The 56111-nt window shown below is 63.7% G+C and carries 54 protein-coding genes (1 of these 54 running past the window's edge); 35 read left to right on the plus strand and 19 right to left on the minus strand.

Annotated elements, in window-relative coordinates:
- Nucleotides 1-135: 135 nt before the first annotated feature.
- The 3 genes from GKC30_RS08490 to GKC30_RS08500 all read right to left on the minus strand — a co-directional run bounded on the left by GKC30_RS08490 (nucleotide 136) and on the right by GKC30_RS08500 (nucleotide 1881).
- Complete coding sequence (locus GKC30_RS08490; protein WP_155934068.1) at nucleotides 136-789, minus strand: hypothetical protein; 654 nt, start codon at nucleotides 787-789, stop codon at nucleotides 136-138.
- Nucleotides 790-844: 55 nt separating this feature from the next.
- The gene (locus GKC30_RS08495; RefSeq protein ID WP_155934070.1) at nucleotides 845-1459 is read right to left on the minus strand and encodes a RhiA family protein; all 615 of its coding nucleotides are present in this window, start codon (nucleotides 1457-1459) and stop codon (nucleotides 845-847) included.
- A gap of 74 nt (nucleotides 1460-1533) precedes the next feature.
- On the minus strand, nucleotides 1534-1881 hold the full coding sequence (locus GKC30_RS08500) for a helix-turn-helix domain-containing protein (RefSeq protein ID WP_155934072.1): 348 nt from the start codon (nucleotides 1879-1881) through the stop codon (nucleotides 1534-1536).
- Nucleotides 1882-2069: 188 nt separating this feature from the next.
- Between GKC30_RS08500 and GKC30_RS08505 the strand changes: the two genes are divergently transcribed.
- Nucleotides 2070-3035 (plus strand): chymotrypsin family serine protease, encoded by a 966-nt coding sequence (locus GKC30_RS08505; protein WP_155934074.1) that lies wholly within the window; start codon nucleotides 2070-2072, stop codon nucleotides 3033-3035.
- Between the two features lie 125 nt (nucleotides 3036-3160).
- Complete coding sequence (locus GKC30_RS08510; RefSeq protein ID WP_155934076.1) at nucleotides 3161-3919, plus strand: dimethylarginine dimethylaminohydrolase family protein; 759 nt, start codon at nucleotides 3161-3163, stop codon at nucleotides 3917-3919.
- A gap of 83 nt (nucleotides 3920-4002) precedes the next feature.
- Here GKC30_RS08510 and GKC30_RS08515 read toward each other — a convergent pair whose 3' ends face one another.
- The gene (locus GKC30_RS08515) at nucleotides 4003-6066 is read right to left on the minus strand and encodes an AsmA family protein (RefSeq protein ID WP_155934078.1); all 2064 of its coding nucleotides are present in this window, start codon (nucleotides 6064-6066) and stop codon (nucleotides 4003-4005) included.
- Between the two features lie 123 nt (nucleotides 6067-6189).
- Nucleotides 6190-7236, minus strand: coding sequence for a DUF1786 domain-containing protein (locus tag GKC30_RS08520; RefSeq protein WP_367614048.1), 1047 nt, complete (start codon nucleotides 7234-7236; stop codon nucleotides 6190-6192).
- Between the two features lie 106 nt (nucleotides 7237-7342).
- Between GKC30_RS08520 and GKC30_RS08525 the strand changes: the two genes are divergently transcribed.
- The gene (locus GKC30_RS08525) at nucleotides 7343-8224 is read left to right on the plus strand and encodes an esterase/lipase family protein (RefSeq protein ID WP_155934080.1); all 882 of its coding nucleotides are present in this window, start codon (nucleotides 7343-7345) and stop codon (nucleotides 8222-8224) included.
- A 72-nt stretch (nucleotides 8225-8296) separates the two neighbouring features.
- Here GKC30_RS08525 and GKC30_RS08530 read toward each other — a convergent pair whose 3' ends face one another.
- Nucleotides 8297-9883: a HEAT repeat domain-containing protein gene (locus GKC30_RS08530; protein WP_155934082.1), complete on the minus strand. Its 1587-nt coding sequence runs from the start codon at nucleotides 9881-9883 to the stop codon at nucleotides 8297-8299.
- A 32-nt stretch (nucleotides 9884-9915) separates the two neighbouring features.
- Nucleotides 9916-10374, minus strand: a complete 459-nt coding sequence (locus GKC30_RS08535) for a chemotaxis protein CheX (protein WP_155934084.1) — start codon at nucleotides 10372-10374, stop codon at nucleotides 9916-9918.
- A gap of 213 nt (nucleotides 10375-10587) precedes the next feature.
- On the opposite strand from GKC30_RS08535, the gene GKC30_RS08540 reads away from it, so the two are divergent.
- Entirely contained in the window at nucleotides 10588-11784 is a 1197-nt protein-coding gene (locus GKC30_RS08540) for an MFS transporter (RefSeq protein ID WP_155934086.1), read from the plus strand.
- Between the two features lie 448 nt (nucleotides 11785-12232).
- Here the strand turns inward: GKC30_RS08540 and rimO are convergent, their stop codons facing one another.
- On the minus strand, nucleotides 12233-13579 hold the full coding sequence (rimO, locus tag GKC30_RS08545) for a 30S ribosomal protein S12 methylthiotransferase RimO (RefSeq protein ID WP_155934088.1): 1347 nt from the start codon (nucleotides 13577-13579) through the stop codon (nucleotides 12233-12235).
- Nucleotides 13580-13672: 93 nt separating this feature from the next.
- Here rimO and GKC30_RS08550 point away from each other — a divergent pair, with 93 nt between their 5' ends.
- On the plus strand, nucleotides 13673-15151 hold the full coding sequence (locus tag GKC30_RS08550) for a two-component system sensor histidine kinase NtrB (RefSeq protein WP_367614049.1): 1479 nt from the start codon (nucleotides 13673-13675) through the stop codon (nucleotides 15149-15151).
- 42 nt (nucleotides 15152-15193) lie between these two features.
- On the plus strand, nucleotides 15194-15808 hold the full coding sequence (gene rdgB / locus GKC30_RS08555; RefSeq protein WP_155934090.1) for an RdgB/HAM1 family non-canonical purine NTP pyrophosphatase: 615 nt from the start codon (nucleotides 15194-15196) through the stop codon (nucleotides 15806-15808).
- 282 nt (nucleotides 15809-16090) lie between these two features.
- Here the strand turns inward: rdgB and GKC30_RS08560 are convergent, their stop codons facing one another.
- Nucleotides 16091-16498 (minus strand): hypothetical protein, encoded by a 408-nt coding sequence (locus GKC30_RS08560; protein ID WP_155934092.1) that lies wholly within the window; start codon nucleotides 16496-16498, stop codon nucleotides 16091-16093.
- Between the two features lie 97 nt (nucleotides 16499-16595).
- Complete coding sequence (locus GKC30_RS08565; RefSeq protein ID WP_155934094.1) at nucleotides 16596-17081, minus strand: CinA family protein; 486 nt, start codon at nucleotides 17079-17081, stop codon at nucleotides 16596-16598.
- Nucleotides 17082-17191: 110 nt separating this feature from the next.
- Here GKC30_RS08565 and GKC30_RS08570 point away from each other — a divergent pair, with 110 nt between their 5' ends.
- The 18 genes from GKC30_RS08570 to GKC30_RS08655 all read left to right on the plus strand — a co-directional run bounded on the left by GKC30_RS08570 (nucleotide 17192) and on the right by GKC30_RS08655 (nucleotide 35020).
- A complete protein-coding gene (locus GKC30_RS08570; protein WP_155934096.1) occupies nucleotides 17192-17614 on the plus strand; it encodes a hypothetical protein in 423 nt (140 codons plus the stop codon).
- 429 nt (nucleotides 17615-18043) lie between these two features.
- Nucleotides 18044-18397: a DVU0772 family protein gene (locus tag GKC30_RS08575; protein ID WP_155934098.1), complete on the plus strand. Its 354-nt coding sequence runs from the start codon at nucleotides 18044-18046 to the stop codon at nucleotides 18395-18397.
- Nucleotides 18398-18571: 174 nt separating this feature from the next.
- Nucleotides 18572-19753 (plus strand): bifunctional glutamate N-acetyltransferase/amino-acid acetyltransferase ArgJ, encoded by a 1182-nt coding sequence (gene argJ, locus GKC30_RS08580; RefSeq protein ID WP_155934100.1) that lies wholly within the window; start codon nucleotides 18572-18574, stop codon nucleotides 19751-19753.
- Between the two features lie 16 nt (nucleotides 19754-19769).
- Nucleotides 19770-20384: an HD domain-containing protein gene (locus GKC30_RS08585; RefSeq protein WP_155934102.1), complete on the plus strand. Its 615-nt coding sequence runs from the start codon at nucleotides 19770-19772 to the stop codon at nucleotides 20382-20384.
- A 205-nt stretch (nucleotides 20385-20589) separates the two neighbouring features.
- On the plus strand, nucleotides 20590-21396 hold the full coding sequence (locus tag GKC30_RS08590) for an MlaE family ABC transporter permease (protein WP_155934104.1): 807 nt from the start codon (nucleotides 20590-20592) through the stop codon (nucleotides 21394-21396).
- A gap of 7 nt (nucleotides 21397-21403) precedes the next feature.
- Nucleotides 21404-22264 (plus strand): ABC transporter ATP-binding protein, encoded by an 861-nt coding sequence (locus GKC30_RS08595; RefSeq protein WP_155934106.1) that lies wholly within the window; start codon nucleotides 21404-21406, stop codon nucleotides 22262-22264.
- A complete protein-coding gene (mlaD, locus tag GKC30_RS08600; protein ID WP_155934108.1) occupies nucleotides 22252-22698 on the plus strand; it encodes an outer membrane lipid asymmetry maintenance protein MlaD in 447 nt (148 codons plus the stop codon). Before GKC30_RS08595 ends, mlaD begins: the two co-directional genes overlap by 13 nt.
- Nucleotides 22699-22725: 27 nt before the next feature.
- On the plus strand, nucleotides 22726-23376 hold the full coding sequence (locus GKC30_RS08605; RefSeq protein ID WP_155934110.1) for a Tgt2/MlaC family protein: 651 nt from the start codon (nucleotides 22726-22728) through the stop codon (nucleotides 23374-23376).
- A gap of 8 nt (nucleotides 23377-23384) precedes the next feature.
- Entirely contained in the window at nucleotides 23385-24227 is an 843-nt protein-coding gene (locus GKC30_RS08610) for an MlaA family lipoprotein (protein WP_155934112.1), read from the plus strand.
- Nucleotides 24228-24237: 10 nt separating this feature from the next.
- Nucleotides 24238-24717, plus strand: a complete 480-nt coding sequence (locus GKC30_RS08615) for a metallophosphoesterase family protein (RefSeq protein ID WP_155934114.1) — start codon at nucleotides 24238-24240, stop codon at nucleotides 24715-24717.
- Nucleotides 24718-24889: 172 nt separating this feature from the next.
- On the plus strand, nucleotides 24890-26140 hold the full coding sequence (locus GKC30_RS08620; protein ID WP_367614052.1) for an ABC transporter substrate-binding protein: 1251 nt from the start codon (nucleotides 24890-24892) through the stop codon (nucleotides 26138-26140).
- Nucleotides 26137-28710, plus strand: a complete 2574-nt coding sequence (locus tag GKC30_RS08625; protein WP_155934116.1) for an EAL domain-containing protein — start codon at nucleotides 26137-26139, stop codon at nucleotides 28708-28710. The genes GKC30_RS08620 and GKC30_RS08625 overlap by 4 nt, the downstream gene beginning before the upstream one ends.
- 123 nt (nucleotides 28711-28833) lie before the next feature.
- A complete protein-coding gene (locus GKC30_RS08630; RefSeq protein ID WP_155934118.1) occupies nucleotides 28834-29574 on the plus strand; it encodes a tetratricopeptide repeat protein in 741 nt (246 codons plus the stop codon).
- A 147-nt stretch (nucleotides 29575-29721) separates the two neighbouring features.
- The gene (locus GKC30_RS08635; protein WP_367614053.1) at nucleotides 29722-31173 is read left to right on the plus strand and encodes a cobyrinic acid a,c-diamide synthase CobB; all 1452 of its coding nucleotides are present in this window, start codon (nucleotides 29722-29724) and stop codon (nucleotides 31171-31173) included.
- Between the two features lie 26 nt (nucleotides 31174-31199).
- Nucleotides 31200-32504 carry an MFS transporter gene (locus GKC30_RS08640; protein WP_155934120.1) on the plus strand — a complete coding sequence of 435 codons (1305 nt, stop codon included), beginning with the start codon at nucleotides 31200-31202 and terminating at the stop codon, nucleotides 32502-32504.
- The gene (amrA, locus tag GKC30_RS08645) at nucleotides 32504-33064 is read left to right on the plus strand and encodes an AmmeMemoRadiSam system protein A (protein ID WP_155934122.1); all 561 of its coding nucleotides are present in this window, start codon (nucleotides 32504-32506) and stop codon (nucleotides 33062-33064) included. The genes GKC30_RS08640 and amrA overlap by 1 nt, the downstream gene beginning before the upstream one ends.
- 218 nt (nucleotides 33065-33282) lie before the next feature.
- Nucleotides 33283-34500: an HD-GYP domain-containing protein gene (locus GKC30_RS08650; protein ID WP_155934124.1), complete on the plus strand. Its 1218-nt coding sequence runs from the start codon at nucleotides 33283-33285 to the stop codon at nucleotides 34498-34500.
- Between the two features lie 88 nt (nucleotides 34501-34588).
- Entirely contained in the window at nucleotides 34589-35020 is a 432-nt protein-coding gene (locus GKC30_RS08655) for a hypothetical protein (protein ID WP_231117102.1), read from the plus strand.
- Between the two features lie 9 nt (nucleotides 35021-35029).
- Here the strand turns inward: GKC30_RS08655 and GKC30_RS08660 are convergent, their stop codons facing one another.
- The 4 genes from GKC30_RS08660 to GKC30_RS08675 all read right to left on the minus strand — a co-directional run bounded on the left by GKC30_RS08660 (nucleotide 35030) and on the right by GKC30_RS08675 (nucleotide 39067).
- Nucleotides 35030-35338, minus strand: a complete 309-nt coding sequence (locus tag GKC30_RS08660) for a cysteine-rich small domain-containing protein (RefSeq protein WP_437179106.1) — start codon at nucleotides 35336-35338, stop codon at nucleotides 35030-35032.
- Nucleotides 35335-35652, minus strand: coding sequence for a DUF4389 domain-containing protein (locus GKC30_RS08665; protein WP_155934126.1), 318 nt, complete (start codon nucleotides 35650-35652; stop codon nucleotides 35335-35337). Before GKC30_RS08665 ends, GKC30_RS08660 begins: the two co-directional genes overlap by 4 nt.
- 74 nt (nucleotides 35653-35726) lie before the next feature.
- Nucleotides 35727-37613: a FapA family protein gene (locus GKC30_RS08670; protein ID WP_155934128.1), complete on the minus strand. Its 1887-nt coding sequence runs from the start codon at nucleotides 37611-37613 to the stop codon at nucleotides 35727-35729.
- Nucleotides 37614-37786: 173 nt separating this feature from the next.
- Nucleotides 37787-39067 (minus strand): BPL-N domain-containing protein, encoded by a 1281-nt coding sequence (locus tag GKC30_RS08675; RefSeq protein ID WP_155934130.1) that lies wholly within the window; start codon nucleotides 39065-39067, stop codon nucleotides 37787-37789.
- 302 nt (nucleotides 39068-39369) lie between these two features.
- Between GKC30_RS08675 and GKC30_RS08680 the strand changes: the two genes are divergently transcribed.
- From GKC30_RS08680 to purN, 5 genes are all read left to right on the plus strand, one after another.
- Nucleotides 39370-42036, plus strand: coding sequence for a valine--tRNA ligase (locus tag GKC30_RS08680; protein WP_155934132.1), 2667 nt, complete (start codon nucleotides 39370-39372; stop codon nucleotides 42034-42036).
- Between the two features lie 76 nt (nucleotides 42037-42112).
- Nucleotides 42113-43132, plus strand: a complete 1020-nt coding sequence (locus GKC30_RS08685) for an AAA family ATPase (protein ID WP_155934134.1) — start codon at nucleotides 42113-42115, stop codon at nucleotides 43130-43132.
- On the plus strand, nucleotides 43122-43778 hold the full coding sequence (locus tag GKC30_RS08690) for a hypothetical protein (protein WP_155934136.1): 657 nt from the start codon (nucleotides 43122-43124) through the stop codon (nucleotides 43776-43778). Before GKC30_RS08685 ends, GKC30_RS08690 begins: the two co-directional genes overlap by 11 nt.
- Complete coding sequence (cobA, locus tag GKC30_RS08695) at nucleotides 43771-45291, plus strand: uroporphyrinogen-III C-methyltransferase (RefSeq protein WP_367614054.1); 1521 nt, start codon at nucleotides 43771-43773, stop codon at nucleotides 45289-45291. Before GKC30_RS08690 ends, cobA begins: the two co-directional genes overlap by 8 nt.
- Before the next feature lie 203 nt (nucleotides 45292-45494).
- Nucleotides 45495-46199, plus strand: a complete 705-nt coding sequence (gene purN / locus GKC30_RS08700; protein WP_155934138.1) for a phosphoribosylglycinamide formyltransferase — start codon at nucleotides 45495-45497, stop codon at nucleotides 46197-46199.
- Nucleotides 46200-46256: 57 nt separating this feature from the next.
- Here purN and cbiD read toward each other — a convergent pair whose 3' ends face one another.
- From cbiD to GKC30_RS08720, 4 genes are read right to left on the minus strand one after another with little or no spacing between them, the layout of a single operon-like run.
- Nucleotides 46257-47348 (minus strand): cobalt-precorrin-5B (C(1))-methyltransferase CbiD, encoded by a 1092-nt coding sequence (cbiD, locus tag GKC30_RS08705; RefSeq protein ID WP_155934140.1) that lies wholly within the window; start codon nucleotides 47346-47348, stop codon nucleotides 46257-46259.
- The gene (locus GKC30_RS08710; RefSeq protein WP_155934142.1) at nucleotides 47345-48856 is read right to left on the minus strand and encodes an SDR family oxidoreductase; all 1512 of its coding nucleotides are present in this window, start codon (nucleotides 48854-48856) and stop codon (nucleotides 47345-47347) included. The genes cbiD and GKC30_RS08710 overlap by 4 nt, the downstream gene beginning before the upstream one ends.
- A gap of 22 nt (nucleotides 48857-48878) precedes the next feature.
- Nucleotides 48879-49172, minus strand: coding sequence for a hypothetical protein (locus tag GKC30_RS08715; protein ID WP_155934144.1), 294 nt, complete (start codon nucleotides 49170-49172; stop codon nucleotides 48879-48881).
- A gap of 28 nt (nucleotides 49173-49200) precedes the next feature.
- Nucleotides 49201-50193, minus strand: coding sequence for an NAD(P)H-dependent glycerol-3-phosphate dehydrogenase (locus GKC30_RS08720; protein WP_155934145.1), 993 nt, complete (start codon nucleotides 50191-50193; stop codon nucleotides 49201-49203).
- 127 nt (nucleotides 50194-50320) lie between these two features.
- Here GKC30_RS08720 and ahbB point away from each other — a divergent pair, with 127 nt between their 5' ends.
- From ahbB to GKC30_RS08750, 6 genes are all read left to right on the plus strand, one after another.
- Nucleotides 50321-50797 (plus strand): siroheme decarboxylase subunit beta, encoded by a 477-nt coding sequence (gene ahbB, locus GKC30_RS08725; RefSeq protein ID WP_155934147.1) that lies wholly within the window; start codon nucleotides 50321-50323, stop codon nucleotides 50795-50797.
- A 9-nt stretch (nucleotides 50798-50806) separates the two neighbouring features.
- On the plus strand, nucleotides 50807-52066 hold the full coding sequence (hemL, locus tag GKC30_RS08730) for a glutamate-1-semialdehyde 2,1-aminomutase (RefSeq protein WP_155934149.1): 1260 nt from the start codon (nucleotides 50807-50809) through the stop codon (nucleotides 52064-52066).
- A 53-nt stretch (nucleotides 52067-52119) separates the two neighbouring features.
- Nucleotides 52120-53154: a cobalt-precorrin 5A hydrolase gene (locus GKC30_RS08735; protein WP_155934151.1), complete on the plus strand. Its 1035-nt coding sequence runs from the start codon at nucleotides 52120-52122 to the stop codon at nucleotides 53152-53154.
- Nucleotides 53148-53915 carry a precorrin-3B C(17)-methyltransferase gene (gene cobJ / locus GKC30_RS08740; RefSeq protein WP_155934153.1) on the plus strand — a complete coding sequence of 256 codons (768 nt, stop codon included), beginning with the start codon at nucleotides 53148-53150 and terminating at the stop codon, nucleotides 53913-53915. The genes GKC30_RS08735 and cobJ overlap by 7 nt, the downstream gene beginning before the upstream one ends.
- A 227-nt stretch (nucleotides 53916-54142) precedes the next feature.
- Nucleotides 54143-54550, plus strand: a complete 408-nt coding sequence (locus tag GKC30_RS08745; protein ID WP_155934155.1) for a cytochrome c3 family protein — start codon at nucleotides 54143-54145, stop codon at nucleotides 54548-54550.
- Between the two features lie 74 nt (nucleotides 54551-54624).
- Nucleotides 54625-55980 (plus strand): midas domain-containing protein, encoded by a 1356-nt coding sequence (locus GKC30_RS08750; RefSeq protein WP_155934157.1) that lies wholly within the window; start codon nucleotides 54625-54627, stop codon nucleotides 55978-55980.
- Between the two features lie 102 nt (nucleotides 55981-56082).
- Here the strand turns inward: GKC30_RS08750 and GKC30_RS08755 are convergent, their stop codons facing one another.
- Nucleotides 56083-56111: the 3' end of a phosphotransferase enzyme family protein gene (locus GKC30_RS08755; protein ID WP_155934159.1), read on the minus strand. It continues 958 nt past the right edge of the window; the window shows 29 of its 987 coding nt (coding positions 959-987); its start codon lies beyond the right edge, outside the window; its stop codon occupies nucleotides 56083-56085.

Raw genomic sequence — 56111 nt, forward strand, 5'->3', positions numbered from 1 at the left:
TAGTTAAGCCCTCCATCGCCGATGATACTGCATGGTAGCGTGTGGGAAAGTAGGTCGTTGCCAAGAAATGTTTCCAAAGCCCCGATTCGAAAGAATCGGGGCTTTTGCTGTTTTGCGCCGGGGGGGGATTTGGCGTTATCCGACATAGGAGACTGACAGAGACGGACTGCCTGCTTCATCGACGACGATTTTGACAAGGGCCAGCGGTCTCGTCCCGGACAGCTCAATTGTACATTGGGCCAGCATCGCCTCCACGGGCAAGCCTCCGGTGCCCGCTTCGTCGCCATTGTCCACCACCTGTCCTACCCGCGCGGGAGTGCCGGGGGCCAACAGCCCGAGATGGTAGACAGGCGCCATCTTGAAGATGACGTTCTCGTTGCTCAGAATGTTTTCCATGTACAGCGCCCCGACCATGTTCACGCCCATGCCAACATTAACCTCAATGCCGGACCTGTTTTCTACGATCACATCGTCCTTGATGACCGTGCCCACGTCAGGGACGGGAACCAGCCTGAAAGGATCCGGGTCTGTTTCGGAGCTGTATTCCAGCCGCCACCGGGTGTGCAGGGCCACAGGCCATGTCTTGTCCTGAATGAGGGCGTCATCCTCTCGGGACCCAAGGACCACTGCAGGAGCATCGGACCATGTGAGGGGCAGGCTTGCCTTGGGCGGCGCCTCGCCTGTCATCCAGACCACGCTGGCGCAATGCCTGGCTTGTGGCAGTCGCAGGAACAAGACATAGTTGAAGGGAATTTCCGCGGGGTTGATGATGGTCAGTCCCAATTGCATCGTTTATCTCCGTGAGTTGGGCGGCGGCCACCTGGTGGCCGCCGCCGGTTAAGTGTTAGCGCCGCGAGTAGGCGGTGGAGCACTCGATGGCGTCACCCTGGCGGATGGCGGTGATGGTGGCCACGTTGGAGCCCTCGGCAAAGCCGAGCTTGAAGGGCCCGACTTCGACGTTGCTGCTGATGACCTCGCCGATGACCACGTCGCGGAACAGGCCCACCCAGTAGATGGGAGTCACCTTGAACTGGGCCGAGGCGTTGCTCAGGACATTGCGCTTGAAGACCGAACCCATGCCGGACATGCCGATGCCGGGATTGGCCTCCAGGCCGGACTTGTTGTTGATGACGATGTGGTCCGCCTGGGTCGAATCCAGGGCATCGACCAATTCCAGCTGCTGAACGCCGTCCTTGTAGACGATGTCCCACTCGAAGCCCAGGTGTGCATCAAGGGTCTGGGAGGCGTAGTAGACGCCCAGCGGGGTGTCCTGCCTGTAGGCGGCGAGGGACACATTGTAGTTCACCTCCCAGAAGACACCGCTGGAACCGGACTTGGGCACGGTGGTCAGCTTCCATGCCACGCTGTCGAGGCCGATGGAATTGGGCAGGGTCTGGTACACGGCCATGCTCCAGGTGCGATCCGTGGCGTTGTCGAAATTGACGTAATACTTGTCCATGAGACTCTCCTTTGCTGGTTGATGTTTCCGTCCGTGGCGCCTGAACGGTGTATGGAAAGACGCGATCCGCCGCGTCATTTCGCCTTGCCTGCGATTCTGATGAACCGGCCCGGCGTGGTGTGGAAGATTTGCCGGAACTTGATGCGAAACTGTTGCGGCTTGGCAATGCCCAGCCGCTGGGCGATCTCCTCCACGGTGGTCCGCTCCGTGGCGGCCATGATAATCCGCGACCGCACCGCCTTTTCCTGATCAATGTAGCTTGACAGAGAGAGGTTCAGATCCTCCTTGAACCGCTTGGAAAGGTAACTCTTGTTGACCTGAAAGGTCTCCGCGATGGAGTAGCGCGTGAGTTGAGTCAGCTCCTCGTTGGTACACGTCATGATGTACAGGGCGATTGTTTCGGAAAGATTGAAGTGTTTCATGGGCCGCACCCTTTAATATCCTGTTTCAGATGTTTTTCGCATAGCCTGTATTTTAATAACGTAAACAGTCCCAAATCGTCGCCTCACACCAGACTGTGTGGGACTTTCCGGTGGGTACGAGCCGCGCCTATCTTGGCCTTGCGCCGCTGTCGTCAGCATGGCTCCGGGCATCAAAGGAGGATTTGGACATGAGGAAATTGCGGATAAGAGAAGTGGATTTCGAAGCGGTCAGGCTGTCCAGGCAGGGACTGGACCGGGTGGACGCGGTCCTTGGCGAGGCGGTTGCCAGCCTGTTGGGCGGCCGGATAAGGAATGTGGTCGGCGTGGGCCGGGGGCACAAGTGGGTGGGCGGCCTAGCCAGGGCCGAAGCCTGCATCCAGGTGCAGGTGGCGGAAAAGGTGGATGCCGACCGTCTGGACGAAAGGGACCGCATCCCGGAGAGCATCGGCGATGTCAGGACCGATGTGGTGGAGGTTGGTCACGTTGTCTTCAGCGAGCTGAAGAACAAGGTGCGGCCCCTGGAGTCGGGATACAGCGTGGGGGCGATCCACAAGGGGGCCAAGTCCACCGGCACGCTGGGCGCTTTTGCCACCTGCTTGGTGGGGTCGCAGAAGCACTTCTTTATCCTCAGCTGCAACCATGTGCTGGCGAATAACAACGTCTTCCCGGCTGGCACCGAAGTCATTCAGCCCGGCCCCAATGACGGCGGCACGATCCTGGAAGCCGTGGGGCAGCTCTGGGCCTTCGTTCCCCTGTCGACAACCCAGGACAACCTGGTGGACACGGCCTTGGCCACGGTGGAGGAGGATCTGATCATCCCGATCCGGCCGTATGTGGCCCAGTGCGTTCCGGCTGCCGAAATCACCATCGGCATGGCAGTAATGAAAAATGGCAAAACCACAGAACTGACCGCCGGGGTGGTCACAGCGGACAAGGTGACCATCATGGTCGCAGATGCAGCCGGCAACCACTACACGATGACTGATCAATTGACGGCCAGTTACCGCAGCGAGGGGGGTGACTCCGGTGCGCTGGTGGTATCGCGGCAGAGCAACAAGGCAGTGGGGCTGCACTTTGCCGGAACGCCGGGAGTGGCGGCCTACATGAATGTCATGGAGAACGTGCTTGGGGCTCTTAAGGTCTCCCTGTACTAACCGATAGAACCGGAGCGTGAGGCTGCGCGGCGTGGGAAAGGGGGGCGTCCCCCTTTCCTGTTTTTGTCGGTCCTGGCCGGGTAAAAAGAGTTTTCAGTCGAAAAAAAATGAAGTATCAAGCGGCGATGTTTACACACGCCATAACCCGCCGCCCGTCCGAAGAGATGGTTGAGGGTATCACCTCCGCCAACCTTGGAACCCCTGACCCGCATCTTGCTCTGGCCCAGCACAAGGCATACTGCATGACCCTGGCAACCCTGGGTCTGGAGCTGACCGTGCTCGACGCCGAGCCGGGATACCCGGACTGCTGCTTTGTGGAGGACACGGCCGTGGTTTGCGAGCATGTGGCCGTGCTGGCCCCTCTGGGCGCACCCTCGCGCCAGGGCGAGGAGGCGAGCGTCGAGCCGGTGCTGCTGCGCCACAGGCCCGTGGTGCGCGTCAGCCCGCCCGCCCTGTTTGAGGGCGGCGACGTGCTCCAGGTGCAAGACACCTTTTTTATCGGCCTGTCGGAGCGGACCAACATGGCCGGGGCCACGGCCCTGGGCGAGGCGCTGGCCCGCCACGGCTACGCCTGGCATGCTCTGGAGATGGGCGATGCCCTGCATTTCAAAACCGATGTCAGCTTTGTTGGCGACAACACCCTGCTGGTGTCTCCCTTTTTCGACAAGGCCCCGGAGCTGGCGCGGTTCCGGCGCATTGTGGTGGACAACGACGAGGCATACGCCCGCAACTGCCTCTTCATCAACGGCACGGTCATCGTGCCTGCGGGTTTTCCGCGCACCCTCGCAGCGATCAAGGCGCTGGGGCGGCCCACGGTGGAGCTGGACATGTCCGAGTTCCGCAAGCTTGACGGCGGGCTGACCTGCCTGTCGCTACGCTTCTAGCGCCGCTTCCCTCCTTGTCTCAAGGACGCAAGAAGGCCGGGCACGTTCGCGTGCCCGGCCCTTTGCATGGTCGCGGTTGGTTTTTAGAAGAGCTTCTTGAGCAGATCCGCCGGGGACTTCCTTTCGGGCTCCTTGGTTGCTTCGTCAGAGGTTCTGCCGCGGCCGAGGATGGTCTGGCGCAGGGTCTCCTCGATTCCCTTGGCGCCTTCCTTGAAGCTGCCCTTGAGCAGCGCCTCGGCCAGGGCCTTCATATCCAGACTGATGGATGGGTCGGCCAGGGAGCCGCGTGCCCGGATGGGCAGGGGCAGGCCGGTCAGCTCCTCGACGGATGCGCCGTCCTGACCCTTGAGGGTGCCCACCACCGTGACCGTTGCCAGATAGTCCACGCTGTCCTTGGGCAGGTCGGCCCAGCCCTTGCCGGTGAGGCGCAGGAGCGGCGATTTCATGAGCAGGTCGTCGTTGACGATGTGGCCGTTTGTGATGCGGGCGCTGCCGAGCAGCTCCGCGAAGTCGGTGCGCATGGGTTCATCGCCGGAAGCGGGTCTGCCCCTGAGGGTGTTGAAGGCGTCGCGCAGCATCTTGGCCACGTTGATGCCGTTGATGGCGCCGTCGGTGAAGGCGAAGGAGGCCGTGCCCGAGAGGGAACGCTTGATTGCGTCCGGCGTCAGGCCGGTGCCGGAGAGATCGTATTTGACCACGGCCGTGCCGAGCACCTGTTCCTTGCCGGTCATGTCCTTGAGCAGCGGTCCGGCCTGGACGCCGGACACTGCGGCCTGGGCCTTCCATGCGGCGGCGGCCGGTCTGGCGTCGAGCACCGTGGTGGCGTCCAGGGTGCCGTCATAGAGTTTGGCCGTGAAGGGACTGACGGTCAGAACGCCCCCGCGGGCCACTATCTGGCAGAGAACATCGGCCACGCGCAGGTTCATGGCCTTTGCCTTGCCCACGGTGATGCGGCCGTTCAAGTCCAGTTCGCGCAGGGCCGTCAGGTCCGGCTCGCTGGCCGGGGAGGCGTCGGCCGGGCTGGCCTTGGCGGCGGTGTCAGCACTGGGCTCGGCTGCGCCGGCCGGTGGCATGTAGCGGTCCGCGTCGATGTCGTCCACGTTGATCGCGAACTCCATGGCGGGCTTGGCAAAGTTTTTGACCGAGCCTGTTCCGGTGATGGTGGTGTCGTCAAGGGTGACGCGCAGGGATTCGATGATGGCGGCGTTGTCTGTTCCGTTGAACTTGAGGGCTGCGGCCAGGGCCGAGAGGGCGGCCTTGTCGGCCGTGACCGGCGGCTCCACGCCCACCTGCTTCATGATTTCGCGAAGACTGGTGCGGGCGAGGTCCACCTCGCCGGAATAGGCCAGCCCGTCCTTGGCCTTGACATAGGCGAAGCCAGACAGGCGCATGCCCAAGGCATCAAGGGTCAGGTCGGTGACATCAAAGGCGGCGGCCTTGAGATCAATGACGGCCGTGCCCGCCAGTTTCGGCCGGGTAGTGATTTTGGGCTTGTCCGCGGCCTGATCAAGGGTCAGGTCAAAGGCCAGTTCAAAGGGGAAGGGGCGTTTGTCGCCGATTTCGCCCACCACGAGTCCGAGGTTGACCAGGGAGACGGCCGTGCCCGCGGCTGCGTCGGCATAGAACAGGCTGGCGTTGGTGATCTCCACGCCGAGGACGGAGATGTCCTTGATGGATTGTCCGGCGGCGGTGTCTGCGGTCTGGTCCTGCTGCGGGGTCGGAGCCGGGGCGGCCGTGTCGTCGGGCTTGGCCAGATCGTCCCAGTTGTTCACGCCCTGGGCGTTGACCGCCAGATTGGCCGTAAACCCGTCCAGGGCAATGACCCCGATGGACACCTCGCCCGAAAGGAGCGGCAGAAGACGGATGGACGCCTCGGCCCGACTGATGCGGATCATGGCCTCGGGAGAGAAGCCGGGCCGGTTGCCCAGGGCCACCGGGCCGACCTCAAGCCCCAGCCAGGGGAAAAAACTGAAACCGATGTCGCCTTCAAAGACGAGATCGCGTCCGGTCTGCTCCTTGACCAGTTGGGAGATTTCATCCTTGTATTTGTTGGGGTCCACGGTCAGCACCAGGACGACCGCCGCTGCCACGAACAGGGCGAGCAGCGAGCCGATGGCGATGAGTCCTATCTTGAGCGGTTTGGTCATGATGGCTCCTTGGCTGGAGGGTGTCGGCGCAGAGTCTTGTGCGACAGCCGCGCCGGTTATTCTTTCTCTACCACGTGGCTGCCAATGTGCCTAGCCCACGGTGGAAAAATCGGGTCTGTTCGTTTACCGGCCGCTTTTTGGGCCACGCAGGGCCAGGCCCTTGATCAGACCGAAGCATCCGGCGAGCATCATGTCGCCGCCGGGTGCCGGAAAGGTTACGTCGTATCCCGCCAGCAGGCTCCGGCGCGGGCCGAGAACGTAGGTGGGGCCGAAGCCGTCGGCCTCGGGGGGGAGGTCCAGGGTCAGGCAGCCGTGCCCGTTTTCCTCGAACACCTGGTCAAAGCTCAGGCTGCCGCGGCGGAAGCGGGCCAGATCGGCCCAGAGTTTGGGGCCGTCCACGCAGCCGGTGTGCTGCTCGTACACGCCGAGGATGCGGCCATCAAAAAGCAGAAAGGCGATGAGGTGGGAGTTGCCTATGTTGACCAGGGTGATGCCGGTTCTGCGTCCATGGGCCTCAATCTCGTCCACGTAGAGTGCGCCGAGTACGGCCGCGGCCCCGGTATCGGCCACAGGTCCGCCGCCGATGTCGCGACCCAGGTCGGCCAGCCGGGTGAGCATGGCGGGCGGACTGTCCCATATCAGGCTTTCGGGTCTGCCCGCCCCCTCGGTCAGCAACGTGCGCCAGAGGTTGAAACGGCCCATGCGGTTTGACTTGCCGGGATGAAAGCCGTGGTCCTGGGCGCAGGCGGCCACAGAGCCGGGCCAGTCCAGCTCGGCTGTTTCGAAGAAGCGGCGCCACCACGCTTCGTCAAAGTCCGTGAGATGCACGGGGGCAGATCCCTCGGGGCATTGCTCGGTCAACCGGATGCCGGACTCCTCCAGCCGGGAGAGATCGTCGGCCATGGTGTAGGCCGCGCCGGGGGTGGCGGCCACGGCCAGTCCGGCCTGCTGATGGGCGCGGACGGCCCGGCTCACCCCGCCGCCCATGTTGCTGCCGTGCAGCCAGATGTCCCGGCCTTTGCCGGTCAGTTGCCGGATGTGTTCCCCGATGCGCCGGGCCGGGGCCGGGAGCACGAATTTGGGGCAGTTCTCGACCTCCATGTCGGGCGAGTAGAGCAGCACGTCCTGGGTGCCGCTGCCGATGTCGATGCACAGGATGGTGTCGGCCACGGGGAATCTCCTTGGGTTTCAGGGGGACAAGAATACCTTGCCGCGTCTTTGCAGGCAAGGTCGGGTTGGCGTTGCAGTCAGGGGGCCGGGCCTGTACCATGCGAACATGTCAATTTTCGCCTGGACCCTGATCGTTGCCTGCGTCGTCCTGCTCGCGTTCTCCCTGTTCCGTTATGCGGGATTTCTGGCGTCCAATGTCCGGGCCGGTCTGCTGGGCGAGATCCGCGACCACCGGGGCGGACTGGTCCGACCTGTCCTGGCCGGGATGGCGACCTCCTTTGTGGCCGGGGTTGCGGCGCTCATGGCCTACCCCCTGGCCTGGCTGCCGCGCCGGGAGGCCGAGGCCGGGAACCTGCCCGTTGTCCTGGTGCACGGCCTGTATCACAACCGCTCGGCCTGGCCGCTCTTTGCCCGCCATCTGGCTCGGGCCGGGTTCACCGATCTGCATACCTATGAATACAACAGTTTCACCGGCCGCTTCGACGAGGCCGTTGACGGGCTGTGCCGGACCCTGGACCGGCTGCTGGGGCCAAGGCGCGGGGCGCGGGCCATCCTGGTGGGCCACAGCCTGGGCGGGCTGGTCTGCCGGGCCGCGGCCGTTGATCCGCGCTGCCGCGGCCGGGTGGCGGCCTTGGTGGCCCTTGGTTCTCCCCATGCGGGGTCCGAGTTGGCCCGAATGGGGCTTGGCGCCATGGCTCGCGGCCTGATTCCTGGCCGTGGCGCTGCCCAAGGCGGTATCCCGGCCATGGTCGGGGCGCTGCCCGAGCCGGACTGCCCCAGGCTCGCCCTGACCAGCCCTGTGGACGATTTTGTCTTTCCCCGCTCCTGCCTGCGTCCGGGCAGACCCGGCTGGATCGAGCATACGGTTCGGCCCATGGGCCACGTCTACATGCTCTATTCGCCCGAGGTGGCGGACGCGACGGCGGAGTTCCTGCGCGAGGCAACCTCTGCCGGGGCCGTGCGGGCGACGTTCGCTGAACCCATTTGATGGAAACAGGATCGGGCGCACAGAGATTCTCTGTGCGCCCGGCTTGGCAATCGGAAATATGGACGGCGGTTGTCAGCCGCCAGTGACTTCCAGTATCTTGGCCTTGAGGGTCTCGGGTTTGAACGGCTTGGTGATGAAGGCCGTGACCCCGGCCTTGCTGGCCAGGCTCTGTTGCGAGGCCTCGGATTCGGTGGTGACCATGATGATGGGCACGTCCTCAAAACCCGGGGTGTTGCGCACCTTGCCCACCAGCTCCATGCCGTCCATGACGGGCATGTTCATGTCGGTGATGATGACATCGAACCGACCGCCCTGCTCGATGTGGTCGTAAGCCTCTTCGCCGTTGGCGGCCATGAATGGCTCGAAGCCGAGGTCGGTGAGGATGGCCCGGTGCATGGCGCACATGGAACGCGAATCGTCTGCTGCCAGGGCCAGCCGCGTGGTGCTTTCGACCTGGGGCAGACGCAGTATGTCCTCCTCGGCCCGGCTGCCACCGATGTCTGCGAGCACGGCGCGGAAAGCGTCGATGATTTCCGGGTCCCTGGACTGGACCAGGGCGTCCATCAGGGCGTCCCCCGCCCCCGCATTCTCGTACAGGGCGTCAAAGAGGGTGGTGGCCCGGGTGGCGATGACGGCCTTGGCCAGCCTGTCGCTCTGGTCGTCGGCCTGGGCGACCATGGCGGTCATGGTCGAAACCATGCCGGGGTTGACGTGGCGCTCAAGCCCGCCCACCACGGCCATGAGGATGAGTTCGTCCGTCTCCCGGAGCCCGTCCACCAGACAGATGATGCCCTTCATGGTGCCGATGCGGCCCAATGCCTCGTACACGGCATAGCGGACATTGGCGTCGTCGGCCTGCCCCTTGTCAAAGGCTGCCACCAGTCCGTCGGCGCCCGATCGGTCGCGCACGAAGCCGAGTACGTTGGCCGCCAGGATGCGGGTGTCGGTATCGCCGGTTTCGAACGCGTTGAGCAGCATGGGTACGGTGGACTTGCCCATGGAGGTGAGGGCGTCGGTGATGATGCGGCGCACCGTGGGGTTTTTGTGATGGAGTTTTTCCACCAGAAAACCGATGGTGTCATCCCGCTCGAAGGAGGAGAGGGCCTCCACGGCCTTCCATGTGGTGATGTCGCAGATTTCGTACCGATCCGGGGCCTCGCTGTCGACGAGCATGGCCTTGAAGCTGTCGATGGAGTCCTCGTCCTTGAGCCTGCCCAGCGCCTCGATGCAGGTGGACTTGATGAACGGGTCTTCATGGTCCAGGTAGCTGCGGAAGATCGGGGTGGCCGAGGGGGCGGCGATGCGCGCCAGGGCATTGAGGATTTCCATGAGCTGGTCCGGGTCGGTTTCGGACGCGGCAATGTCGGCCAGGGGGCCGGCCGCGTTTCGGAAGCCATGCTCGCCCGCCACGCGGATGCACAGGGTCCGCAGACCCGGATGGGGGTCGGACAGGCCCTTGATGACCGTGGCCTCGTTGCTTGAAAGCACGGCGTTGAGGGCGTTGACCACCATGTAGTCGATGGAGGTATCTCCCACGGGGTTCTTGAGCAGGTCAATGAGCCCGGGCAGATCCCCGGCGTCCTTGTTGCCGGAAATCTCGTTGAGGATCATTATCTGATCCAGAAATTCCTTGTCTCTGAAAGCATCTAGCGTCGCCATGCGTCTCTCCGCCTGTTGAGGTGGCTGGCCGCCTACTCGAAACAGAATTCGATGGTGAAATGGCCGTCCGGGGTGGTGAAGGGGATGGCCATGATCGGAGTCTTGGCCATATGGGAGATGGTGTGGCCGTCGCCCAGGATCACCGTGGGCGTCGAGCCCTGGAAGACGTAGCCTTTCTCGGCCAGTCCGGCACGGGCCTGTCCCGAGATCATGTTGGTCAGTTCGCCTACCGCGTCCTTCACATCCTGCATGATGTCCTCAATCTCGTCGCCCAGCATGTTCTTGACGATGGCCACGGCGCATCCCTTGGAAAAGGAAAGGGAGACGCTGCCGTTGCGTTCGCCGGTAATGCCCACCAGCCCGGACACGTCGCCCGCTGCCACGGTGTTCTTTTTGACGTAGGGCTTGCCCACCTGCGGCTTGATGAAGGCCATGGTCGAGAGCACGTCGACCGCTGCTTTTATGAAGGGTTTCGCCAGTTCGACATCCATACCTGTCTCCTTGAACCTAAGCCTCCCGGACCGCCGCGCCGTGGGCCTGTGGTGTTTCGAAAAAAGTTCGGGGTCGCGCTTCCTTGCGCGACCATTGTATCGGAATAGGTATCGGCTTCGGCGAAACGGGTCAAGCCGCGTGTAGCGAAAATAAAGCCCTTGCACAAAAGGACTTGCGCCCGACGGGCAGAGGGCATAAAGCCAGAAACACCCATGCCCGCGCCCAGTTCCGACACAAGAGGGCCGTTTCGTGCGGCGCTTCCGGCGGTGCTTTTCGTTGCCGTCATCTTTTTTCTCAACTTCCTCTCGCGGGTTTCGCTCGCCCCGGTCATGCCCCTTGTTCAGGTGGATCTCGGTTTCGCCCATACCGGGGCGGGGGTGGTTTTCATGGTCCATGGAGCGGGCAACGCGCTGGGGCTGCTTTTGTGCGGTTTTCTCTCCCGGGCCGCCACCCATCGCCGCACAGTGGGCATCTCGTCGCTTCTGGTGGGTGTGGCCGCCCTGGCCGTGCCCCTGGCCGGAACCTATGCCTGGCTGCTGGTCGCCGTTTTCGTGCTTGGCGTGTGCGTCGGTCTCTATCTGCCCTCGGGCATTGCCGTCATCTTTTCCCTGATTCGCAAAGAGGATTGGGGCAAGGCCATGGCCGTTCACGAGCTGGCCCCGAACCTCGCCTACGTGGCGGCCCCTCTCCTGGCCGAGGCGCTGCTGCTTCGGTACGACTGGCGGGCCGCCTTTGTTCTGCTCGGCGTTGCCCAGGTCGTTTTGGGGCTGTGGTTCATCCGTTCGGGGCGGGGCGGCGACTTTCCGGGGGTGGTGCCCGGCCCGGACATGATCATGACGATTCTGCGGCGTCCGGAATTCTGGCTTCTGGTGCTTTTCTTCAGTCTCGGGGTGGGAGCCTCGGTGGGCCCTTATGCCATGCTCCCCCTCTACCTGGTCGATGTCCACGGTTTCGAGCGCGAGGCGGCCAACCGTCTGCTGGCCATCTCGCGCATGCTGGCATGCTCGTCCCCCTTTGTGGCGGGCTGGATCACCGACAGATGGGGGCCGCGGCCCGCCATTCTCCTGTGTCTGCTCCTGTCCGGCTGCGGCCTGCTTGCCCTGGGGTTATGCTCCGGGCAGGCGTTGGTGGCGGCCACCCTGTTTCAGCCCGTGGCATCGGTGCTCATGTTCGCGCCTGGATTTACCATGCTCTCCACCGTGTTCCCTCCCGAGCATCGTAGCGTGGCCGTGGCGCTCATGGGTCCGGTCAATGCCCTGATCGGGTTGGGCGTGGTGCCCACTTTTCTTGGAGCCATGGGGGACGCCGGGTTTTTTCAGTACGGTTTCGCAGTGCAGGGGGGGCTGCTGCTGTGGTCCATGGCCTTGCTGCGGCGTTTGCCTGCAGGAACCGGGGGGCGGGTGGATTAAGCGCGTTTGCCCGGGCGAGGGCGGGAAGGTTGGGGGAGAAGGGAGAAGAGATAAGGAAACCGCCTTTGGCGGGTTTTTGCGGGAAGCGTTTCGTCCCTTCGGGCCGACTTACTTTTGGACCGGATCGCCAAAAAGTAAGCAAAAACAGCTCTTTATCTTCTGTGATCGGGTCTCCCGCGCCGTGCGCCAGTAACGTCGGCCCGCTGGAGAAACAGTTGTCGGCGTCGAAGACTCCGCCTCCGCCGGGTTTCGCCCTAGACGTGAGCCGACGAACTGGCGCTGCGACGCTCCGCCCATTGTCTATCTGTCGTAAGTGAAGGCGAAAATGGCGTGATCAGCGTGGATTGGAAGAAGGTCCCCGGATATTGCAGGCCCTTTCAGCCCACCACGACCCAAGTCTTGCTCTCTTTCGAGTGCCCCCTCCCTCATCGCCTCTTCCCGTGCGCCGTCAGACGAGCCCCGAGAGATCGTAGGTGTCGGCCTTGTCTATCTCGGCCTGCACGATGGTGCCGGGGGTCAGGGGCTTGTCCGGGGGGGCGGCCACATAGGTGGTGCCGTCCACTTCCGGGGCCTGGAACCAGGCGCGGCCCAGGTGCAGACCGGGCCATTCGGGCGAGGGGTCCTCGATGAGCACCGGCAGGGTTTGCCCGACGTGGGATTCCATGATCTCCCGGCTGATGTCGGCTTGCAGGGCCATGAGCGCGTCGCGCCGGGCGAGCTTGGTTTCCTGGTCCACCTGATGGGGCATGGCGGCGGCCGGTGTGCCGTCCTCGGGCCAGTAGGGGAAGACGCCGAGGTGGTGAAAGCGGGTTTCCTCCACAAAGCGCATCAGCTGGTCGAAATGTTCCTCTGTCTCGCCGGGATAGCCGACGATGAAGGTGGTGCGCAGCGCGGCCTCGGGGAAGTGGTTGCGAACCCGGTCGATGACCTTGCGCGGGTTGCGGGCAAAGGGGCGGCCCATGGAAGCGAGAACATCGGGGTGGGCGTGCTGGAGCGGGATGTCGAAGTAGGGCAGCAGCGGTTCGCCGACGGATTTGAGGAAGCCGAGCAGGTCGTCGGTGAGTCCGGCAGGATAGAGGTACATGAGGCGCAGCCAGGAGATTCCGGGGATTTCGGCCAGCCCGGCGACGAGGTTTCTGATGGTGTTGTCGCCGCCGAGGTCCGTGCCGTAGGCGGTGGAGTCCTGGCCCACGATGACGATTTCCGGGACGCTGGCCGCCAGGGTGTGCGCCTCGGCCAGCAGGGCGTCCTTGGGGCGGCTTCTGTGCGGCCCCCGGATGGCGGGGATGGTGCAGAAGCGGCAGTTGTGCGAGCAGCCTTCGCTGATCTTGAGGTAGGCGAAGGCGGGGCCGGTGGAAAGCCGACGCGGGGCGTCGCCAATGCCTGGGGTGGCGATTATCCGGGCTCGGCCGATGGCCTTGCCGATCATTCCGGGCCACAGGGCGATCTGGTCGGTGGAGAGCCACAGGTCCACCTCGGGCAGTTCGTCGCGCAGGTCCTGGCCGTAGCGGCTGACAAGGCACCCGGCCACGGCCACGAGGGGACGGCGGCCGGTGGTTTCGCGGGCTTCGTCTGCCTCGCGCACGGCGTCGAGGATGGCGGCCACGGATTCCTCCACCGCAGGCTGGATGAAGCCGCAGGTGTTGATCAGGGCGAGGTCCGCTCCGGCCACGCTGTCTGTGGGGACCATGCCCGGGCCGAGAACGCCGAGCAAACGCTCGGTATCCACAAGATTCTTGGGGCACCCGAGGCTTACGGTGAATACCGCAAGGGGAGCGGCGGGATCGTGCGTCATGCGTTTATCCTTTGAAAAGGGCGTCCGATTGTATTATCGTCCGGTACTGCCCCTTTTCGGTCAAGGGGGCAATCATCAGGTCAGGAGGTCACAGTGCTGTCAACACACGGCGAGGACAAGCGGTACGTCATCGGCGTCATCGGCGACATTCCGGCTCTACTGACATTTTGGCAGATGTTCAAGGACCAAGCCAACAGCATGGTGCTCCAGGAGATAGGCGTGGTCGCCGTGGCTCTCCCCGGGGGAGGCCCGCTGCCAGACGCCGCTCCGGCCGGGACGAACATCCCCACCTACCCGGACTATCGGGCGATGCTCGACAACCATCCGGCCATCAATCTGGTCATTGAGTCCACAGGCAGGCCCGCCCTGGTGGGAGAGCTGCGGGCCAGGCTGCCCGTGGGCATCACCCTGGTGGAGCGCAACGCCGCCAGTTTTTTCATCAAGCTGCTGACATCTGACAAGATATGGGTGGCCTGCAAGATGGACCTGCTCCACACCCAGAACATGCTCAAGACCATCATCGACCAGATGGACCATGAAATACTTTTTCTCGACGCCAAGGGCGAGATCGTGGGCAGCAACAAGACCGTGCTCGACAGGCTGGGCCGGGCCAAGAGGGACATCATCGGCCTGTCCTATTGCGAGGTGTTCACCGGCACGGACAAGCCCGAGTGCGGATTCGAGAAGGACCCCTTCGGCCGGACCATGCGGACACGCGCCCATGCCGAAACCATGACCAGCGAGGTGGACCACGATGGCCGGGTGCGTTATTTCCGGGTCTACACCCATCCCGTGTTCGACGAGGACGGCACGGTCAGCCATGTGGTGGCCATCCGGCGCGACATCACCCAGCGGACATATATGGAGCACAGGCTCCAGCAGGCGGAGAAGCTGGCCTCCATTGGCGAGCTGTCCACCTACATGGCCCATGAGATACGCAACCCGCTCTTCACCATCAGCGGGTTCGCCAATTCCCTGATGCGTACGGGCGGGCTGGACGATAAGGCGCGTGAGAAGATCGGGATCATCCTCGAGGAGTCCAAGCGGCTTGACGAGATCCTCAAGAGCCTGCTCAATTTCACGCGGCCCACCGAGGCCCAGGTGGCCGAGGTGGACATCAACGAACTGGTGCGGGCCACCATGGAAGTCATGAGCCTGCCCTGCGAGAACCAGGGCGTGGAGGCTCTGGTGGACCTGGACGAGAACGTGGCCAGGGTCCACGCCAACCCGGACCTGATCAAGCAGTGCCTGATCAATCTGGTCAAGAATTCCCTTGAGGCCATGGAGGACGGCGGCCGCCTGCTGGTGACCACGGCCATGACCCACAACTACGCGGTGCTGGCCGTGGAGGACACGGGCCACGGCATTCCGCTCGATATCCGCGACAAGATCTTCAGCCCGTTCTTCTCCACTCGGGGCAAGGGCGCGGGTCTCGGGCTGGCCCAGACCCGCAAGATCATCGACGAGATCGGCGGCGAGGTGGATCTGGTCAGCCGGGTGGGAGCGGGCACCAAGATCACGCTGTATCTGCCGCCCATCCTGGCGGTTGCGGATTCCGAGGAGTCCGGGTAAGCACATCCCCTGTTTCCACACACCAGTCATCAGGGGGATTGCATGGACGCCATTGTCCTGGCCACCGGCAACAAGGGGAAGATTCGCGAGCTTTCGGTGCTGCTTGAACCGTTTGGAGTGCGTGTGCGCAGTCTGACGGAATTCCCGGAGATAGGCGAAATACCCGAGACCGGGGACACGTTTCTTGAAAACGCCCTGATCAAGGCGCGGACCGTGGCGGAGGCCACCGGGCTGGTGGCCGTGGCCGACGACTCGGGCATCGAGGTGGACGCCCTGGGCGGTGCGCCGGGCGTGTATTCCGCCCGCTATGCGGGCGAGGAGTGCGACGACCGCGCCAACAACGAGAAGCTGCTTGCCGCGCTGCGCGGCGTGTCCGACGGGCAGCGCACCGGCCGCTACCGTTGCGTGATGGTGGCCGTGGCCCCGTCGGGCGAGAACATCGACGCCGACGGCAGCTACGAGATCCGGGTGGGGCATGACTACCGGGGCAGCGGCGGGTTCGGCTACGATGTCATCGTGGTGGACCCGGAGATGGGCTGCCACGTGGCCGAGCTGGACCCCGAGGTCAAGAACCGCCGCTCCCACCGGGGCAAGGCCATGCGCCGGTTGCTGGCCAAGTGGCCGGAATTCTGGGCAAGGGTCAATGCCCGGCCGTAACAGACTGCTGAAATACGGCGGCCTGCTGTCGTGAAGTGACTGTGGGCGAGTCCTCGAACCGTACAGGAAACGTATTCAAAAAAACACAAATCCGCAGGACAGCGGATTTGGACATCGGCTCCTGCCGACGCCCGTGAGGTGAGCCCCAGGACGGGGCGAATCAAATCCTCGCGTGCCAGGAGTACATCTCTGCCCTCATGATCCGTCAGGCTCGAAGGCGTCGATCGTGAACCTTTTTCGCGCCGGGCATCTCACCATTTTTGAACAGCCTGTATGGTATGATTAGTTGTGCGTGTTGCTCGCAGGACTCTCAGTGAGGATGAAGACCGCAAGCTCCAGGGTGTAGGTGGTCTGTCCGGCCTCAACCTGCTGGCGAGGTATGACCACATCGGAAAAGGCGACGGTGTATTCCGCGTCCTTGCCGGGGTGGGTCCATCCCCGGATGGGCATGCCTTGGTGGGTGGCGACGAAGTTGGCAAGAATATCCCTGGTCCGGGGCGTGGCCTGCTCCCAGGTGTAGAGAAAGACTCTGTGCCCGCCCAGCGTCAGGGGGCGGGTGCCCTTGCTTGCATCCGCGGGGATGTCGGTGAGGGTTTTCGGCGGCATCTCCAAGGGGCCATCCACGGTGGGATCGGGGATGGTGTCGGGGAAGAAGGTGACGGTCCTGACTTCATAGGGGCGTTGCGGCATGGGGTCTCCTTTGCGCTGGAGTGGGGTGGCGGCGCACTGGCCGTTTCGGCAGGATGTCTGCGTGCGCGTTGCCGAGGCCAAGGCCCGGATTCCTTTGTCAGCGGCTGACCGAGAGCAGGCCGTTGAGGGCGGCCATGACGGCCTGGGCCTTGACGGCTTCGCGTGTGCCGGAAAAGGTGTACAGCCGGGCGCGGGTGCCCGAGGGCCATGCCCAGGCCATCCAGACCGTGCCCACGGGCTTGTCCGGGGTGCCGCCCGCTGGCCCGGCGATGCCGGAGATGGCCACGGAGATGTCCGCGCCCACGGCCGCGAGCGCACCCTGGGCCATGGCCAGGACCACGGCCTCGGAGACCGCTCCGTGTTCCCTGAGCAGGGCCGGGTCCACGCCCAGCAGCTTTTCCTTGACCTGGTTGGCGTAGGCGACCACGGACCCGGCGAACCAGTCGGAACTGCCGGGCGTGTCGGTCAGGGTGCTGGCCAGCAGGCCCCCGGTGCAGGATTCGGCCGTGGCCAGCAGATTGCCGTGGGCGCGCAGGTTTTCGCCGAGTTCGGTCACGGCAAGGGAGACGAGGCGGGTATCCATTGGGTCCTCCGGGTCGGTTGCGGTCCGATGCGTGTTCCTGGTTGTTACCGGATGGCGGCAATGGTTGCAATCCCGGCCGCATCGCCCGTATGATGGTCAGAGGAGCGCCCATGACCGTTACCCCGTCCGAGCTTTTCGCCCTGGCCTTGAGCCGCCACCGCCAGCCGTGGAACTTCACCGTCCAGCTCGCGGCGCTTGCGCTTTTCGGGCTGGCCCTGCTCCTGCACAGTTTCCTGGTCTTTGCGGCCGGGCTGATTCTCTTCGGTTTCGGATTTTTCGAACTGCCCCTGCCCGAGATGTCTGACGGGCGCTGGCGCAGAGTGGTCCAGGCCTCGGTGGAGTGGGAAAAGAACTGGTCCGTGCTGCCCTGGACCTTTGCCAAGTGGGCGGGGCTGTGCTTTGTGTTGCTGGCGTGCTGCCTGCTGGTATGGGCCCTGTGGACCCGCGATCTGGCCGTGCTGGCACTCTTCGTGGCCTTCGGCTACCTGGCCCGCGTGGTGGCCGAGAACCGGGCCGGGGGCATCGACCCATAGAAGGCGGATGAAAAACGGCGAGCTGCTGTGGTTCGGTGACTGTAGGCGAGTCTTCGAGCCGTGCAGAAAACGTATTCAAAAAGTTCACAAATCCGCAGGGCAGCGGGTTTGGACGGTGGCTCTGCCGACGCCCCGAGGGGGTGAGCCCCTGGACGGGGCGAATCAACTCCCCGCGCACAAAGAGTACCCCTCTGCTCACATGTTTCGTAAGGCTGGAAGGCTCGCCGACGGCTCAAGGGCTTCGGCTCCGAACTTCTTTCGCGCCTGGCATCTCACCATTGTTAAACAGTCGATTGAGAGATCGGCAGCGGCCATTTGGCTGTTACCATCCGGCAACAGGACGCTTCAGGCGTCCTGCCGGGCAAAATCATGGACGGGCGCGGCTCTGGATGGTACGTTGCCTGGACCCAAATTCATCTGGAGGAACACATGAGCGACGACACCAACGCCTGCAAGCAGTGGCTGAACGAAGTCAACTGGGACATGATCCACGAGGACGCCGTGACCCTGTATCTGGAGTGGGGCAACAACAACTACCGCGATGCCATGCGTTCGCCCGTGACCCGTAGCGGCGAGTATTCCGTCTACTTTGCCGTGGACACCTGGGAGGAGCCCAAGGTGGTGCTCATGCGTATGGACAATTACGGCTCCACCATTCTCTGCTCCAAGAAGCTCCCGGCCGAACTTTCCCGCAAGCTTCTCGACGACATCAAGGACATCAAGGGTATCCTGGAGCTGCCTTCCTACATCAAGGAGTGGCTGATCGCCGAGTTGGAAAAATAACCCGGTCGGAACCGTGCGTTGGAGGGCTGTTCCGGTAAGGGAACAGCCCTTTGCCGTCCATGCTTCCGGGGCCGGGGGAGCCGGGTTTTCCCTTTTCAGTCGGGCCGCTCTGGGGTAAGGGGAGTGGGCTTGGCGGCCGTGCCCGCCCATCACGCATACCACTTGGAGAAAGCCATGAATATACCCAAAGGATATCGGTTCGCCGCCGTCCAGGCGGGGCTGAAGAAGCCGGGCAAGTACGACCTCGGCGCCATTGTCAGCGATGCCCCGGCGGTGGCCGCGGGCGTGTTCACCACCAACAAGTTCAAGGCCGCGCCTGTGCTGCAGTGCAGGGAGATGCTGGCCGGTGGCCGAAAGATGAGCGGCTTTCTGGTCAACTCGGGCCAGGCCAACGCCTGCACCGGGGAGACCGGCCGCGCCAACTGCCGCGAGACCCTGAATCTGGCCGCCAGGGCGCTGGGTGTGCCTGCGGACGAGCTGCTGCCCGCCTCGACCGGCGTCATCGGCGCCCAGTTCGATCTGGCCAAGTGGGAGGCGGCAATGCCCGCCCTGGGCAAGAGCCTTGAAACCGGCACTCCCGAGCTCGTGGCCCGGGCCATCATGACCACCGACACGGTGCACAAGCTGGCCCACGCGCACTTCGAGCTGCCCTCTGGCGAGGTGCGGCTGCTTGGTATGTGCAAGGGCGCGGGCATGATCAGCCCCAACATGGCCACCATGCTCAGCTTCATCCTCTGCGACGCAGATATCTCAACCGAGGCGTGGCAGACCATGCTGGCCGACTGCGTCAACCTGACCATCAACCGGATCACCGTGGACGGCGACATGTCCACCAACGACTGCGTCATGGCCCTGGCCAACGGCGCATCCGGGGTGGCGGTGGAGAGCGAGGACGACTACATCGCCCTGCGCAAGCACCTGCTGGGCGTACTGGAGGAGCTGGCCTACAAGATCGTCATGGATGCCGAGGGCGGGACCAAGGTGGCCTTCATCCAGGTCTCCGGGGCCAGGAGCGATGCCGATGCCGAGAAAGTGGCCCGGGCCGTGGGCAACTCGCCTCTGGTCAAGACCGCGCTTTTCGGCTCGGACCCCAACTGGGGGCGCATCGTCTGCGCAGCGGGCTATTCGGGAGCGGCCTTCAACCCCGAGGATCTGGTGCTCAAGATCGGCGGCATCCTCGTGTTCCGCAACGGCACCCCGGAACCGGGCGACATGGACGGACTGCTAAAACCGATCATGAAGGAGCGCGACATCGTTATCCATATTGACATCGGCGACGGGCCGGGCAGCACCCTGCTCCTGGCCTCGGACTTGAGTCGCGACTATGTGTCCATCAACGCCGATTATCGGTCATAAGGCAAGAGAACGTATCATGGCTGACATGGACGGACGGGACAGACTCAAGCGGCTGGCGGATTTCTTCTTTGAATGCGGGATGCTCAGGAAGACGCCGCGAACGGGCTACCAGTTTTTGGGAACCGGCGCCGAGAACGTGGCCGAGCACTCCTTCCGCACCGCCGTCATCGGCCACGTACTGGCCCGGATGGCCGGGGCGGATGTGGCCCGCACCACCTATCTGTGCCTGTTTCACGATCTGCACGAGGCGCGGACCGGGGACTACAACTACGTCAACCGCATCTACAACTCGTCCACGCGGACCCTCGCGCTCGAACATGCCCTCAAGGGCACCGGGCTGGAGGAGGACGTGCTCGGCTACTGGCAGGAACTTGAGGAGACCGCCACCCTGGAGGCGCGGCTGGCCCAGGACGCGGATCAGCTCGACTTTATCCTCAATCTCAAGGAACAGGCCGATCTGGGCAATCCCTACGCCGCCAAGTGGCTCGAAATTGCGGTGCAGCGGGTGCGCACCGAATGGGGCCGCGAGCTGGCCGAGACCATCGCGGTCACGGACCATACGGACTGGTGGTTCCTCGGTCCCGACCCCGCCTGGTGGGAGCGCAAGAACGGCAGCAATGCCAAGAAGTGATCCTGGGAGGATTTCACGATTATTCTCTGTCCCGGCCTGTTTGCCTTGCCGTTTGATGAGATTTTAGTTAAATAGCTTGATCCAAGGTTTTTCAGGCGGGTTTGGCGGAGATTCCGAGGGCTGTTTCCAGAGGATTCTTCAGGAAACCTGAGGGTGTAGTCAAGACAAGGGCCCCTGTTCCGGGCGCCTGGGGGTGGAGTCATACATGGCCGAAAAGGCGCAGGGCGGAACCTTTTCCTTGGCCCTTCCGGGCCGGGCGTTCGGGAGGATGCTGGATGAGCTGGGAGGACTTTTCCTGTTCTTCCTGCAAGCCGTCGCGCTCATGTTCGCCGGGTGGGGCCAGTTTGCCAAGACCGTCCGCCAAGTGTATTTCATCGGCGTCCAGTCGGTCACGGTCATCGCGCTGATCGGCCTGTTCACGGGCATGGTCATGGGCATGCAGCTTTACTATGCCCTTTCTGTCTTCGGGGCCGACGGCTTTCTGGGCACGGGCGTGGCCTTGTCCATGGTACGCGAGCTGGCCCCGGTGCTGACGGCCATCATGCTCACGGGCCGGGCCGGGTCGGCCATGACCGCCGAGATCGGCGTCATGCGCATCTCCGAACAGATCGATGCCCTGACCATCATGGACATCAACCCCATGCGCTATCTCGTGGCCCCCAAGATGGCCGCCTGTCTGATCAGTTTTCCCATCCTGACCGCCTTCTTCAATCTCATCGCCCTGTGGGGCGGCTGGCTCACCGGGGTCAAGCTGCTGGGGGCCAATGAAGGCGTGTACTGGTCCCGGGTTCAGGGCTCGCTCGACTGGAGCGACATTGAGGGCGGGTTCATCAAGTCCCTGGTCTTCGGGGTGCTGGTCTGCGCCATCTGCTGCTTTGAGGGCTACAACACCCACACCCGTTCGGGCCGCGCAGGCCCCGAGGGCGTGAGCCAGTCCACCACCAGCGCGGTGGTCAAGTCCTGCGTCGTCATTCTCGCGGCGGACTATGTCCTCACGTCGCTGCTTTGGTAGGGGAGTCATGGGTAACGCACCGAGCATCCGCCTGGAGGGGCTGACCATTGGGTACGGCAGCAGGATAGTGGCCGAAAACCTGGACATCGAGTTTCCGGGCGGCAAGCTGTCCATGGTTGTCGGGGGCTCGGGCTCGGGCAAGTCAACGCTGCTCAAACACATCCTCAAGCTTCAGCCCATCGGCAAGGGCAGGGTGTTTATCGGCGGTCACGACATGAGCGCAGTCTCCGACCGGGAGCAGCGTTGCATCCGCCAGCGCACCGGGGTGCTCTTTCAGGACGGGGCGTTGCTCGGCTCCCTGCGGCTGGGCGACAATATCGCCCTGCCTCTGCGCGAACACACGCGGTTGACCGAGAGCGAGATCATGCGCATCGTGCACGACAGGCTGGCCATGGTCGGCCTTGACCACGCCGCGCATCTGTTTCCCAACGAGCTTTCCGGCGGCATGCGCAAGCGGGCCGGTCTGGCCAGGGCCCTGGTCATGGACCCGCAGATGCTCTTTTGCGACGAGCCGACCTCGGGCCTTGATCCGGTCATGTCGGCCGAGCTGGACCAACTGATGCTCGAGATGATGTGCCAGTTCGACATGACCATGGTGGTGGTCACCCACGACCTGCGGAGCATGCACGCCCTGGCGGACTTCGTGGTGGTGCTCGGCGAGGGGCGCAGCCTCTTTCAGGGCACCATCAAGGAGCTGGATGCCACCAAGGACCCCTACCTGCGACGGTTCCTGGACCGCTCTGCCGGGGAGCGGGCCACCTCGCGCCTGACCCTGCCGCCCATCAGCCAGGACAGGATGAAACTCGACTGCGCCGACATTCTGGGCGCAAAAGCCACAGGCCGAAAGGATGGACGATGTTCAAACTGAATAAGGAAACCGCCGTCGGACTCTTTGTGCTCGTCGGGCTGATCTCCATCGCCTACATGAGCATCAAGCTGGGCAATGTCCAACTCTTCACGGACAGGTACTATACCGTTCATGCCGATTTTTCGGACGTTTCCGGCCTCAAGGTCAACGCCCCGGTGCAGATGTTCGGGGTGGACATAGGGTTTGTCAAGGGCATCGTCCTGGACCAGGACAAGGGCATGGCCAGGGTGACCATGATGATTGACCGCAAAGTCCAGCTGACCGATGACGCCATTGTCGGGGTCAAGACCAGCGGCCTGATCGGCGACAAGTTCCTCAAGATCGCTCCGGGCGGCCTGGGGGATCCCATCGGTGACGGGGACGCTCTCTTCGACACCAATCCGGCCATCGACCTTGAGGATCTCATCAGCAAATTCGCCTTTGGAAAGGTGTAAACGCAAACGACGCAACAGGACGGATTTATGCTCTTCAAGCGACTGGTTCTTCCCATGTTCCTCGTCTGTGTATTCTCGGCCCCGGTGCATGCGGATGCTTCGCAGACGCCCACCGACAGGGTCAAGGCGGGGGTGGAGCTGCTCATCTCGGTGTTGAGCGACCCCAAGGCACAGGACCCGGCTTACCACGAAGAGACTGTGCGGAAGCTGCGCGAAGAGGCGGAAAAGTTTATTGATTTCAAGCTTGTGACCATGTTTTCAGTGGGCAGGCCCTGGACCGCCATGACCCCGCAGATGCAGGACGATCTGACCGAGGCGTTTGTGCAGCTCCTTGAACGGACCTATCTCAGGAGAATTCCGGCCTACGGAGGCCAGGACGTGAAGTATACCGGCGAGCAGGTGGAGGGCAACCGGGCCAAGGTGTTCACCGAGCTCGTGGACAAGGACAAGAAAATAATAGTTGAATTTCGGTTGAGAATCGTTCAAGACCTATGGATGATATACGATGTGGTCGCCGAGGGCGTGAGCTTGGTGGCCAACTATCGAAGCCAGTTTTCACAGGTGCTGAATTCCGGAACCCCCGAAGACCTGTTGAAGCTGATACGCGAACGGATCGAGAAACTGGACAGCGGCCAGGATGACGGGAGCCAGGACCTGGCTGTGCCGCAACAGGGATAGGCGCGACAATGACCGCACGGATTGCAGTCTGCCTCATGGTGACGGCCCTTCTCCTGATGGGGGGAGGGGGTGTCTTTGCTTCGGATTCCGGCCAGGGTTCCTTCAGTGTGGCCCAGCTCACGGACATGCGCGGAGCCGGAGCCGCCTCTGACGCCAAGACCGCCGAGACATCCGGCGACTACGACGATTTTGACGACTTCGACGAATACGGCGATGCCGAAGGGCAGCTTGTGGCCGACCCCTTCAAGGGGTGGAACATGGTCTGGTTCCACTTCAACGACGCCATGTACCACGGGGTCTTCAAGCCCGTGGCCACCGGATACGCCTGGGCCATTCCCGCGCAGCCCCGTCAATGGGTGCGAAACTTCTTCACCAACATGCTTTTCCCGGTCCGCTTCGTGAACAACATCTTGCAGGGCAAGTTCGACGCGGCCTATATGGAAACCTCCAAATTCCTTGCCAACACCAGCTGGGGTCTGCTCGGCTTTGCCGATGTCACCTCGGGCATGAAGCGCAACTGGACTCCCGAGCGGCCGACGGCCGACGGCTTTGGCCAGACGCTGGGCAAGGCCGGTTTCGGCCATGGCGTGTACCTGGTCTGGCCTTTCCTTGGCCCGAGTTCCGTTCGCGAGTCTGTCGGCTGGGTGGGCGACACCCTGCTCGACCCGGTGACGTACGCCGACCTGACCTTTATCGAGATGGTCGCTGTGCGCGCCTACAAGAACGTCAACCAGCTTTCCCTCGAACTCACGGGTAACGAATACGAGACCCTGACCGAGGGCGCCATCGACAAGTACGCCGCCGTGCGCGATGCCTACATTCGCTTCCGGGCCAAGAAGGTCAGGGAATAGCCCGAGTTCCATGAAGATAGCGGTCATTTCCGATACCCACCTGGGCGACCCGCCCGCGTGGCTCCATCGGGTTTACGAGCAGTGGCTCGACCCGGCCGATGTGCTTGTTCACTGCGGCGACATCACTTCCTACAAGGTATGGGCTTATCTCTGCCGCCATCAGCGTTTCTTGTGCGTACGAGGCAATTGCGACTGGGACGCCCTGCTCGCGCAGGAGTTGCAGCCCATGCTCTCGGCCTCGGTCGGCCCGCTGACCCTGGGAGTGGCCCATGGCTGGGGGCCGCGCTCCCAGGTGGCTGCCACCGTGGTTCACGCCTTTGGGTCTGACCACGACCTGATCTGCTACGGCCACACGCACCGCCGCGACTGGTCCGAGGTGGACGGGGTGCAGGTTGTCAATCCCGGCTCCCTGGGCGAGGCCGGCTCCCTGGCCTGGGTCACGGTTGACGAAGACGGAGCCATGGACTGCCGCTTCATCGACGCCTTCTGATCCTTTGACGCCGCCCGAGCGGTCTCCTTTTCCTCCTGATCCCTTGCCGACCGATTCGGCCCGAAACCCCGGTGCCATGGGCGGTCGGTGCTGCTGGCCGGCGACCACGGATTTCCCCTCCCGTCCGAACAGCCCTGTTGCACTTTTGTTTCAGTAATGGCATGGATTTGCTGTGCTGATAATATTGAAACGCCTCTTTGGCGCGGGAGTTCTGGGCGTCCTGGCCTGCTGCCTGCTCCTGGCCCGACCGTGTCTGGCGCGGGAACCGGGCGAGCTTGTTTTCGGCATGTCCGCCCCCTTCACCGGGGTCAATGGCGAGATGGGCATAGAGTTCTATCGAGGGCTCATGGCCTACATCGAGCATTTCAACCGGGACGGGGGGGCCTCTGGCTGGACCATACGGGTGCTGCCCGCCAATGACGGCTACAATCCCCAGCCGTGCTTTACCAACACCGTGGAGTTCGTCACCCGCGACGATGTCTTTGCCCTGTTCTCCTACGTGGGAACACCCACTGTGGCCCACATCCTGCCCCTGCTGCGGAAATACAGCGAGCGCCACATCTATCTGCTCTTTCCCCTGACCGGGGCCGAGCCCATGCGCACAGAGCCCTTCGGCCGCCACGTCTACAACCTGCGCGCCTCCTATTTTCAGGAAACGGCAGGGCTGGTGGATCATCTGACGGCAGCGGGACGCAGGCGCATCGCGGTTTTTTACCAGAATGACGCCTACGGACGAACCGGCTGGGACGGTGTGCGCCGCGCCCTTGAACGCCATGGCGAGCGGATTGTCGCGGAAGCGGCCTACACGCGGGGCGATTCCTTTGCCCACGATTTTTCCGCCGAGGTGGACCTGATAATGGCGGCTCGGCCCGATGCGGTCATCTGTATCGGCACATATGCGTCCCAGGGGGCCTTTATCCGGTCCATGCGCGACAAGGGCCACGACATCCCTGTGGCCGGGGTCTCCTTTTCCGACAGCGACAAGATGGTCGAGCTGCTGATGCTTGAGGAGCGTCGTTCCGGGCGCAGATACACGGACAACCTCATCTGCTCCCAGGTAGTGCCCTGCTATGAGGACACGTCCCTGCCCGCTGTTCGTTTCTATCGGGAGCTGATGGACAATTACCGGGGTGAGCCCCTGGCAGCCGGGCAGGGATACACGCCAAGGCGCTTCAGCTATGTCAGCTTCGAGGGGTTCCTCAACGGAATCATGCTCGGCGAAATAGTGCGCCGCATGGCCGATGATCCGAGACGGGCGCGCATTCCCGAGGTGATGGAGTCCCTCATTGACCTGGACATCGGCATCGGCGTTGCGGTCAGCTTCGGTCCCGGACGGCGGCAGGGGCTCGACGCGGTCTATTATACCACCGTGGTGGACGGTCTGTTTCAGCCGATCCGCGACTGGTCGGAGTGGCGGCGATGAAGGCGCCCAAGCTGTTCTTGCGGCCGCTGCTGTTCATGGTGGTGATCTTCGGCCTGATCTCGGTAGTCACCTCGGCAACGTCGGCCCAGCGGCTCAAGCGCGAGATGACGCGTGAATACGAGTCAAAGGCCCTGGCGCTGGCCGGGAGCGTGGCCGAGTCCGACCTGGCGACCATTCTCAGCCAGGATGCGGGCAGCGTGCAGGCCCGCATTGACCGCTACCACCGCATCGCAGGGGTTTCCTATGTGCTGGTTGCCGATGAGCGCGGCGAGATCATGGCCCACACCTTTGTGCCCGTGGTGCCCCCTGTGGTGCGCGATCTGGTGGCAGACTCGGCCGGTCTGCCCGGTGACGAGTACGTGCTGCGGGACATCGTCCACCAGGGCAGCCGCTTTCTGCACGTCACCCGGCCCATTCTTTCTGGCCTGGCCGGGGCCGTCCACATCGGCATGGATTCCGAAGCCATAGCCGCCAACATTCGCGAGGCAGTGCTGGAGCAGCAGGTGGTGACTCTGGTTTTGTTCGGGGCCAGCCTGCTTGTCGCCTTCGTTTTCATTCTGAACATTTCCAAGCCCCTCAAGATGCTGGCCGAGTACGCAGGCCGAGTGGCGGCCAAGGACTTCGACAGCGTGCCGGACATTCACTCCCGCGACGAGGTGGGCCAACTGGCCAGGGCCATGCGCTCCATGGCCGGGCATATCGCCGAGCAGGTCAACAGTCTTGAGGAGCGGGTGCAGGGCAAGACGCAGGAGCTTCAGGAAGCGCGGGACGCCCTGCGTCGGAAGGTGGACGAGCGGACCAGCGAGCTGATGCGCGCCAACACCCAGCTCAAGATCGAGATTGCCGAGCGCAAGGTCATCGGCGAGGCGCTGCGCAAGGCCGAAAGAAAGTACCGCACCATATTCGAGAATGCGCTGGAGGGCATCTATCAGACCTCGCCCAGCGGGCGCTTCCTGAGCGCCAACCCCTCTCTGGCACGCATCCTGGGATTTGCCTCCGCCGAGGAGATGATGGGCTCGGTCTACGACATAGGCACCCAGATGTACATTGAGCAGGGGCGGCGCAAGGAGTTCTTGCGTCTGATCGAGGAGACCGGCGAGGTCAAGAACTTCGTCTCCAAGGTGCGCAGGCGCGACGGGCGCAGCATCTGGATATCCGAGAACGCCCGGTGCATCACCGACGCCGACGGCATGGTCATCTGTTACGAAGGTTCGGTGGAGGACATCACCCTGCGCAAGAAGGCCGAGGACCAGCTTAAGCGTCAGGCCTTTCATGATCCGCTCACCGGCCTGCCAAACCGCGCCCTGTTCCTGGACCACCTGCGCATGGCCATGGAGCGGTCCCGGCGGCGCAAGCACCTTTTCGCAGTCATCTACATGGATCTTGACCGCTTCAAGGTCATCAACGATTCCCTGGGCCATGAGACCGGCGATGAGCTGCTTCGTTGCGTTGCCCGGGTGCTTGAGCGGTGCGGACGCTCGGTGGATACCGTGGCCCGATTCGGGGGTGACGAGTTTGCCATTCTCATCGAGGAGATATCAGCCCCCCGCGACGCCATCGCCATCGCCCGGCGCATTCTTGATGGAGTGCGCCAGCCCTTCACCATTGGCGGCAACGAGGTTTTTACCTCGGCCTCGCTGGGCGTGGTGCTCAAGACCGATGGTTATGACCGGCCCGAGGCCCTGCTGCGCGACGCGGACACGGCCATGTACCGGGCCAAGGAGCGGGGCAAATCGAGTTTCAAGGTCTTCAACCAGAAGATGCACGATCAAGCCTTGAAACTCATGGCGCTGGAGACCGATCTGCGTCGCGCCGTGGATCTGGGCGAGTTCGAGGTGGCCTACCAGCCCATTGTCTGTCTCGAAACCCGCAAGGTTTGCGGGTTCGAGGCATTGGTCCGCTGGCGGCATGCCGAGCACGGGACCATCATGCCCGGCGATTTCATCGCGCTGGCCGAGGACACGGGGCTGATCTACGCCATCGACAATTTCGTGCTGGCCGAGGCCTGCGGGCAGGTCAAGCAATGGCAGATAGGGTTCGGCCCCCATATGGGGGAATTGCTGACGCTCAACATCAATATTTCGGGCAAGCATTTCGGCCAGCCCATGCTGCTGAATCAAGTCACCCGCGCCCTGACTGACTCGGGCCTGCATCCCAGCGCTCTCAACATCGAGATCACCGAGAGTGCGCTCATGGACGATCCGGCCAAGGCCGAGGAGGTGCTCAGGCAGCTCAAGGCCCTCGGCGCCCGGGTCTGCATCGACGATTTCGGCACAGGGTATTCCTCCCTCTCCTATCTGCAGCGTTTTCCCATAGACGTGGTCAAGGTGGACCGCTCCTTCATCGACGGAGTCGAGGGCAATCAGGACAGTCAGGCCATCGTTCGCACGGTCTTCTCCCTGGGCAAGTCCCTGGGGCTCAAGGTGGTGGCCGAGGGCGTGGAGACCCCGGCCCAGCTGGCCTTCCTGGAAAACGAGGGCTGCCGCTTCGTGCAGGGATTCCTTTTTTATCGGCCCATGTCCGCCGCAGAGGTGCATGATCTGCTGGCAGGCGGCTCCATCGGGTCCTGATCCGGCCGACAGGGCTTGGGGGCGGGCTTTGTGGCTCGAAGTTCTTCTCATCGCGGACGAATCCGTGTAGAATGGGCGCAGACCCGGTGGGGTCTGCCACAACAACAAGACGAGCGACAAGCCATGAACATGACCAGCCCCGAAGGATTCATCGAGGGAGTGTTTTCCATCGAACGCATGGCCCGTATCGGTACCGGCACCACGACCAAGCGGGTGCAACAGACGGCGCTGTATTTTGCCCGGCAGGTGAACGAAACCTGGGTGGAGATGCAGGGTCTCAACCAGAAGAACGTGCCCTACGGCCCGGCGGAGCGCATCACCCGCGACGAGCTGCTGTCCGATTACCTGCCAGTGCCCCAGCTCTTCAAGGAGGTGATGGGCAATCTGCGTCAGGTGCAAAAGGCCGTGGCCCGTGGCGACAAGTTCCGCAAGCGCGGCGAAAACTTCACCGCAGAATACGAGTACGCCAATGCCCTGAACCTGGACGAGCGCAACGTCCGCGCCAACTTCGGCATAGGGCTGTGTCTGCTGGCCCGCGACGAGACCGACAAGGCCAAGCAGGTCTTCGACCGTATCCTGGGCATTGACTCGGCCTTTGCCGACGAGCACAAGCACCTCTTCAACGAATACGGCATCGAGCTGCGCAAGAAGAAGCTCTTCGGCCAGGCCGTGGACTATTACCGGCGGGCCATCGAGATTTCCGGCAACGACGAGAACCTGTGGTACAACATGGCTCGCGCCCAGTTCGAGCGGGGTGAGTTCGCCAAGGCCCTTGAAGGAGTGACGCGATGTCTTGAGCTGGCCCCGGATCATGCCGAGGGCCGGAAGATGCTTGAGTACATGACCAGAAAGAACCTGGGCTGACCGGCTGTTCAGCATGTCCGATTGCTGCTTCGCTTCAGAAGGATCAAATCCTCGCGTCTTGCACTCGAACTTTGTTGCACAGCATGAGAAAACGACTTTTTCAACAGTGGGCCAGGGTTTTGCTCCGGCCCGGTTCGTGGAGAGAACGTGACGGCCATCAAGGCTTTTCTTATAGCCGGGACGCACAGCGGCTGCGGCAAGACCTCGGTTTCGCTGGGGATGATGGCGTCGCTGGCTCGCCGCGGCCTGCATGTGCAGCCCTTCAAGTGCGGCCCGGACTTCATTGACCCCGGCCACCATGCCTTGGCCTGCGCCCGCGGCGGCCAGCCGGTGGCCAGCCACAATCTTGATGGCTGGATGCTCGCAAGCGAAACCAATGGCGAGATATTCAACCGCTATGCCGCCGGATGCGACGTGGCTGTGGTCGAAGGGGTGATGGGGCTGTTCGACGGCATCTCCGGCATTGGCGAGGAGGGCTCCACGGCTCAGTTGGCCAGGGCCCTCGGGCTGCCGGTCATCCTGGTGGTGGATGCCCGCTCCATGGCCCGCTCCGCCGTTGCCATGGTCTCGGGCTATGCCCGTTTCGATCCGGCCGTGCCCCTCGCCGGGGTGGTCTTCAACCGGGTGGGCAGCGAGTCCCACGCGGAACTGCTCAGGGAGGCCATGACCCTGCTGCCCGATGTTCCTGTCCTTGGCTGCTTGCCTCGCGACGAGACCCTGGCGGTGCCCTCGCGCCATTTGGGGTTGGTCGCTGCCGGGGACGACCCGGACGGGCCGGACCGCTACCAGCGGCTGGCCGACTGGGTGGAGTCGGGCCTGGACATGGACGCCCTGCTGGCCGGGCTGCCTGCCGTGGAGGCCGTGCCGCCCTTCGAGCCCATACCCGAGCTTGGCACCGTGACCATCGGCGTGGCCAGGGATGCGGCCTTCTGCTTTTATTACGAGGAAAACCTGCGGCTTTTGCGTCAGGCCGGAGCACGGCTGGTGGAGTTTTCGCCCATTGAGGACGAGCACCTGCCTCCGGGTATCCAGGGGTTGTATCTGGGTGGCGGTTATCCCGAGCTATACGCCTTCGAGCTGGGGCAGAACACCCGGTTGCGCCGCGAGATCAGGGAGTTTTGCGAGGCCGGGCATCCGGTCTACGCCGAATGCGGCGGATTCATGTACCTGATGAACGATCTGGCCACCGGCCGGGGACGCTACGCCATGTCCGGGGTCTTTCCCCTGCGGGCGGAAATGGATGAATGCCGCCGCGCTCTGGGGTATCGTGAAGTATCCACCGGGGCGGCCACACTGCTCGGTCCGGCCGGGGTGACGGCCAGGGGGCATGAGTTCCATTATTCCTTCATCCGCGAGGGGCTGGACCATCCATCGCTTTCCGCGGTGTATGCCATGCGCGGACGCAAGGGCGCCCTCGACACCCCCGAGGGGTTTGTGATGGGCAATACGCTCGGTTCCTATGTCCACCTCCATTTCGGCAGTTGTCCGTCCATGGCCGCGGCCTTTGTTCGCGCCTGCGGCGGCGGATCCGGTGGGATGTCGGGCAAAGGTGCTGACTTTGGCCGCGCCTTGGGTCGCGAACCCGGCGGGACGGGCTAAGGGGCCGTCAGGCCGTGCCACGCGCCATGCACAGCGTTCAAGGGCAGAGTAACGATGCGCGGCCGGAATCCGCGTCCCGGCGCGCCCTGTGGGCATGGGCCTTCTACGACTGGGCCAACTCCGGTTTCGCCGCCCTGGTCCAGACCTTTGTTTTTGCAGCCTTTTTTGCCAGGGCTGTGGCCGAGAACGAGACCCTGGGCACGGCCCTGTGGGGCAACATGATGGGCGCGGCCGGGTTGGTCATCGGCCTGGGCGGCCCGCTGCTCGGCGCGGTGGCGGACCGTAGCGGGGGGCGCAAGCCCTGGCTGGCGGTGTTCACCGCTCTGTGCATCGCGGCCACGGCTTGCCTCTGGTTTGTCCGGCCGGACCCCTCCTATGTCTGGCTTGCGCTGCTGCTGGCCGGGCTGGGGACCATCGGCTCGGAATACGCCATGATTTTTTACAACGCCATGCTGCCCGGACTGGTCCGGTCCGACGCCATGGGCCGCTGGTCTGGATGGGGCTGGGGGCTGGGCTACGGAGGCGGGTTGATCCTGCTCATCGTCGCCCTGTATGGCTTCGTGGAGCCCGACGCCTGGTTCGGCCTGCCGCGCACCGAGGCCGAACACGTCCGGGCGGTAATGCCCCTGACCGCCCTGTGGTATCTCGTCTTCTGCCTTCCCCTGTTCCTGCTCTGCCCAGATGCTCCATCCAGGGGCGTGGGCCTGGGCCGGGCCGTGTCCGAAGGGCTTGCCCAACTGCGCGATTCCCTGGGCCGGGTGCGCGAGTACCGCGATATCGCGGTGTTCCTGCTGGCGCGGATGCTCTACAACGACGGCCTGACCACCATGTTTGCCTTTGGCGGCATCTACGCAGCGGGCACCTTCGGCATGACCCCGAGTCAGGTCATCGTCTTCGGCATCGGGCTGAACATCACCGCAGGTCTCGGGGCGGCCGCCTTTGCCTGGCTTGACGACCGGGCCGGATCGCGAACGACCATCATCGCCTCCCTTGTCGGACTCATTGTGCCCGGCACCTGCATGCTGCTGGTGGAAAGCCAGACGTGGTTCTGGGTTTTCGGCCTGACGGTGGGCATCTTCGTGGGGCCGGTCCAGGCGTCGAGCCGCACATATCTGGCCCGGCTGGCGCCCGAGGCGGTGCGCGGGGAAATGTTCGGCCTTTTCGCCCTTTCGGGCAAGCTGACCTCGTTTGCCGGGCCGCTACTGGTGGGCTGGCTGACCCTGGCCTCGGGCAGCCAGCGCGTGGGCATGGCCTCGGTCATCGTGCTTTTCGTGCTCGGGCTGGCTGGCATGCTGTTCGTGCCCCCGGTTCGTACATCCAAGGAGGAGTGATGGCAAAGGTGTTTCGCTTTGCATTGACCGATGAGGAAAAAACCTTTCTGCGCGATCTCGTGCGGCTGTCCATCGCCTCGCGTCTGAATCCGGCCGGGGAAAGCGGAGAGCCGCCCCAGCCGCCCACGCCGACCCTGCGCGAGCGGCTGGGAGCCTTTGTCACCCTGAAGCTCGGCGGTTCGTTGCGGGGTTGCATCGGCAACGTGCGCGGCTCGGGAGAACTGTATCGCACCGTGTGGGACATGGCCCGGTCGGCGGCCTTTGAGGACCCGCGTTTCCCGCCGCTGACACCCGGCGAATTTGAAGTGGTGGAGTACGAAATTTCCGTGCTCGGCCCCATCGAATCCTGCCCGGACCCGGCTCTGGTGGAGGTGGGCCGCCACGGGTTGATCATGTCCCGCGACGGCCGCTCGGGGCTGCTGCTGCCCCAGGTGCCGGTGGAGTGGGGCTGGGATCGCGAGACCTTTCTGGCCCAGACCTGCCACAAGGCGGGACTTCCGCGTGACGCATGGCGCGAGCCGGCCACCACGATTCTCTGGTTCGAGGCCGTGATTTTCTGAGCCCCAAAGGGTCCGGCGGGGGATTCTTTTGTCGACAACGCAGCGTATGGCAAGGTATATTGCAGCTAATTCCTGGTCGCGGAACCGGGATGGGGGAAGGAGCGGCCCTGGGGAGTGCTGTTTTGACCTTTTGGATGGAAAGAGGCTGGAATGGACCTGACGCTTCACCTCGTTTTGGTGGGAGATATACCTTGGAAGCCGGACCGGAGGCGACGCCCATGATCCGGAAGGTTTCCGTGGAGGAGTTGCGGCCGGGCATGGAGGTGGTCAGGCTCTCAAGCGAGGTATGGGAACACCTGCCGTTTCTCTATACCCGGCCCGGAGTAATCGAGTCCTCAAGCGAGGTCGAGGACATCCGCGCCCAAGGCTACCTGCATGCCTTTATCCAGGTGGGTGAGGGGGGCGAGGTCATGGACCGGCGGCTCGACGGACTGGTGGCCGGGCCGGACGGGACAGCGGTCGAGGTGCCGCCGCCCAGGCCCAGGGTGCCCTTCGAGCAGGAGATGGAAGTGGCCCGCGTCACTTATGACAAGGCCATGCACCACGCCAAACGCATCATCCACGATGTCAAGCTCGGCCGCAAGGTGGACTACGAGGCATCGGTGGAGACCGTGGACGCCATCGTCAACTCCGCCATCCGCAATCCCGACACCCTGCTGTGTCTCTCCAAGCTCTCGGACTACGACGACTACACCTATGCCCATTGCATCAATGTGGCGGCCATCGCCGTGGTCTTTGGCGAGTACCTGGGGCTGGGGCGCGAGGAGCTGGTCCGGCTGGGCCTTGCCGGGATGATGCACGATCTGGGCAAGACCGCCGTGCCCTCGCGCATCATCAACAAGCGGGCGAGGCTTACGGAGACGGAGTTCGCCGAGGTCAAGCGGCACCCGGAATACGGCTGCGACATCCTGGCCCGCCAGGGCGAAGTGACCGACGACGTGCTCGAAGCCGTGCGCGACCACCATGAGAAGTTCAATGGCTCGGGGTATCCCGAACGGCTGACGAGCAGGGACATTGCGCCCTATGCCCGCATCATCAGTCTGGCCGATGTCTACGACGCCCTGACCAGCGACCGTTCCTACAAGGACGCCATTCTGCCCAACAAGGCCCTGGCCATCATGTATGGCATGCGCGGGCAGGACTTCGACCCCGTGGAGGTCCAGCGGTTCATCAAATGCCTGGGCATCTTTCCCTCGGGCAGTCTGGTCAGGCTCAATACCGGCTTCTACGGCGTGGTCTACGAGTCCAATCCCTCCCTGCCGCTGATGCCCAAGATCAAGATCATCCTCGACGAGGACTTGCGTCCCATCCCGGCCGAGCTGGTGGATCTGGCCGCAGCCCAGGCCTTGGGCAACAGGGATCTTGAAATCCTTGAATGCGCTGATCCTGCGTCCTACCGTCTCAATCTCAGGCCCTATCTGACGCGCAAGGGATGAATGCCATGGAGCGAAAACACGAATCAGTGCGGCTGGATGCCATCGGACCCAAGGCGTCCGGCCGATGTGCCGGGGCGGGGTGGGGCAGATGATGGATGCCGACACCCTGCTTCTCCTGGGTGCCGGAACCGGGGCGCTGTTCCTGCTCAAGTGGTTGTTGGGCCGCCGCAAGGTCACGGTCTATCGCATCAGCCCTGGCTCCCTCAAGCGTTCCAAGGATGTCATGCTGCGGGTGCTGCCCCTGGTCGAGGACGGCGCAGAGCATCCGCTGGACGACACCGCGCTGCCCTGCGACAAGACCACCATCAAGAGCGCGGCAAAGATTCTGGCCTATCACTTCTGGAAGCAGAAGCAGCACGAGGAGCTGGACCGGGTCAAGCTGTGCTTTGTCTCCCTGTCGCGGTTTCAGAATAGGGATCTCGACCCCGAGGCGCGAGAGCGGCTGCAAGGCAGGGAGCGTGCGCGGCTGGTGCAAGAGTTCGACTGTTTTATCGCACACGCCACGGTGCCCAAAAAATAGCCTCCGGCGTCACTCTTCGCCCTTTTCCTCTGTTTCACGCTGCGTGCGTCTGGCGCTTTCGCGTTTGATGGCGTCAAATTCCCCGCGCAGTCGGGACATGACGAGGTCGTAGCCGTCGGGCGCATGGGGCACCATGCAGCCTGAGCAATCCTTGATCCCTGAGTCGAGCAGGACGCCTTGGCCGCCGCAGTCATCGAGAAAGTAGAGCGGGCAGAAGCAAAAAAGGCAGTTGAATTCCTCGGGCCGGTCGGTCTTGTGGCAGGGGAAGTACCGGCACTCGGTGTTGCGGAAAAAGCGATGGCTGTTCGGAATGGTCACTTGAAGGTCACCCTTTGCGCCGGTTTTTCCCACTCGCCGTCGTCCGGGAACCGGGAAAAGGGGAAGGGCCGTTCGTTGTCGTTGAGGGTGGCGTAGCGCATGAGCCGGTAGCCGTAGCCCGAGAGGGCGTTGCAGAAGCGGCGCAGGGGTTCGCTGTGTCGTTTGGCCGCCAGCAGGAAAAGGAATTGAAAGACAGCGGCGAGCTGGACGAGCAGGCGGACCACCTTCAGAAAGATCAGGCAGGCAATGGTGATCAGGAGCCGTTTGAGAATATCTCCGCGTCCTGCTTCGGTGGGAATTGTCGGGTCAGCCATGGGGCCTCCTGTGCTTGGGGTTGGCGTTGCCCCGACCCTACGCCAAAGGGGTTGGCGCTGCAAACGGCGGGAGGCTAGCCGAGGACGATCTCCCCGGTGCGGGTATCCCAGGTGATGGTGGCGGCCTCGGTGCGCCGCGTGATGGCGAGTTTCTTGGAGCCGATGACCACGACCACGCCGGGATGAATGAGCCGGTGGACCCTGATCCTGACCCCGGCAAGCTCCTCCTGGCGGGCCAACATGCGCTGGTTGATCTCCTCGGAAATGGCTTTGCGCCGCTTTACCAGCGTCATTCTGTGCTTGATGACCTCTGCCACGGCCGCACGCTTTTCGGGTCGGGTGCGGGCTAGGATGACCTTGGGTTGGTCGCTGCCCAGGGCGTCGTCGATCTTGCGGATGGCCTCCTTGAGCCGCTTGCGTTCGGCCCGCAGAGTGTCATCGCCATCATGGTGTATCTGGATGCCCACCACGGTGGTCACGCCCAGTTCCGAGCCCAGTTCCTTGATTTCCATGCCCCTGCCGGTGACGATCTTGCCCCCCTGCACGTGGCCTTTGCCCCGGGTGCCCTGCAGACGGCCCTCGGCGCGGATGTCCGAGTTGGTGATGTCGTTGGCTATGATCACGTCGCCGCCAGCGCGGATGCGCGCGTTGGTGGCGTAGGCGCAGGATACCGAGCCCTGGGCTCGCACGGTTCCGCCATCGGGCATGAGGATGCCGCCGGAGACCTCGATATTGCCGCCCGCCGATACCGTGGCGCTCTCGATGGACCCGGCCACGATGACGTGTTTTGGCGCGGAAACCGAGAACCCGGCGTGGATAGAGCCCAGGATCTTGACCGAACCGTACTCCAGGGTGATGTTGCCGGTGCCAAGGTCCACGTTGCCGTTTATCAGCAGGCACTCCGTGACCGAAAGGACATTTCCCTCAAGAGACATGACCCCTCTGGCCCGGGAGATGAAGGTGATCTCGTCATCGAGCACGTCGATGTTCTCCCCGCGCCGGACCACCATGGGCTTGCCCCGGCCGGGGGGGATGGTCTTGCCGTAGATGTCGATGCCTCCCTCGCCCGAGGTGGGGGGGTGCAGTCTGGCAACGACCTGCTCGGCCTCCACCATGGGATGGGTTCCGCGGTCGCGGAAGTCGAGACGCCCTGATTCGTCTTCGGTCCCGGCCAGTTCGCGGGTCGAGACCAGCAGCTCAAGCCAGCCGTCCCGTCCGGGAACAGGGGGCTTGCCCGCCACCAGCACCTGATCTGGCAAGGGCTGGCCCTGCTCCTTGGATTGGGCGAGCAGGGCCTCAAGGCGCTCAAGGTCGATGTCGATGACCACGCCCATGTCGCGCAATTCCTTCTCCACCCGCTTTCCTGTGACGGGCTGGCCCCGGAAATCCCTGTGGTGCAGCGTGGCCTTGACGATCCTGGCGTCCTCGGAGATATGCGTGAGCGGATCCACGCCGAGCGTACCCTCGTGCAGCCGGGCCATGCCCCAAACGGTGGAGACGTAGGCGTTGGTCAGGGAGTCGAACTCCACGTTGGCGCCCACGGTGACCTTGATGTCTTCGGGCTCGAAATGTTCCTTGGGGGTGGTGACGCGGCCGTCGATGGTCTCGCCGTCGCGGGCGCGGCGCGGCGGATGCTTGCGGGCGAAACGGTCGCCCGGAAAGACTGGGAAATCGAGGTTGCCCAGGGCCACCAGGGAGGCGTTTCGCGGTTCCTGAACATCAATGCCGCGCACAAGCACGATGCGGCGGATTTCTTCGTCGCGCTGGATGGCGTCCACCACGCGGCGGGCCGCCTCCTCGTCAACGGGCAGACGCACCCCGGCCTCGGCCACCTGGCGCTTGAGCAGCGCAACCGACGGCCCCTCTCCCGCGCCTTGAGGCGGGAAGTAGCGGCTTACGCCGAGCTTCATGCCGTCCTCGGACATGGCGAAACGGAACTGGGCGTCGCGGGGGCCGTCCATCACGCCTCCCCGCTGCGAGGAGAAACGGCGTGGCGGTCCGCTGCCCCGGTACAGAGGTCCGGGTTCGGGGTGTCAGTGTGTCCGATCAAGTGTCCCCCCTGCCGCAATAATTCACCGATGAGTATGGCCATTTCGTAACACACGCTCCACGCCGATGGCAACTTGGCCCGCCTTTATTCATCGGATGAATCCGGGCGCGAAAGGAGCCAGTACAATTCCTCCAGCGTTGCCGCCAGATCGGCATAGATGCCGCCCGGCTCGGGGGGCAGGCCGAACAGGGCGCGACGCTGCTCGCGCAGCCCCTGGATCGAAACGGCGTCGGGTGCGGAATGAAACATGGTCATGGACAGCCGCTCTGCCAGCAGATAACCGGACAGTCCCCGTGTCAGCAGGTCCATCAGGATTGTGAATCCGGGCGAGCGGGTGCGCCAGAAGGCCAGGGCCTTGTCGCCCGGCTCGCGGGCCATGGCCTCGCAAATGAGCGAGTAGAGGGCGTTGATGCCCGCGCCGGGCAGGCCGCGCCGCCAGCCCAGCAGCCAGGGGGTCCGCCAGAAAAGCAGGAAGTGGCTGGTGCCGGTGGCGATAACACGTTCCATGGCCTTTCGTGCGGCCAGGAGCGCCGGGTCGTCCCAGACCGCGGGAAGGGAAGCGACGTTCCAGGCCGGCACCGGCCCCGCTCCGGGGTCCGGGGTCGGCCCGTTGGCGAGGCTTTGGGCGAGAAGGTGCGTCAGCCAGCGGTTGGCATGAGGCGAGGCGGGCGTTTCCAGGTGGGCGTAGCTCAGGATGACGCGGCCCGCACCGAAATCGTTGGCCGTGACGCAGGGTGCGCCTTCCATGAAGCCGGGGTCCAGATGGATGCCGTAGAGATTCTCCCAGTCGTTCATTGTCCCCTGAGGCAGGGTGGCGAGGTTGAGGTCCGCCACCCAAAAGTCCGGGCCGGGCTTGCCGTAGCGGGCCAGCACCGTGACCGAGTCGTCCACGGGATCGAATCGGCCCGGCCACCAGACCGGGAGCATGGGGTCCGTGTCGTTGGCGATCATGTCCGCGGGCACCAGGGGGGTCTCCGCATTGAGGGAGACATGGACATGGCCGGAGAGAAAATGATGCAGCCGGTTGGTGTATCCTTTGCGGGTCCAGGGGGAGAGGCCGAGGCCGTAGGGGCCGGTAAGGGCCAGCCCGGCCCCGCCGCAAAAGCCGAGGTACGTGCCTCCGCCATGGACGAATTCGCAGATGGCGTCCATGCCGCGCAGGCCCAGCCTGTCCGTCTTGCCCTTGGCCCGGCCGCCCGGGACGATGAGCAGGCGCGGTGGCTCGCCGGACTTGCCAGCGAGCACTCCATCGGCTATCTCGAAGCCGCGTACCAGACGGTGGGGAACGCCCCATGACTCAAGGGCGCGTGCGGCCAGCAGGCCCCAGAAGTGGGACTCGTCCCAATATATGTGTATGCTTGACATAATCTGCTGCCTCGACAAGGGTAGTGCGCACGCTACCAACCGGCTGGCGTGACTGCAAGGGGAGAAGGGCGGATTTCGGATATCCGGGAGGAAACTCTTGAAAAAGTTTCTTCCAAGCTTCCGGTTTTCTCTTCCCCTCCTGTCTGTTCGCGTCACCGTGGCAGCACCGATACCGAACCCCCCTCCACGCCGCCTTCCGTCGTCTTCGATGAAGGTCAGCCCGACAGGCGGCGTGGCGCAAAAAAGTTTTGGAGGGTCCAGGGAACCTTTTCCAAAAGGTTCCCTGGCCGCCGGAGGCAAACATGGCCCGCAAGGAACTGGCCAAGGCGTACGAGCCTTGGGATGTCGAGGAAAAATGGGAGCGCCGCTGGGAGGCGGACAAAACCTTCACCCCGGACCCGGACGGTCCGGGCGAGGCCTATTCCATCGTCATCCCGCCGCCCAACGTCACTGGTGTGCTGCACATGGGCCACGCCCTGAACCTGACGCTGCAGGATATCCTGTGCCGCTTCCACCGCCAGCGGGGGCGCAACGTGCTCTGGGTGCCGGGCACGGACCACGCGGGCATCGCCACCCAGAACGTGGTGGAGCGCCAGCTCAAGGAAGAGGGCAAAAGCCGCCACGACCTCGGCCGCGAAAAATTCATTGAGCGCGTGTGGGAATGGAAGAAGGAAAAGGGCGACCACATCCTGAGCCAGATCAGGCGCATGGGCGCTTCCGTCGACTGGACCCGCGAGTGCTTCACCTTTGACGAGCAACGCGCCAGGGCCGTGCGCAAGGTGTTTGTCGAGCTGTACCGGCAGGGACTCATCTACAAGGGCGACTACATCATCAACTGGTGCAACCGCTGCCACACCGCCCTGGCTGACGACGAGGTGGAGCACGAGCCCCGGCCCGGCCACCTCTACCACGTCAAATATCCCCTTGCCGACGGCTCGGGCCACCTCATCGTGGCCACCACCCGGCCCGAGACCATGCTCGGCGACACGGCCATCGCCGTGAACCCCGAGGACGACCGCTTCAATCACCTCATCGGCAAGGAGGCCGTGCTGCCGCTGGTTGGCCGCAAGCTGCCCATCATCGGCGACGCCTACGTGGACGTGGCCTTTGGCACCGGCTGTCTCAAGGTCACGCCCGCTCACGACATGAATGACTGGGAGCTGGGCCGCAAGCACGGCCTTGAAGTGCTGTCCATCCTCGACGAGGACGGCAACGTCAACGAAAACGCGCCCGAGCGCTATCGCGGTCTGCACAAGGAAGAGGCTCGCACCGTCATCCTCACGGACCTCAAGAACGAGGGGCTGCTGATGGAGGTGGCCGACCACGATCACTCGGTGGGCGCTTGCTACCGCTGCAAGTCGGTCATTGAGCCCCATGTCTCCACCCAGTGGTTCGTGTCCATGAAGCCCCTGGCCGAGAAGGCCCGCGCCGCCGTGCCCGCGCAGACGCAGATTTTTCCCGAGCACTGGGCCAAGACCTATTACGAATGGCTCGACAATATCCGCGACTGGTGCATCTCGCGCCAGATATGGTGGGGCCACCGCATCCCGGCCTGGACCTGCGAGAAGTGCGGCGCACTGACCGTGTCCATGGACGACCCCGGCGCCTGCGAATCCTGCGGCAGCCGCAACATCATCCAGGACGAGGATGTGCTCGACACCTGGTTCTCGTCCGCGCTTTGGCCCTTCTCCACTCTGGGCTGGCCCGAAAGGACGCCCGAGCTGGCCCGCTACTACCCAACCTCCTGTCTGGTCACCGGATTCGACATCCTCTTCTTCTGGGTGGCGCGGATGATGATGATGGGGCTCCAGTTCATGGAGCGGGTGCCCTTTGACCATGTCTATATCCACGCCCTGGTGCGCGACGAAAAGGGCAAGAAGATGTCCAAGTCCACGGGCAACGTCATCGACCCGCTGGACATGATCGAAAAATACGGGGCCGACGCCCTGCGCTTCACCCTGACCAGCTTCGCGGCCATGGGCCGGGACATCAAGCTCTCGGAGGCGCGCATTGAGGGCTACAAGCACTTCATGAACAAGATATGGAACGCGGCCCGGTTCGCCATGATGAACCTGCCCGACGAGATCCCTGCGGTCCCCCTCGACAAGGCCACAAGCCTGGCCGATGCCTGGATTCTGCACCGGCTGGAGGAGGTCAAGGCCAGCGTGGCCGAGGCCACCGCAGCCTACCGCTTCAACGAGGTGGCCCAGACCCTCTACAAGTTCATCTGGTCCGAATTCTGCGACTGGTACCTGGAGATGATCAAGCCGGCCCTCTACGGCGAGGACGAGGCGGTCAAGGCGGCAACGCAGCGGGTGCTCTGGACCGTGCTCTCCGAGACCATGGTTCTGCTCCACCCGGTGGCCCCGTTCATCTCCCAGGAGATATGGTCCGTGCTGCCCCGCCCGGCAGGGGACGACCGCCCGGACGACATCGCCATCCTGCCCTTCCCGGCGCCGCGCCCCCATTGCCTGAACCCGGAGGCCGTGGCCCGCATGGAGCTGTTCATGGGCGTGGTCTCCGGCATCCGCAACATCCGCACCGAGCTGCTCATCGAGCCCGCCAGGAAGCTCGACCTGCTGGTGCGTACGGCTTGCGACGCGGACAAGCTCGTGCTCGAATCCACCCTGGACCTGATCCGCTTCCTGGCCCGCATCGAAAACGTGACCCTCGGCCCGGACGTCAAAGGCCCCAAGGCCTCGGGCGCGGCCGTGGTCCAGGGCAACGAACTCTTCGTGCCCCTTGAAGGCGTGGTGGATTTCGAGGCCGAGCTGGCCCGGCTGGACAAGAACCTGGCCAAGCTCGACAAGACCATGAAGGGCGTGTCCGGCAAGCTGGCCAACCCCGGCTTTGTCAACAACGCCCCCCCCGAGGTGGTGGAGGGCGAAAAGCGCAAGCTGGCCGAAATGGAAGAGGAGCGGACCAAGCTCACCCAACTCAAGGCCCGTCTTGAGAGCGTGATGGGGTAGGGCGGTTTTTTTCACTACGATAACAGTTTATGATATGTTTGGCATGTGTTACTGCCCCTACTGAGGGAGGTTCGCCATGAAGTTTAGTATTAAGGGGTTTTCGCCAATACGGGATGCCAGTATTGTTTTGGATGGGCTGACTGTTGTCTCTGGTGAGAACGACAGCGGGAAAAGCACGATAGGCAAGTTGCTTTTTTCGCTTATTAAAGCGGCCAGGATCGCACGGAATAAACCTAATGAAGATATCGCAAGAAAGCAGACGCTTAGGACTGTATTAAACTTGGTATTTGGCAAAGATTCCCGGCGAGGCTTAATAGAGCTTAAGGGCGGCGTTTTCTCTGAACCATTTTGTACTGTCGAAATATCGGACGACGGGTATATCGCAGCATATGATTGCCCGGCAGATCCATTTCTTGGAGGCATCAAGGATGCAACCTTTATTGACACGCCGCTCGTCTGGCAGTTGTTCAATACATATCAAGGGATTGCTTCTGAACGTGCAAAAGCTGTCGATGTTGGTGATCATTTTCCGATTCAATATCCTTTTACGCAGTTTGATATTTATTCGAAACTGAACGGTAGCGTGCCTGGCCGTGGAGAGCGCCTTGATGATTTGCAGGAGCGTATCAAGAAGATAGTCGGAGGGAGAATAGTGTTTGAAAACAATTCTCCTATGTTCCAGAGAGGTGATGAATTTTATCCCATTTTCAGTACCGCTACAGGGATACAGAGCTTTGGTTTTCTCCAGCGGTTTATGGAGTTGGGACTTGCTGAATCTGAACGAATATTGATTCTTGACGAACCCGAGGTTCATCTTCATCCCAAGTGGCAAATCGACTACGCTGAACTTATCGTTGACATGGTGGCTGACTATGGGTTGAAAGTCCTTGTGACTACTCATAATCCCTATATGTCTAAGGCGTTGAAGCTGTTTTCTGATCGTAAGTTGAGAGAAGAGGTGAATTATTACTACTCGGTGAAAGAGGGAAACTTCTCTCGGTTGGTCGAAGACCAGGAGTTGGAAATAGTTTCTCGGGAGATGGCTAAGCCGATGTTTTTGTTGGATACACTGAAGGCATGGGAAGATGACTCTTAGAGATGTCTTTGCCAATCTGCAGCGGGAAGGTGTTCTAGATGAGATGTCTCTCGGGGACATCTCTGAGACAGCTTGCGGCGAGTCCTCAATAAGAGTCTTTGATGGAGATAGCTACAAAGAGAGAAAATTTCGGGCGGCTAAATCGTGTGATGCATTGTTGCTAATCAATGACAACACCCTAGTTTTTGTCGAAATGAAAAGACTGGCAGGTAGATTCTCTGATATCGTCCGTGGATATCGTCAGGGATATACTGAGGAGCAGTTGAGAGCTGACCCCAATGTGCTTGAAGACTTGTATTGTAAGGCAATGGGCAGATTTCTGCAGTTATTGCGCGCAGACGCATTGCCATTCAAGTATGTGGATTCAAAAACTGCTATTCTCGTTGACATGTGTCGACACCACGAGGCGGACGATTTGGTGAAGCGTTTTGTTCAAAGACAACTGGGTGAAAGTTTTGTTCTTTTGCATGATGCTGGACCTGGATCGACGCTTTCAGCTTATCTGAGTGGTGTCAAAGAACAATTGGATAAGTTGTTTATCAGCAAGTACAACGGAAGAATAAAAACAGTAATTCCTGTTCATGTGTTAAGTTGCTCAGAATTTGATTCGAAGTATGGAAACAATGTGGAGACAGTAAGTGCCTAACGTTTTCCTCGTCGGAGCCGGTCCGGGCGATCCCGGCCTGCTCACCCTGCGGGCCAAGGAGATCATCGAGACCTGTGATGTGATGATCTACGATTATCTGGCCAACGCGGATTTTCTGAAGTGGTGCAGGCCCGACTGCGAGATACTCTATGTGGGCAAGAAGGGCGGGGACCACACCCTGCCCCAGGACAAGATCAACGAGCTGATCGTGGACAAGGCCAGGAGCGGCAAGACCATCTGTCGGCTCAAGGGCGGCGACCCCTACGTGTTCGGGCGCGGCGGCGAGGAGGCCGAGGAGCTGGTGGAGGCGGGCATCGACTTCGAGGTGGTGCCGGGCATCACCGCGGGCGTTGCCGCTGCGGCCTATGCGGGCATCCCGGTGACGCACCGGGACCATACCACCAGCGTGTGTTTCATCACAGGCCACGAGGACCCCACCAAGGGCGAATCCGGCCATAACTGGGCCGTGTACGGCCAGTCCAGCTCCACCCTGGTCTTCTACATGGGCGTGGGCAACCTGCCCATGATCGCCGAGAACCTGATGCGCAACGGCCGGGCCGCCGACACCCCGGTGGCCCTGGTGCGCTGGGGTACGCGCTGCAACCAGCAGTCCTTTGTCTCCACCCTGGAGAACGTGGCCGCTGACGCAGCCGAGCGCGGGTTCAAGGCCCCGTCCATCATCATCGTGGGCGGAGTGTGCTCCCTGCACGACAAACTCGGGTGGTTCGAGAAGAAGCCCCTGCTGGGTCAGGGCGTGGTCGTCACCCGTGCCCGCGAGCAGGCCAGCGGGCTGGTGGAAATCCTGCGCGGCCACGGGGCCTGCGTGTACGAGTTTCCGACCATCGCCGTGGAGCATCTCGATGACTACGCCGAGGTGGAAACGGCCATCCTGCAACTGGCCCGCTATCAGTGGGTGGTCTTCACCTCGGTCAACGGCGTCAAATTCTTCTGGGAGCAGCTTTCGGCCATCGGCCTTGATTCGCGCATCTTCGGCGGTATGCAGATCGCGGCCATCGGCCCGGCCACGGCCGACGAGCTCAAGGCCCGGGGCATCATCCCGGACTTTGTGCCCGACAAGTACGTGGCCGAGCACGTGGTCGAGGGGCTGCTGGCGCTGGGCATCCAGGGGCAGGACGTGCTCATCCCCCGCGCCAGGGTGGCCCGCGAGGTCCTGCCCGAGGAGTTGAAGAAGGCGGGGTGCAGGGTCACGGTCCTGCCCGTGTACGAAACGCGGCTGGTCCAGCAGTCCGGCGAGGAAATAACGGCCGCTCTGGACAAGGGAGCCATCCAGTACGTTACCTTCACCTCATCGAGCACGGTGGAGAACTTCTTCGAACTGGTTCCTGCCGAGACCCTGCGCCGCTACCCGGACGTGCGGCTGGCCTCCATCGGGCCGGTTACGTCAGCAACCCTGGCCCGCTTCGGCTTCACCCCCTCCATCGAGCCCGGGGATTACACCATCCCCGGACTGGTGGACGCCCTGGTGGGCAGTGTGGCACCGGACAAGGGATGATCGGGCCGTTGCTTGGGCGAGGTGAAGGGGGATCGGTCTTTGCCGGTCCCCATTTTTCTTGCCCAAGGCTGTGGCCGTGGCCGTCGCAATGAAAAGAATCCTTGAAAAACGCTGCGGATTGGGACAATGAGTGCGAACGCGCCGCCGATGCGGCGAATCCGGTCACGCGGCCTGAGCCGCCAAGCTTTCTTTCTGGAGAATCCATGCCGTTGCCCATAGCCGTTCTCGTTTCGGGAAGCGGGTCCAACCTGCAATCCATCATCGACCGCATCGAGGAGGGCGTGCTTGATGCCGAGATCAGGCTCGTGGTTTCCAACAGGCCCGGCGCTTTCGGGCTTGAGCGGGCCAGGAAGCACGGCATCCCCACCAAGGTGCTGACGCATACCGATTTTCCCTCGCGGGAGACCTTTGATGCGGCCATGGCCGAGGCCATCGCGGCTGCTGGCGTTGACCGGCGCGGGCTGGTGGTGATGGCCGGATTCATGCGTATTGTCACCCCGGTATTCCTTTCGGCCTTCCCGCACCGGGTGGTCAACATCCATCCGGCCCTGCTGCCCGCCTTTCCCGGTGTCCACGGCCAGGCCGACGCCGCTGCCTATGGCGTGAAAATCTCTGGCTGCACCGTGCATTTCGTGGATGAGAAGATGGACCACGGCCCGGTGATCATCCAGGCGGCCGTGCCCTGCCTGGATGGCGAGGACGGCGATGCGCTGGGCCCGCGCATCCTCAAGCTCGAACACCGCGTCTATCCCCAGGCCATCCAGTGGGTCGCCGAGGACCGGCTGACCGTCTGCGGGCGTCATGTGGAGCTTCGCGTCTCCGGCCGCCCCCGTGCCGAGCAGCCCAAAGCAGACATCGACACCCCCACCCAGGCCCTGGTCTGGCCTCCCCTTGAAGCAGGGTTCTGATTCGGACCCTTGCAATCCTCCGCTACAGGATTGCAAGGGCGACAGGGCTGCCCCCGCTTACGCCAGCCGCTCCCCGTTATAGTCGAAGAGCGCGTGGTCTACCGCGCAAAGGTTCCCGCCAAAGGTCCGGGCAGCCTGGGCCGCTGTGGCCGTGAGCCGCGCCAGCAGGGCGGGCAGGGCCGGGTCGGGCCGCAGCAGGTCGAGGGCCTGCCGGGCGGTGTTTGCTTCGCGGATGGCGGGCAGAAGGGCCGGGGCGCAGCCCGCCTGGGCACAGTGGGCGGCCAGGAGGGCGAAGTCCACGGGATGGCTCCTGGCATGGGTATAGGCCAGCCCCTGGGCCTGCTTGACCAGCTTGCCGAAGAAGAGCGCCCACGTCACCCGGACAAAGCCGCGCTGCGTAGCCGCAGCCATGGAGAAGGCGAAAAAGTCGGCGGCCTGGATCATGGCCGTGGGCTGGGTGTCGGGATTGGCCTCGAGATAGAGCCGCTCGGAGCGACGGCCCGTGGTGAAGACGGCGTGGTCGAGGCCCAGGGCGCGGGCAACATCGAGCCCTTCGGCCACCGTGGCCTTCCAGGAGTCGTGGGAGTAGGGCTTGACGACGCCCTGGGTGCCGAGGATGGAGATGCCGCCCCTGATGCCCAGGCGCGGGTTCATGGTCTTTTCCGCCAGCCGCTCGCCGTCAGGCACCTCGATTATCACCCGAATGCGTCCGACGAAATCAGGCCCCGCGGCGGTGCGTACTCCGGTCTCGATCTGGCGTAGCGGCTCCGGGTTGATGGCCGGGCGGCCCACGGCCACGGGCAGACCCGGCAGGGTGGCGACGCCAACCCCAATGCCGCCCTCAATTTCCACGGTCATGTGCCGTGATCTGTCTGGCGCGACTTCCACCAGCGCCTGTATGTCGCAACCGTGGGTTACATCCGGGTCGTCGCCGCCGTCCTTGATCACGGTGACGCGCACCGCGTGGCCTTCCGGCTCGCAGCGGGCCACGGGCACATCGAGATGGCCGCCCGGCGGCAGCGGAACAGCGACGCAGTCCGGCAGCTTCCCGGTGCGCAGGAAGACCACGGCGGCCATGGCCGCGGCCGTGGCACAGGTGCCGGTGGTCCGGCCCGTGCGCAGACGGCCCGTGTTTCCGCGGTCGGTCATTTCCCCTTTCCGATGCGTTCCGGCCCGGAGTAGATGTGCGTTCCGGCCTGGGTCGAGATGTTCTCGATCATGTTGCGAAACAGCAGGACGTGAAAGGGGTACATGGCGAACCAGTAGATGAGGCCCGCCAGCCCCTTGGGCAGGAAACGCGCAGTCATGGTGATGTCCACCGCGTTTTCCCAGTGGGTGTCCAGGCGGAATTCGAGCAGGGCCTCGCCGGGCAGCCGCATTTCGGCCAGCAGGAGCAGCCTGCGGCCCGGGTCGCTGGCCAATACGCGCCAGCAATCCAGCGCATCGCCCACGCGCACACACTCGTCCCGGCGCGGGCGGCCGCGGGACATGCCGGGTCCGGCCAGCAGCCGGTCGATGAAGCCGCGCAGCCGCCACAGCGGGTCGCCGTAGTACCATCCCTGCTCTCCGCCGATGCGCTCCACCAGCGCCCAGACCTTGGCCGGATCGCCCTGAAGCCGGGCCTTGTAGCCCATCTCGTAGCGTGCGCCGCCCGCATAGGAGGGGTCATCCCCGGAGGCCCATTCGGGCAGGCAGGCGCTGCCCACGTCGAAGAGGCAGGTCTCCACCTTCTGGTGCTCGGTCTTGTCCAGGGCGCGGCGGATGGCCTCGCGGCAGGAGATCAGCTCCAGGGGCACCAGTTCGCGGATGGTGTCGTCGCGGCAGACGACCTCGTTGCGCAGGCCCTCGATAAGGGAGCGGGCCAGAGACATGGGCACCGGAGTGATCAGGCTTACCCAGAAGGACGAGAGCCGTGGCGACAGAAAGGGCGTGGCCAGGATGCGCCGCCTGGGGATGCCCGCCACCTCGGCGTAGAGATCGAACAGCTCGGCGTAGGAGAGGATGTCCGGCCCCCCGATGTCGAGCGTCAGTCCGGCGGTGGCGTCGTTCTCCAGGCAGCCGACCAGGTAGCCCAGGACGTTGCGGATGGAGATGGGCTGGGTGCGGGTCTTGACCCAGGTGGGGGCGAGCATGACCGGCAGCCGGTCGGCCAGGTAGCGGACCAGCTCGAAGGAGGACGAGCCCGAGCCGAGAATCTGGGCGGCCCGCAGGATGGTCACCCGAGAGGGGGCCAGAGAGAGAATGCGGCCCACCTCGGCGCGGGAGCGCAGGTGCTTGGACAAGGGATGATCGTCGAGATCCTCGCCCAGTCCGCCGAGGTAGATGATGCGTTCAAGGCCGGAGCCCTGGGCAGCGCTGACCATGTTGTAGGCCGCATCGCGCTCCTGCTCGGCGAAGTCCCGGCCGGGCTGGGCCATGGAGTGGACGAGGTAGAAGGCGGCCCGGCAACCCCGGCAGGCCTTGCGCAGGCTCCAGGCGTCGTGCATGTCGGCGCGGACGATCTCGACATTGGGATTGCCCGCCCACTGGCGGGCCCGGATTTTCTCCACGCTGCGCCCGGCGGCGCGGACCGTGAAGCCGCGTTCGAGGAGCAGGGGCACGAGCCTGCCCCCAACATAGCCGGTGGAGCCGAGCACGAGAACGGGGCGGGTGTCCATCAATTGCCTCCGGCGGGCGGCGCTAGTCCTTTGGGGTGCGGGTGTTGAAGCGGTATTCGCCGTCGCGGATCAGCCAGCCCCGGTCGTTCATGCACTGGCTGTAGACCTTGTACTGCCGGTTCTTGTCCAGGGGGTACTGCTCGCCCGCGATCACGTCGCAGGCGCGGGAATCCTGGTCAAAGCGCACCTTGGCCTCGTGGGAGTCCTTGATGTCGGGATTCTGCCACTGGGTGGCGCAGCCCGCCAGGAGCGGGGCGGCGAGCAATATCGCGGCCAGGGCGGTCATCAGACGCGGGAGGAGGGGGGGGCGGCGCATGGGGGTTCCTTTGGCGGTTATTCGTCCATTACTCATCTTTGAGCTCGCGGCTCATGAGATCCTTGACAGCGCAGGCCGGGTCCTTGTCCTCATAGAGGATGGCGTGAACCTGCGTGGTGATGGGCAGCTCCACGCCGAGCTTGCGGGCCAGGTCGTGCAGGGCCTTGGTGGTCTTGACGCCCTCGGCCACGGCTTTCATTTGCCCGACGATGGCGTCGAGCTTCATGCCCTGGCCCAGCTTGAGGCCCACCTGCCGGTTGCGCGAGAGGTCGCCGGTGCAGGTCAAAACCAGGTCGCCCATGCCCGAGAGCCCCATGAAGGTACGCACCTGCCCGCCCATGGCCTGACCCAGGCGGCTCATCTCGGCCAGTCCCCTGGTTATCAGGGCGGCCCTGGCGTCGTGGCCGAAGCCCAGGCCGTCGGAGATGCCCGCGGCGATGGCGATGACGTTCTTGACCGCGCCGCCCAGCTCCACGCCGCGATAGTCGGGCGTGAAGTAGACGCGAAAGGCCGGGGTGGAGAAGGCGGACTGGAGCTCATGGCCCAGTTCGTGGTCCTCGCAGCCCAGCGACACGGTGGTGGGCATGCCCGCGCTGACCTCGGCGGCGAAGGAGGGGCCGGAGAGGGAGGCGTAACGCGGATGCTTGCCGTCCAGCGCCTGGGCCACCACCCGGCTCATGGGGGCCAGGGTCGAAAGCTCGATGCCCTTGGAAGCGCAGACCATGACCGGATTGTCGGGCAGGATGTCGCGAAACCCCTCCAGGGCAGGGCGGATGAACTGGCTGGGGATGACCAGCAGGAAATAGTCGGCCCCGGCAAAGGCCGTTTCAGGGTCGGATTCCACGGCCAGGGCGTCGCAAAGACGCACGCCGGGCAGAAAAGTGCTGTTTTCACGGGTGTCGCGGATGGCGGCCACCACATCGGGCTCGCGGGCCCAGAGGGTGGTGCTCACCCCGTTTTTGGCCAGCATGTCGGCCAGGGTGGTGCCCCAGGCTCCGGCACCGAGAACGGCTATCTTCATGGAGAAACTCCTTTTCTGCTTGATGGCCCTTGAGCATACGTGCGCCTGCCGCCCGTGGCAAGTCCCGAGGCCGGGCGCAAGACGCCCCGGTTGCATCCTCGGGCGCAGACGGGTATAGAGCACAGCCATGGCAATACGATTCACCGAGACACAAGAGCGTATCCTGGCCCTGGCGGGCACGGACCTGCCGGATACCGAGAGGCCGTTTCTGAGCATCGCCGAGCAGGCGGGAGTGGACGAGCAGACCGTCATCGACCTGCTCGCCGACCTCAAGGAGCGCAAGATCATCCGCCGCTTCGGGGCCACCCTGCGCCACCAGAAGGCGGGTTACGGCCATAACGCCATGGTCGCCTGGAGAGTGCCCGAGGAACGGACCGAGGCCGTGGGCGAGCTTTTCGCGGCCCGGCCCGAGATCAGCCATTGCTACATCCGCCGCACCTACCCGGAGTGGACCTACAACGTCTACACCATGATCCACGGCGAGCGGCCCGGTCAGACCGACGAGGTGGTGGCCGAACTGGCCGAAATCACCGGCATCGACGATCATTGCACGCTCAAGTCCCTGAAGGAACTCAAGAAGACCTCCATGGTCTATTTCAAATAGGAGCCGCCCATGGATTCCAAAGCGCTTTACGCCAAGGCCAAGACCCTGATGCCCGGCGGGGTCAACTCGCCGCTGAGGGCCTGTCGCTACGTCAACGCCGAGCCCATCTTCATCGATCGCGCCAAGGGTGCGCGCATGTGGGATGTGGAGGGGCGCGAGTATATCGATTACGTCCTGAGCTGGGGACCGATGATCCTCGGCCATCAGGACCCCGCCGTTTCCGACGCCGCCCATCGTGCGGTGGACAAGGGGTCCAGCTACGGCGCCCCCTGCCTGGGCGAGGTGGAGCTGGCCGAGGAAATCTCTCGTCTCATTCCGTCCATGGAGATGATGCGTATGGTCTCCTCGGGCACCGAGGCCACCATGTCCGCCCTGCGGCTGGCGCGGGGCTATACCGGCCGCAGCAAGTTCGTCAAGTTCATCGGCAACTACCACGGCCACGCCGACTCCTTCCTGGCCGCCGCCGGTTCGGCTGCAGCCACCGTGCCCGGCACCCCCGGCGTCCCCGAGGATATCGTCCGCCACACCCTGCTGGCGCACTACAACGACCTTGAGGCCGTGCGGGCGCATTTTCAGGCCAGCGGGCAGGAGATCGCCTGCGTCATCGTGGAGCCTGCCGCGGGCAACATGGGGCTGATTCTTCCGGCCGAGGGATTTCTCCAGGGGTTGCGCGATTTGTGTGACGAGCACGGCGCACTGCTCATCTTTGACGAGGTCATCACCGGGTTCCGGCTGGCGCGGGGCGGGGCGCAGGAGCGTTTCGGCATCACCCCCGACCTGACCACCCTGGGCAAGATCATAGGGGGCGGGTTCCCGGTGGGCTGCTATGGGGGCCGCAGGGGGATCATGGAGCACATGGCCCCGGTGGGCGGCGTGTTCCAGGCCGGTACACTGTCGGGCAACCCCGTGGCCATGGCCGCCGGACTGGCCACCCTCAGGCGGCTTGGGGAATGCGACTACGCCGGGCTTGAGGCGCGTACCCGCGCCCTGGCCGAGGAATTGGCGGCCATCATGGCCTCCAAGGGCCAGGCCGTGTTTCTCAATACCATCGCCTCGGCCTTCACCCTCTATTTTTCGCAGGGGCCCGTGACCAACATGATCGAGTCAGGCAAATGCGATTCGGCCGCCTATGCCGCCTTCTGGCAGCAGATGCTGGCCCAGGGCGTCTATCTCGCTCCCGCCGGATTCGAGTGCGCCTTCACCTCCTTTGCCCACACGGACGAGGATTTCGAGAAGACCCTGGACGCGGCCCGCAAGGTCCTCTTCTGACCGGGGATGGCCGTCTGCCCCGGTTCGTCGGGCGGCGGCCAGGGAGAGCGGCCATGCCCGAACCCATCAAGATAGCCGTCTACGCCCTGACCGGGCAGGGGTATTCCCTGGCCTCGCGCATTGCCCGCGAGACGGGCGGCGTCCTCTTTGCCACGCCGCGTCTGGTCCGAGGGACGGATGTGCCTTTCGACTCCCTTGCGGATCTGGTGGGCGGCCATTTTCACGGTTTTGACGGGCATGTGTTCGTGGCCGCGGCAGGCATAGCGGTGCGCTGCATCGCGCCGCATCTGCGGGGCAAGGACGCGGACCCGGCCGTGGTCTGCCTGGACCAGGACGGCCGGTTTGCGGTCAGCCTGCTCTCGGGCCATCTGGGCGGGGCCAATGATCTGGCCCTGCGCTGCGCGGCCATCAGCGGCGGTCAGGCGGTCATCACCACGGCCACGGACTGTGCCGGGCTGCCCTCGCTGGACATGCTGGCCCGGCAGCGGAACATGGCCATCGGCAATCTCGGCCGGGTCAAGGCGGTCAACGCGGCCCTGCTGCGCGGCGAGGCACTCCAACTGCATGATCCGGGCGGATATCTGCGCACAGGGAACCAAAGCCATTTCGTCGCGGTGGACGATCCGGCCCGGTGGCGCTCCGGCGAGCCGGGCGTCTGGGTCTCCTGGCGCCGGGATTGCCCGGACGAGGCGGCGCTACGCCTCTATCCCCGTGTGCTCATGCTCGGGGTGGGCTGCCGCCGGGGCGTGGGAGAAGCGGCCATCTCGGCCCATGTCCGCGAGTCGTTACGGGCGGCGGACCTTTCGTTTCTGAGCATCGGCGGCTTGGGCAGCGTGGGGGCCAAGGCCGACGAACCGGGTCTGCTCGATGCTGCGGCCGCGCTGGGGGTGGTGCCTGAATTTTTTGATGCCCGGAGGCTGGCAGCGGTGAACGTGCCCAATCCCTCGACCAGGGTGGGCCAGCGCATGGGCACTGCCTCGGTGGCCGAGGCCGCCGCCATCCTGCTGGCCCGTGGCGGCCCGTTGGTCATGGAAAAGACGCGAACCGACAACGTCACGCTGGCCGTGGCAAGGAGCGAATCATGCTGACAGCCGTGAGCCTGGGGCCGGGGGATGTGAGCCTGCTGACCCCGGCGGCCCATACGGCCATCGCCCGGGCCGATGTGGTGGCCGGGTACAAGGGATACATCGAGCTGGTGCCGCCCGAGTTGCTGGCGGGCAGGGAGGTCATCTCCACCGGCATGACGGGCGAGGTGGACCGCGCACGGGCGGCGGTGGAGGCGGCCCGCGCCGGGCGGCGTACGGTCATGGTGTGCAGCGGCGACGCAGGCGTCTACGCCATGGCCGGGCTGCTCCTGGAAATCCTCGAGGCAGAGGGGCTGCTCGATTCTGTGCCCTTCGCCGTGGTCCCTGGAGTGCCCGCCTTTGCGGCGGCGGCGGCGCTGCTGGGCGCCCCGCTGATGCACGACTTCGCCTCTGTCAGCTTAAGCGACTTGCTTACCCCGTGGGAGGTCATCGAGAAGCGCCTTCGGCTGGCCGCCGAGGCGGATTTCGTCATCGCCCTCTACAACCCCCGTTCCAGGAAGCGGGACGACCATCTGGCCAGAGCCCTTGCGGTCATCGCCCGAAGCCGTGTCCCGGGAACCCCGGTGGGCGTTGTGGGCCGGGCCTATCGGCCGGGACAGAGCGTGATTCTGACCACCCTTGACGCGGTGGACACGGACGGGGTGGACATGCAGACCGTGCTCCTCGTGGGCAACTCGGCCACCCGCGCAACGGGCGGCCGTATGCTCACCCCACGCGGATACCATCGCAAATACGCCATGAGCCGGGAAAAGGGAGGGGAGTGACCCGCGAAAATCCCGGACGCAGAGGGCGCGAAGGGTCCTTTGACCGGCAATCCCTCTTGCCCTGTTGTGCCGCCGGGATGGAAACCCCTTGCCTTTCGAGGTGATTTTCAGGTAAACCCAACCGTCTACGATGGCACCCCTTGCTTGACAGGGGGGGGATACTTATTTATCCCGCACAGTAGAGAGTGTGACGGTTTCTTACTCATGCAACAGGAGGAAGTAGGTACATGAAAAAATCTCTGATGATCTGTCTCATGGTTGCCGCGCTGGTTTGCGTTTTCGCGCTGCCCGCGGTCATCGCCGGTGCCGCGGTGCCGGAAACCGTGACCATGAAGGCCCCTGATGGCGTTGAGATGACCCGGACCGAGGTTGTCTTCCCGCACAAGGCCCACGAAGGCCTCGGCATTGACTGCTTCGTGTGTCACCACACGAACGACTCCAAGGACTCCATCACCGGCTGTTCCGTTGATGGCTGCCACTCCGTGGTCGATCTCAGCAAGGATGGCAAGAAGGACCCGACAGGTTTCTACGCCGCCTTCCATGGCAAGTCCGATGCTTCTTGTCTGCAGTGCCACAAGAACGAGAAGAAGGCCGGGAAGAATCCCCCGGTGGCTTGCAAGGACTGCCACAAGTAGTCTGACGGCCGATCCCAAGGGGAGCTGTCCGCGACAGCTCCCCTTTTTCAAAATCCCGCCTTCCGGAGGTATCAATGACCCCGGCTCCACCGCCCTCCCACAAAGACGACAGCGTTGATGTCAACGACATGCTGAACGCCGGCAAGCCCGAGAACGAGGGGCTGGACCCGGATTCGCTTGATGCGGATTTCGAGCAGGAGCTGGAGGATCTTTTTTCCGACGATCTTGAGGAGGAGCAGGCCGCGGGCGACGAGGACGACGGCGAACCCATCGTCCTTGACGAATATGTCACGGTGGAGTCCGACGGCAATGTCGATATCCCGGAGGATGTCCCTGCCTCTGAGGACGGGGATGACGAGGCGTTGCTCCTGCTCGACGATCTGGCCGACGACGATGACGACGTGCTGCTGCTCGACGATGTGGCGGGAGACGACGCGGGCCAGGATGAGGACCAGGATGAGGACCAGGATGAGGACCAGGACATGGCCGCCCTGCTCGAGGACATCGCCGAAGCCAATGACCCCGAGCCGGAATCCGGCGATGACGAGGGGGCTATCGAGCTGGACGACCTGATCGACGACTCCGGCGAGGACCTGCAAGACCTCGACGCCCTGCTGGCCGAAGCCGAAGAGGTGGACGACGCCGGTTCCGAGGAGGGGGGCTTTGTCGACGACGCGGGCGGGGATGTGGACGACGACATACTCCTGCTCGACGAGGTTGTGCCTGCCGAGCCCCCGGCCGACCCGGCAAGGGAGCCGGACGCACTGGACGCGGCCCTGGCCGACGAGATGGAACAGACGCAGGGCATGGCCCCGGATGTGCCCGGCAGCGAGTCCGTTCCCGAGGAGGCGCTGGACCGGATCATGGACGAGCCCGCTGCCGAGGTGGACGGGGACGGGCTTGCCGACCTTACCGGGCTGGACACTCTGGATGACGATATGGAAGACATGGACAGCCTTCTCGACAATGTGGAGGTGGACGTGTCCGACGTGATGGCCGATGCCTTGGGCGAAGAGACAGGCGAAGACGCGGAGGCATCCCTTTCCGAGTCCGATATTTCCGACATGGATCTGCTTGACGCGGCATCCGGGGAGATGGCTCCGGCAGCCGGACTGCCCGGCGAGGGCCTTGGCCGCGAGGAAGAGGAGGCCGTGGACCTGGGTGACGAACTCGCCCGCGAGGCCATGCCGCACGATGCCGGGGTGGACGTGTCCGACGAGGTGGACGTGGACCAGCTGCTGGCCGATGTTCGCCCCGAGGCTGTCGAGGCGTCCCTGCCCGAACTCCAGGCCAAGGTGGCCCGGCTCGAGGCCCGCGTGGCCGAGCTGGAGAGCCGCATACGCCAGGAGATAGCCAGCTTGCTCCCGGCCGAGGCGGCCCGCATCATCCGCGAGGAGATCGCGGCCCTGGCCAGCGAACTGGAAGACTAGCCAGCCTTATCGCGGCGGGCTTCCGGCCTCTGCGCTATCGCAAGGCCGCGGGTCTTGCGAGTTTCCCTTTCTTCATGTCGCCTTCTTTCGGCGGCGGCAGTCTCAATGAACCGGGCCGGTTCCGGCCTCCA

The sequence above is a fragment of the Pseudodesulfovibrio alkaliphilus genome (assembly GCF_009729555.1).
Classification (GTDB): domain Bacteria; phylum Desulfobacterota; class Desulfovibrionia; order Desulfovibrionales; family Desulfovibrionaceae; genus Pseudodesulfovibrio; species Pseudodesulfovibrio alkaliphilus.

Excerpts from the sequence above, each read along its gene's own strand:
- argJ (WP_155934100.1), top strand. The coding sequence starts at position 18,572 with ATGAATATACCCAAAGGATATCGGTTCGCCGCCGTCCAGGCGGGGCTG.
- cobJ (WP_155934153.1), top strand. The coding sequence starts at position 53,148 with ATGCTGACAGCCGTGAGCCTGGGGCCGGGGGATGTGAGCCTGCTGACC.
- GKC30_RS08720 (WP_155934145.1), bottom strand. The coding sequence starts at position 50,193 with ATGAAGATAGCCGTTCTCGGTGCCGGAGCCTGGGGCACCACCCTGGCC.
- GKC30_RS08615 (WP_155934114.1), top strand. The coding sequence starts at position 24,238 with ATGAAGATAGCGGTCATTTCCGATACCCACCTGGGCGACCCGCCCGCG.
- cbiD (WP_155934140.1), bottom strand. The coding sequence starts at position 47,348 with ATGACCGACCGCGGAAACACGGGCCGTCTGCGCACGGGCCGGACCACC.
- GKC30_RS08570 (WP_155934096.1), top strand. The coding sequence starts at position 17,192 with ATGACCGTTACCCCGTCCGAGCTTTTCGCCCTGGCCTTGAGCCGCCAC.
- GKC30_RS08585 (WP_155934102.1), top strand. The coding sequence starts at position 19,770 with ATGGCTGACATGGACGGACGGGACAGACTCAAGCGGCTGGCGGATTTC.
- GKC30_RS08505 (WP_155934074.1), top strand. The coding sequence starts at position 2,070 with ATGAGGAAATTGCGGATAAGAGAAGTGGATTTCGAAGCGGTCAGGCTG.
- GKC30_RS08515 (WP_155934078.1), bottom strand. The coding sequence starts at position 6,066 with ATGACCAAACCGCTCAAGATAGGACTCATCGCCATCGGCTCGCTGCTC.
- GKC30_RS08685 (WP_155934134.1), top strand. The coding sequence starts at position 42,113 with ATGAAGTTTAGTATTAAGGGGTTTTCGCCAATACGGGATGCCAGTATT.
- GKC30_RS08735 (WP_155934151.1), top strand. The coding sequence starts at position 52,120 with ATGCCCGAACCCATCAAGATAGCCGTCTACGCCCTGACCGGGCAGGGG.
- mlaD (WP_155934108.1), top strand. The coding sequence starts at position 22,252 with ATGTTCAAACTGAATAAGGAAACCGCCGTCGGACTCTTTGTGCTCGTC.
- rimO (WP_155934088.1), bottom strand. The coding sequence starts at position 13,579 with ATGACGCACGATCCCGCCGCTCCCCTTGCGGTATTCACCGTAAGCCTC.
- GKC30_RS08595 (WP_155934106.1), top strand. The coding sequence starts at position 21,404 with ATGGGTAACGCACCGAGCATCCGCCTGGAGGGGCTGACCATTGGGTAC.
- GKC30_RS08650 (WP_155934124.1), top strand. The coding sequence starts at position 33,283 with ATGATCCGGAAGGTTTCCGTGGAGGAGTTGCGGCCGGGCATGGAGGTG.
- GKC30_RS08665 (WP_155934126.1), bottom strand. The coding sequence starts at position 35,652 with ATGGCTGACCCGACAATTCCCACCGAAGCAGGACGCGGAGATATTCTC.
- GKC30_RS08655 (WP_231117102.1), top strand. The coding sequence starts at position 34,589 with ATGATGGATGCCGACACCCTGCTTCTCCTGGGTGCCGGAACCGGGGCG.
- GKC30_RS08715 (WP_155934144.1), bottom strand. The coding sequence starts at position 49,172 with ATGCGCCGCCCCCCCCTCCTCCCGCGTCTGATGACCGCCCTGGCCGCG.
- GKC30_RS08510 (WP_155934076.1), top strand. The coding sequence starts at position 3,161 with ATGTTTACACACGCCATAACCCGCCGCCCGTCCGAAGAGATGGTTGAG.
- GKC30_RS08710 (WP_155934142.1), bottom strand. The coding sequence starts at position 48,856 with ATGGACACCCGCCCCGTTCTCGTGCTCGGCTCCACCGGCTATGTTGGG.
- ahbB (WP_155934147.1), top strand. The coding sequence starts at position 50,321 with ATGGCAATACGATTCACCGAGACACAAGAGCGTATCCTGGCCCTGGCG.
- GKC30_RS08530 (WP_155934082.1), bottom strand. The coding sequence starts at position 9,883 with ATGGCGACGCTAGATGCTTTCAGAGACAAGGAATTTCTGGATCAGATA.
- GKC30_RS08750 (WP_155934157.1), top strand. The coding sequence starts at position 54,625 with ATGACCCCGGCTCCACCGCCCTCCCACAAAGACGACAGCGTTGATGTC.
- GKC30_RS08745 (WP_155934155.1), top strand. The coding sequence starts at position 54,143 with ATGAAAAAATCTCTGATGATCTGTCTCATGGTTGCCGCGCTGGTTTGC.
- GKC30_RS08590 (WP_155934104.1), top strand. The coding sequence starts at position 20,590 with ATGGCCGAAAAGGCGCAGGGCGGAACCTTTTCCTTGGCCCTTCCGGGC.
- hemL (WP_155934149.1), top strand. The coding sequence starts at position 50,807 with ATGGATTCCAAAGCGCTTTACGCCAAGGCCAAGACCCTGATGCCCGGC.
- amrA (WP_155934122.1), top strand. The coding sequence starts at position 32,504 with ATGGCAAAGGTGTTTCGCTTTGCATTGACCGATGAGGAAAAAACCTTT.
- GKC30_RS08560 (WP_155934092.1), bottom strand. The coding sequence starts at position 16,498 with ATGCCGCAACGCCCCTATGAAGTCAGGACCGTCACCTTCTTCCCCGAC.
- GKC30_RS08540 (WP_155934086.1), top strand. The coding sequence starts at position 10,588 with ATGCCCGCGCCCAGTTCCGACACAAGAGGGCCGTTTCGTGCGGCGCTT.
- GKC30_RS08565 (WP_155934094.1), bottom strand. The coding sequence starts at position 17,081 with ATGGATACCCGCCTCGTCTCCCTTGCCGTGACCGAACTCGGCGAAAAC.
- GKC30_RS08670 (WP_155934128.1), bottom strand. The coding sequence starts at position 37,613 with ATGGACGGCCCCCGCGACGCCCAGTTCCGTTTCGCCATGTCCGAGGAC.
- GKC30_RS08610 (WP_155934112.1), top strand. The coding sequence starts at position 23,385 with ATGACCGCACGGATTGCAGTCTGCCTCATGGTGACGGCCCTTCTCCTG.
- GKC30_RS08640 (WP_155934120.1), top strand. The coding sequence starts at position 31,200 with ATGCACAGCGTTCAAGGGCAGAGTAACGATGCGCGGCCGGAATCCGCG.
- GKC30_RS08500 (WP_155934072.1), bottom strand. The coding sequence starts at position 1,881 with ATGAAACACTTCAATCTTTCCGAAACAATCGCCCTGTACATCATGACG.
- rdgB (WP_155934090.1), top strand. The coding sequence starts at position 15,194 with ATGGACGCCATTGTCCTGGCCACCGGCAACAAGGGGAAGATTCGCGAG.
- GKC30_RS08495 (WP_155934070.1), bottom strand. The coding sequence starts at position 1,459 with ATGGACAAGTATTACGTCAATTTCGACAACGCCACGGATCGCACCTGG.
- purN (WP_155934138.1), top strand. The coding sequence starts at position 45,495 with ATGCCGTTGCCCATAGCCGTTCTCGTTTCGGGAAGCGGGTCCAACCTG.
- GKC30_RS08625 (WP_155934116.1), top strand. The coding sequence starts at position 26,137 with ATGAAGGCGCCCAAGCTGTTCTTGCGGCCGCTGCTGTTCATGGTGGTG.
- GKC30_RS08605 (WP_155934110.1), top strand. The coding sequence starts at position 22,726 with ATGCTCTTCAAGCGACTGGTTCTTCCCATGTTCCTCGTCTGTGTATTC.
- GKC30_RS08690 (WP_155934136.1), top strand. The coding sequence starts at position 43,122 with ATGACTCTTAGAGATGTCTTTGCCAATCTGCAGCGGGAAGGTGTTCTA.
- GKC30_RS08630 (WP_155934118.1), top strand. The coding sequence starts at position 28,834 with ATGAACATGACCAGCCCCGAAGGATTCATCGAGGGAGTGTTTTCCATC.
- GKC30_RS08675 (WP_155934130.1), bottom strand. The coding sequence starts at position 39,067 with ATGTCAAGCATACACATATATTGGGACGAGTCCCACTTCTGGGGCCTG.
- GKC30_RS08490 (WP_155934068.1), bottom strand. The coding sequence starts at position 789 with ATGCAATTGGGACTGACCATCATCAACCCCGCGGAAATTCCCTTCAAC.
- GKC30_RS08535 (WP_155934084.1), bottom strand. The coding sequence starts at position 10,374 with ATGGATGTCGAACTGGCGAAACCCTTCATAAAAGCAGCGGTCGACGTG.
- GKC30_RS08680 (WP_155934132.1), top strand. The coding sequence starts at position 39,370 with ATGGCCCGCAAGGAACTGGCCAAGGCGTACGAGCCTTGGGATGTCGAG.
- GKC30_RS08525 (WP_155934080.1), top strand. The coding sequence starts at position 7,343 with ATGTCAATTTTCGCCTGGACCCTGATCGTTGCCTGCGTCGTCCTGCTC.
- GKC30_RS08575 (WP_155934098.1), top strand. The coding sequence starts at position 18,044 with ATGAGCGACGACACCAACGCCTGCAAGCAGTGGCTGAACGAAGTCAAC.